This window comes from Mycoplasma sp. NEAQ87857, assembly GCF_009792315.1.
Classification (GTDB): Bacteria; Bacillota_I; Bacilli_A; order Mycoplasmatales; family Metamycoplasmataceae; genus Mycoplasmopsis.
Map to the genome: position 1 here is coordinate 115344 of NZ_CP045542.1, position 57671 is coordinate 173014.

Consider the following 57671-nt stretch of genomic DNA (forward strand, 5'->3'; position numbering starts at 1 on the left):
GCTTCATTTAGGTTTTTAATAATATATTTATCTAAAGAATTTAATTTATTTAAGCTATTAGCATTTAAATCATTGGTTAAATACTTATCTTGTAAGAATTTATTACTTTCTAAAATTAATGGGTCTAAATATTGAATAAAAGTACTAATTGCATACATTTTTGCTTCAGTAGTATCTTTTAATTTTTGTTTAAAGGTTAATTTATTGTTTGAATCTCTTAAACACTCTTTAGTTCAAATTGTTTTTTGATCTTGAATATTTTTAATCATTGCTCAAAAGTTTGAAGAATACTTTTCTAATTCATCATCTGTAATGTTTAGTTGTAAAATAACTGGTTTAAGATATTGATTTTGTTTTAAATAATCTTTAGGATAATTAAAACTATTTTTATTATTAATAAACTTTTGAAAATTAAATTTTTCCATTTAATTCATAATCAAAAATTTTAGCTTTTAAGTCATTAACTTCTTTAATGAATTTAGCTTGATCTGTTAATAATAACTCTCGAGCTTTTACATCAATTGGTTGATTATTAACTTCATTATTAACTAAAATTTCTAATTTAAATCTTAAATTCTTTAATTTATTAATTTCTTCTTTTAAAGAATCAATTTTTACATCTAATTCATTAATAATTTCTTGGTATTTTTCAATATCTAAATCAATAAGTTCAAGTATATACACCTTAAATTTCATTGTTAATTGTAGTTCTGTTTTTTGTTTTTGAATGTAATAGTTTATTAAGTGATATAAGTTAATCATAATAGCTCCTAGATATTTGAAAGAATTTTGTAATATTTTTTTGTTTTTTTAAGTCTTTGTAAAGGTTTTAAAGTGGTATTTTCACCAAATAATGAAACATAGTTAATATTGTCTAATGCTTCAGGTTCAATTTCTTTTAAAGTTTTATGAGTTAAAATTCAATAGTTATAATCTTTTTTAACTTTATTTAAATCAAATTCTTGTTCTAAAATCACCTTATCAGGTTCAATTGGAGGTTTTAGAAAGAATAATTTAGTAGGTTTAGTATCTACAAAATCATAATCATTGTCTTTTAAGACTAAGTAATATTTATTATTAATATCTTTCTTTTTGATATTTAAATTTTTATATGATAAAGCAAGTAATTTGCTTGCTAATACAGGGTTTATAATTTCATAATGTTTAATAATGTCTCCAACTAAATCATTAGTTGATTTTTTATTATTAATTGATTGAATTAATAAGTAAATATAAGATTGCTCTTTGGTCAAGGTTTGTACTCCTTTGTATTATTTTTTAAGTTTATTTTTTCTTTTAAGGTAAATAATTATTCCAATTACTGAAACACCAAATAATGAAGAGATAGTGATTGCTATGGTATAAAGAATTTTTCTTTTACGTTCAATTTCTTTATTTTTTGTAATAGTTTCTTTTTCTTTTTCTTCTATTTTTGAAGCTTGATTTGAAACATTGTCGATGCTATTTTTAATTTTTTGTTCTTTTTGTTTATCGATTTGTTTTGCTAAATCAGTTAAAGTTAATGAAACTTTAGAATTATTAATTAATTCAATAGGTTTTGAATTAGGATTAAATTTTTGTCCAAACAAAGTATATTTAGCTTGTTTATCGCCATTAAAAAGCTTATAAATACTTGTTTTTTCTTGTTCAAAATCTAATGATTGATTTTCTAAAATTAAATAAATTAAATTATTAATTTCATCTAAAATAGCTTGTTTAGTTTCTTGTGAGTAATAATCATAGTTGTTATATTTTTCAAAAGCTTTAATCACATCATTAATTTGCTCTTCTGTTGCTTGATTAATTAGATTTTTTCTAATTTGAGAGATAATAGTTGCTTTATCTAAAGAAGTAATGTATTTTGTTTTTGAAGGTCTAATAAAATCTAAATCAAAATAATATAGTAAATTTTGAATTTCAAAGATTGTAAAGTCATTATTTACTTGGTAATTTAAAACATTAATTGGATCTTTTAAAAAGGTAAATAATTGTTTAAATAATTGGTTTAAATCATTTGCATCTAAATCAATTTGCTCAAATGAAAAGACATCATTAATATCAACTTCTACATCATTTTGTAAATTATTAATAATTTTGATTTTTAAACTATTTGAATAGTTAGTTTTAGTTGATTTTAATTCAAATTCAAAAGTATTATTTTCAGGTCTTTTACCAAATAAAGCAATTTTTAAATATAAAATTAGGTTTTGAATATCAAAATCATAAATAGAAATATATTTAATGTTTTCTTGATTGGTTAATGCTTGAATAATAGTATTTTTTAAATTGTCTAATAATTCAGCTAATGGTAATTTTTCATTAATTTCAAATACAATTGGTTCTATTTGTGATAAATCAAATACTGTAGAACTATATTCACTATCATCTATAACTCTAAATGTTGCAGTCTCATTTTTTCAAGGTTCTAAAGCATTAAGAGTTAAATTAAAAGGTCTTGCTTTTTGAATTAAGTTTTTTAAATTATTTTTTAATTCTAAAAATTCAACAATCTTATAATCTTTAGCCAAAAGAATATCAGGGTTTGAAAAGCTATTAGCAATATCTTTTAAAACTTGCTCTTGCATTTGATCTAAATCTAATTGTCTATAGCTAGATATATTAATTAAATTATTAGTTAAATAACTAAATAATTTATTATTAGCTCATAGTTTTAATGGGTATTTAATTGTGTTAAATTCAATGGTACCTTTTAATCTAAAATCAATTTGTAATTCAATTGATTTAGCCTTACGATCATAATTAAATCTAAGATTAAAATCGTGTTGATCAAATTCTTGTTTAGACATTTCATTAAAAAATGTATTATCAAACTTTGATTTAATAATTGAATTAGTAAATGTTTCAAAGGTAGTAAATTTAGTTAATTCATCAATTTTTGATGAATTAAGTGATAAATAATTTTGAATTAAAGCATTATTATCATTTTTAATAGTATCTGCAAGGGTATTTGGTTGAGTTTGGTCAAAAAATGGATTAACAAATCATAATTCAAACTCTAAAACATTTTCTTTTAAGCTAAATGAAGGGTTAATAGGTTGAAAACTTACTGAATATCTATATCTAGTATAATCATCATTTTCACCTAATAATAATGGTTTAGCAATAATGGTTTCAATGTTTAAGCTAGTATTATTTTCAAAAACATTAACCATAAAGTTAGCATTATATGAGTTAGCTAAACTAGGATCTAGAAGTAATTGTTGATAAGTTAAATTATCAATTTGACTTTTTAATATTCTTAATTGATTTTTCAAAAATCGTTTTTCTGTTTTAGTAGCATCATTTAAAACTAATTGTTGAAATTCATTAATTTTATTAACATATTGGTCTATTAAGTTTTTTAAATTTAAATTAGTTGGAACGATTAATTTTTGTTCTAAGAATTGATAATGGGTTAATTTCTTGATTCTATTAGGAATTTTGGGTAATCTAACATACCCACCAACTTCATCAAAACCATTTGAATCTAAACTAGAACCAGGACTTAAAAAGACTGTTTTACCACCAAAAGGTTGCTCAACAAATTCTACAAATTCTTTGTAGTAATTTAATACATCAAAATACTTTAATTGAAGTATTTTTTCGTTTGATAGACCTTTTTGCTTAAGTAAATATTTTTTAAATCAAACTCCAACTTTACTTTCTCAAAGTTTTGAGAAATAAGGTTTTTTAAACTTTTCAGTAAAGTCATCATTATTAATTGATGACTCATTAATGCTTAATAAAGTTAAATTACTTTCTCCACTTAGTTTAGATGTTGCTATTAAATATTCCCCTTCTTTAGAAAAGTAATATTTATCAAAAGAACGATTAATGTTTAATTGTGTATTTCTAATTACTTCTACTTCCTTAGTAGCATCTCAAGGTACAAAACCTAATTCATTACTATTAGGATTTAATTTATATATAAATACTAAATCAATATCATCAGGAATTATGAATGAAATAGCTCCTGAAGATACTATAGAATCAGCAATTAAACCTTGGGGCAAATCTTGTTGATATTTAGTATTTTTAAATAAAGTTTTAGTTAAAAATTTACTTTGAATACCAAAAGGTACATTTTTAGTTTGATAATAATCGCTCAAAACATTGTTTGATAAATCAACTTTATTACTAATGTCCCTAAAACCTGATAAGTTATTTTGATAATGTTGATATCAATTAAATTCTCTAGGTAAATCAATTCATACTAAATTAGTTTTAAATCCTGTTTTAGGATTAATAAATGGATCATATTTTTCATTAGGAACAGGTTTTCCATCCACTAAAATATCTTCACGATTAATATTAGTTAAATTAGGATGAATAAGTTGAAATTGATCATATTGATTTTCAGGATCTCAATTGAAAAATTTATATGTACTGTTTGCAATTGTTGAATCAATAGTTCATTTTTCAATAAATGAAGCTATTTCAACTCCATATTTATTGTATTTTTTAACTTCTAATTCAATATCTGATGCTTCAAATGGATTTGAACCTAAAATAGTATTTAAATTAAAGCTAAAATGATAGTTTCTTGCTTGAATTTCGTTCCCATTAATAATTACGTGCTCTGTTTCTAAAGGTGAATAATAATCAAATACAAAAGGTCTATCAAATTTAAACTCTACGATATTATCTTCTTGACTTTTAACTTCAACAAACTCTGAATCTAGTTGCTTTAATAACCTAGATTTCATATCTAAAATTAAAATTTGTTTCTCTTCAGGGGTTAAAGTTTTAGGATCAAAATTTAAAACATTAGTTTTTTCATAAATTGCTAATGCTTGCGATTGAATATTTGAATTTAAAATTTGTGGCTGAAAAATATTATTACCTTCAATGATTGTTTCATTTTGACCTTTTTGTTTGTAATAAATCTTAAATTCAAAAGTTCTTTCATTAGTCAAATTCATATAGTAATATTCAATTTGTTTAACTTTAGAATTAAAATATTTTGATAGTGTGATATTAATTTGATCTAAATTCTTTCTAAATAAATGACTAAAATTAAGTTTGATTTTAGTTTTTGAATCATTAATCTTAGTTTTAGTTAGGTTAGTATTTTCAAAAATAGTTAAAACATTAAATTTATGTTCATTGATTGGTGTAATTTCAAGAGTATTTAAATTAGTTTTTAAGTAATTAATAACATCTTGAGAATTAATTATTGAATTATCTTCTTCATTGTTTGTAGTTGTAGCTGAAATTAATGAAACAGGAGCAATGATTGCTGGTGATAAAAGTAAAGTTTTAATTAGGTTTTTCTTTGTCATTTTGCTCCTTTTCTTTGAAAAATTGAATTAAATTAGTGTATGTTGTAGGTTCTACAACATTTTTTAAATACTTATATTCTTTGATATTTAAGCTTGATTGAATTTTGTTATTAATTAAAGTAATTAAATCTTTATTTGGTTCATATTGTTCTTTCTCTAAAAAGATATCATTGTTATCTTGAATGATTTTAGTCATTACATTACTTGCTAAAGCTAAAGCTTTTTGATGATTAAAGTTATTAATATCACCATCAAAAAAGACATTTAAATTCTTTTTAAATTCATCATCATAAACAAGTTTTAAGTTATTAATATTGATAAAATCTAAGTATTTATCATAAAGATTTAAATAATTAACAGCACTTTTATCTCTTTGATATTTAACATAAGCATTTAAAAATTCTAGTTGTTGCTTGATAATTACATAGCTTCTAAAATTAATTAATGCTGAATAATCTTCAAAGCTAACAGCTTTATAAAAGTAATAATTGATTTTGTTAAACTCAAAATTCATTGCATCATTCATCAATCTTGCTGGTGAATCAATTTCAGATTCAGGAGATTCTTTTTCAAACTCTTCTTCAATTTCTTCACCATTAGGTGTTTTATTTTGAGTTTTATTATAAAAGTCTTCTTTGGTGTATCCTTTTCTAGTTCAAAAAGGATGTTGTTTAAACACATTAAATCGATTAGTAAAATCTCTAAAGTTTTGATTGAAATTACTATCAATTTTGTTAGTAGTTAAAAAATAATTAAAATATCCATCAAATCCATTTACTTGCGATAAGTCTTCTTCTTTAACATCAATTGCTGGAGGTGAATTAGGTTCATTTGCGTTCTTTTGTATTACTACACAAGAACTAGAACTTAAAAATAAAACAGGAATTGATGTTAATAAATAGATTTTATTTATCAAAGTCATTGATGAATTTAGGGTTTAATTCATAAGTAATGAATTGTTTTTTAGATGAATATTTTTCATTTAAGTAATCTAAAATTTTAATTTTAGCTTCGTTGCTTAAAAAGTTAATATTTGATTTACTTTTAAAAATTAAGTGAGTTAATTTGCTTTCTTCTTGTTTTTTAAATGCTTTTTTGAAGCTTAATGAATAAATAATTCCAATAAGCATTCTATTTAATGTTCAAGTTGCATATAAAATACTAAAACCTAATAATGTAAATCTAAAAGTAGTTAATAAAGTTTTATTAACTTTTTCAAAAGTTAATGTAGATACATAAAGATTTGTAAATGTTAATATAGCAATTAAAATGAACGATAAAATATGATAATTTCATCTAGAAAGCTTAGGAATTTTGATACTTAATAAGTAGTAAATTAAGAATAAAGCACTTAAAACAACAGCTGGAATAAAATAAATTAGCATAATTTCTCCTTTGTTAAATTTCTTAAATATAAGACATAATCTTTATCATTGATGCATTCATTAATTAAATCTTTTAAGATGTCTTTTTTAATCTCTGTTCAAGTTAATTGATTAAATAAATTTCTACTTAATAAATTAAATGATTGATTTTTAGTTTTAATTTGAGTAATTGTTGTTAATAAACTTTTAAGTAAAGTAATATATTGCTTATTTTCTAAGTTAAATACATTAAAACTAGCAAAATATTCATCTTCACAGTTTGTTAAATCAATTTCTTGATTTACTAATTCATAGTATGCTAAAGCTAATTTATCATCATAATAAATATCATTTGATTTAAATGAACTAATGAGATTAAAAAGATTTTGTTTTGAATAATTTTTAGGTAATTTATCTAAAAATTTAGTTAAATTTTGGTTAAATCTTGCTATATTTGTAGTCATATTTATCCTTTTGAGTTATTTTGTTCTTCTTTAGCTTTTTTAAGCTTTTTTTCAATTGCTTCAATTTGTGGTAAAGTTTCTTGAATTTCAATGTTTAAATTTACAAAGTCTTCTGCTTCAATTTTGGTTTCTAAAGATTTAATGATGTCTTTAATAGTTTGAGATTTATCTTGAACTTTAGATAAATCAAGTTTTTTAGCACGTTCAATTAATTCTTTAGCTGTTTTAATAAGTTTATTTTGTGTTTGATCAAGTTCATTTTTGTAATTTAAAAGAATTTTGTTTTGAGAGTTTAACAATGTTTTTCATTCAATAGTACGTTTATGAACATCTACAAATTTATAAGAGCTAATAGTATTTAAATTAGTTTTAACTAATTCATTTTCATTGATTTTTTTAAGTTTTTGATTGATTTCTTCTAATTGAAGTTCATATTTTTCTTTAATTGTTTTTTGTTCTAAATAAAATTCTTTATATTTTAAGAATCTTTGTTTATCAATATTTAAGCTATTGATTTTTTCATAAGCAACTTTTGCTTCTTCAGGTTTTTTATCACTTAATTCTTTTGCTTTAGTTTTTTCTTTTTCAATTGCATCATCTGCTTTAGTGATTTTGTCAATTAAAGAATTTAATTCAATTTGAGAATTTAAGAATTTTGCAAGAATTTGTTCATGTTGTTCATTAGTTTTAGTGTATAAACTAGTTGTTTCTTTAAACATTTTGTTTAGTTTTTGTCTTGATTTTGCTAAATGAATGCTTTTAAATACATTAAATAATGAATAAAACACTAAAATCAAAGTAGTTGAAATTAATAAACTAAATAAAGGGATATTTTGCTTAATATCAGTAATCAAACTAAATAAAACAAGTGTTAAAATTGAAATAATAGTGATTAATAAACTAAAAATATCAATTTTAATTTTTGAGAGTTTTTTGAACATTATTTTTCCTTTCTAAATTAATTAATTAAATACCTAACTGTGGAATATTGATAGTTAGATATTTTTATATTGTTTCCAAAGACCTTATTTGCAAGTTTTTGCATTTCTAAAGTAGGGATGATTTTGTTATAAATACGCTTAATCATATATTTTTGCTTATAACTTAGTAGTTCAAATGATGCTAACTTTTTTAAATGAGAAAATGCTGTAGATTTTTTTAATCCTAAAAACTTATTTTGTAATAAAACTTCTTTTTTATTACTTGCAAATTTCTTTGCTAAAGAAGTCATCTTTTTAGTTCATAAAACTGTTAAACCATATAAAAAGAAAACCATTCAATCATTTTTAGTTTTGATTTTGATATAGCAAGATTTTTGATAATCGAAATTAAACTTAATTTGCTTTTTATCATTAATTAAAACTAGATTATGTTTTTTAAAAAAATCTAAAGCACGATAAAAAGTTGTTTTAGGAATATAACGTTTGATCAAAGATAAGTTAATAAATTTCTTATTTGCTTTAAAATAGTTAGCTATTACTAAAAATTCATAAAATGATTGTTTTGAACCAATGATTTCTTTTACATATTTTGGTAATATAAATTTTCTTTTTGATAACTTGTTGATAAATTCAATATCAATCTTGTTATAAGTTTTAGCATTGTATTTTTCTATAAAGAGCTTTTGTTGTTTGACAGCTTTAAGTTGTCTATCATTTAAATCACTAAGCTGATTATTAGTTTCAATAAATTGTTTAATATAACTCATATCACCCTTTCTTGAAATAAAAAAACTTCCATATAGGAAGTTTTTGTCCAGGTGACTCCAATTTTACACACTCAAGATTATTTAGAGTGAATCATGGTAAAGGTTCAAAGGGCGAATCTATAAAATGAGCAACAACAAATGAACCTTTCAATTCTAACTTAGATGTCTTTGAAATAAATTATAAAGATATATCTCCTGCAAGTGTTAATGATCAAGACAAACAAATTCAAATAATTATTGAAAAAGTTTCAAAAATGTTTAAAGATTTCGGTTTAAAAACTATTCCTGATAAAGAAGAGATTTTATACAAATTAAATCCACTTAAGGTTAAGTTATAAATATGAAAATGCAATTAACCAAAGTACAGTCAGACGCTGTTAATAAACTAATCTCTAAATATCACGAAGGATATAAACAAACACACTTTATAGCACCGACAGGTAGTGGTAAAACATTTATGATTGCCAATTTTATTGATCAAATGATAACTAATAGCATTTCAAGAAATGAGAAGTTAATTTTTGTTATTGCTACTATTTCTTCTGCTGACTTACCATTACAATTCAAAAATAGTTTAATAAACTATAGAAGATCATTATTTAATTCTAATATAAAAATCTCACACATCGAAGCCCCTTCGAAGAAAGCAATCAATAATAATAAAATTGACCAAGTTTACGATATTAACTTCGAGCAAAACGATGTTATTATTTTTGGTAAATCTTCATTTGGTACAGGAAGAATATATACAGAATATGGTGTATTGACAAAGTTTTTACAGCAAGTAAAGAATTCCAGATATAAACTAATATATATTAGAGATGAAGCACATATAGGTGATAAAGCAGAAGGATTAAAAGATAAAGAAAAAAACTTTGAAAAAATGGTGCAAGAATCTGCAGATTTTGTCATAAAAATGTCTGCAACTTTAGAGACTTTAGAAACTGAAAATCCTGTAATAATAAAAGAAGTTGATTTATATTCTGATGTAGAAAAATTATTAAAAACAAATAAAAAAGATTTGATTTATGATAATGATGAACTTAATGAAAAAGACAAGATAAGTGATGATGATTTATTAAATGCAGCCTGTCGTAAATTCAAAGAAATCAAACAACAATATATTGACACTATTGCTGAACCAGGACTTGTAGGAATAAACCCTGCAATGCTAATCCAAATTGATAATGATAGTAAAATAAATGATGAAAAATCGAAAGAATTTCAAAAGAAATTAAACGAAATCAAAAAAACCATTGAAAGGAACGGGTTAACATATCTCGTTTACTTCGGTGATAAAAACAAAAATAATGAAACGAATCTAAAAGGCGTTCAATTAGACTTGGTAAATGTTTCTCAAAAAAACTCTGATATAGATGTAATAATATTTAAAATCGGACCTTCAATCGGTTGAAACATCCCAAGAGCCTGTATGTTAGTTCAATTAAGAAGTGTTTCAAGTAAAAATCTTTCTATTCAAACACTAGGTAGAATAAAAAGAAACCCTAACATTGCAATTCAAAATCCTGATTCTATAGCTTTTGATTATTGAGTTTATTCAAATGTAAAAAATGAAGATAAAAAAGATAAATGATGTTTAAAAGACGAATATAAAGATGACTCATTCCAATATGGATATATTAAAGCTGAAAAAATAGATCTAGATAAAGCTCAAAAAGAATACTATGAAGAACTTGATAAATTACTAAGTCATCAAAAAGAAAATCAACAAGTTTCAGAAGCTGTTTTAAAAGCTAAGAAACCTATTAAAAAGTTTGAAAATAAATCTAATTTTGATAATTACTTTGTTTTCAAAAATGAAGAATTTAAATATTTAATAGGTAGTTTTAAAATAACCAATAATAGCTCAATAATCATCCAAGAATATATTTATGACATTATAGGCATAAAACTTTATTTAGATAAAGAATTCAAAAGAAAACAAAAGTTTATAAATGATTCTTTAATATCTAAAATTTATAACTTCTTAGGATTGGAAAGAAAATTGGATTTAATCACAAAATTCATTATTTATAAATACTTCTGCGACTGTTTAAAAGTTATTTACGAAAATAAAGTTAAAGCATTTCAAGGTGAAATTAATAATGAAATATTTTGTATATCGGAAATTAAAAAACAATTACCAGTTTATGTAATGAATAATAAAAGCAAATTTTATTCAAAACTTTCTAAAGACCTAGAACAAAAATACGCTTATAAAGCTTTAGATGGTAAAAATAACTATAAAATATACTTAGACTCTACACCGGAAGAAACTTTTCTTAATAAAATCGTGCAACTTAATCCAAAAAATAGAATCAAGAGAATAAAAATAATTTCAAAAAACCCAACAAGTGATGGAATTTGGTTTGAATACTTAGACAACGAAAATATATTAAGAAGATCATTCCCTGATTTTGTTTTAAGATATCACAATAAATCAACTCAAAAATTTGATACTTTATATGTGGAAATGAAAAGTAGTAATGACATTGACTGCACGAAAACAAATAACATAATTAACAGTTACAAAAAATATCAGTCAAGTAGTTTTAAAGATAATAACCCAATATCTCTATTACTTTGTTGACTTGATAACAGTAATAACATTAAGTGTAAAGGCACTTCCCAAAACAAACAATTAGCAAAAGAATTAGCAAACAATGACTTTGTTGACCTTAACGATATTTTTGAAGCTTTTGATCAAGAATAATTAAAAAATTCACTCCTTTGAGTGAATTTTTCTTTAGTCTAATTACAATGTAATTTTTGACAAAAGTTAATTATTTATCAATAAATATTGATTTTTATTGCTTTTTAATTTTACTTGGAAAGATTTTATTATTTTATTTATACTGATCAAATAGTTCATCCAAATCTTCATAATCATCAAATTCTTCTTCATCATCATATTCGTTATTATATGTATAAGAATTAGCTAAATCTTGGATTAAATAAGCTCCACCTTTATTAACCACTTGGAAACTAATGTTATTTTTTTCTAATAATTGTTCTAAACTAACTTTTAAAATTCCAGTACCTTTTCCTGTTATAAACAATATACTTTCATATTTATGATTTTTAAAATCATAAATATATTCCATAACTTCAATCATAGCTTGTTCTGAAGTTAAACCATGTAAATCAACTTCTATCATTTTAATATCTCAATTCCTGCATTTTTCATTAAATTTAAAGCATTATTATGATATTGGTCAGCATTATGATTTTCTGCATCAAAAGTAGCTACAGCATTTTCATAAACAATTAGCTTTGTTAATTGTTTATGTTTAGTTAAAAAAGTTTTTAATGTCAAAACAAATTGTAATACACAAATATCAGTACAGCAACCTACAATTTCTATAGAGTCATAATTTAATAATAAATTACTATCTATATCTCAAAAAGCATTGGTTGTATTTTTAGCAAAAAGATTATTTTTTGTTACAAAAGGTAATAATTCATCTATTATTCGAGATTCTTTGCTACCTTTGATGCAATGACTTGGATAAATGCTAAATTCAATATCATTTTGATCGTGAGCATCTTGAAACAAAATGATATTATTGCTAGCTTTTGCTACTTCTACTACTGTAGGTATTATGTTTTTGATATTTTGACTAAATAAATTACCTTCTTTAGCAAATCCATTAACCATATCAATAATAATTGTTAGCTTTTTATTCATCTTCTTCCTTTTGACAGTTTGGACAATAACTAGTACCTCTTCCATTTGATTTAAAGTCCAATTTAACTTTAATTATATTGTATCTATGACAAGATAAACATTTTAAACCCGCTCTACCGTATGCTTTTAGTTTTAATTGATATTTACCATCAATTCCATTAACAGACTTATAACTATTGACAGTGCTTCCACCAAGTTTAATACTTTCATCCATTATTCTTTGAGCTGTTTGTAATATTTGAGCTAATTTCTCTTTGGAGATTTTATTACACTTAGTCATTGGATAAACTTTTTCAAAATGTAGAGTTTCATCAACATAAATATTACCAATTCCTAAAACTAAACTTTGATCTAATAAAGCCGCTTTAATACTAATATTTTTTCTTTGTAATCTATCATATAGTTGATCTACATCAACATCTTTAGGTAATAAAGCTATATTTTTAATTTGATAAATAGTTCTAGTATCGTTAGCATTATAAATTTCAAAAGAACCAAATGTTCTAGAATCGTTATAAATTAAAACAGTGTCATCTTGAAAATAAAAATATAAATAATTATGTGGAAAATCATATTCTGGTAATTGTTTTTTATGACAAAAATAATATTTACCAGCCATTCTTAAATGAGAAAACATTCTAGAATTATCATCAAAATTAAAAATGATAAATTTGCCTATATTTTTAACACTAGTAATAGTTTTATTGATTAAGAAATTCTCAAATTCTTCTAAAGAACAATTATGTAAAAATTTGCTATCTTTTACATTTACTTTAATTATTTTCTTTGTTGCTACTAATTTATTTAACGCATTAGTTACAACAGTTACTTCAGGATATTCAGGCATGCAATAATTATAATAGTTTTTTAATTTTATATCTATTATTTAGCTTAAATATTTTTTAAGCTAAATAAGTTCATTTTAAATAAAAATTACTTTTTTTATGCTTTAAATAATAAAAATAGACACTTTTTTAAATGTGTCTATTTTCTTTTTCTATAAAATAAGAAACCAACAGCTGCAGCAGCTATAGTTGCTGCAATTCCAAATACCACACCAAAAATTAGACCAATTTTGCTTGTTTTTTTGTTAGTTTTTGGTTGAATGATTTCTGGTTTATTGTCTTCTATTTCTTTTGGTTTTGGTTTTTCTATAGGTTTTATAGTGATAGCTGGTGAAGCGGTTTTATCATCAGAATTCTTTGCTTTTTCTATAGGTTTTACAGTTATGGTTGGAGATGTTGTTTTATCATTGATGTTTTTTGGTTTTTCATTAGTTTCATTATTATCGATAGGAGCTTTAGGTGGTTCAATAGTTTTAGGTTCTTTAGGTTGGTCATTAGTACTTGTGTTTGGTTTATTTAAATGATTTTCAAAATCATTTAAATCATTTAACCTTAAATTACTTTTTTCTAATAATTTATTAAACTCAGACATATTTTTAACATCTAGTTTAGATTTGATATTTTGAATTTTGTTTTGAATTCTTTGTTGTCCATTTAAACTTTGATGCATTTGTTTTAATAAGTTTATATTGTGATCAATTTGATCCACAAAGAAATTGGTCTTAATTTCATTTAAGTGACTATTAAAAGAATTTTTAACTTCATCATCTGAATCTAAATAATTAATAGTATCTTTTAATGAAGTTGTATCTTGGTATAAAGTTTTTAAAGAATTAAACTTAGTAAATAGATCTAAATGTTGATGCTCTAACTCTTTATATCCGCTAATGCTATTAACATTTTCAATATGACTTATCATTTGTTGCTTATCACTTTGATAAAAATCATTGTGTTCTATTTGATTAACTAAATGATTTTTATAAATTGTGTTATAAAAATCATTTAACTCATTAAAACTAGTGATATCACTTAATCTAGCATCATATTCAGCATTTAGATTATTTTTGTTTATAAAGCTTTGGACTTCATTTTTTAAATGATTAAATTTATCGTTTTGATATTGATTTAATAAATTATTTAACTCTTGATATAAATCATTAATTTGGTTAATTGAACTTTCTTGATCATAACTTTCTTCTAAAAACGACTTTAATTGATTTAATTTATCAAAATAAATATCATTAATTTCATCAAAAGAACTTAAATTATTTTTGATATTTAAAATAGTTTGATTATCTTTTTGCAATTGTTCATAATATTCATTTAATCTAGTTATTAAATGAATATTATTGATACTTTCTGTAGCTGTATGTTTAATAAATTGATTAAATTGCATTAAAGCTAATTTATCTAATATTTTATGTTTAATTGTATCAATTCTGTTCAAACCATCTAGAGAATCATAACTAGCTTGTAAATTATTTTTGATATCAATTAATTGATTTAATTTAGATTCATCATTAAATTGTTCATTAGTAAATAGTGATTTAACTTGTTCAATTTGATTTGTTAAAGATTCTTTAACAAATGTTGATGAATTAATTCAATTGTAGTTATTTTCTAATTTAATATTATTTTCTACAGTTGTTAATAAGCTAACTAATTGATTAATATTTTGGATTAGTTGATTAATTTCTATTTCTTTATCATTAACACTATTAATAGTTGTTAATCCTTTAATTTGACTAATAATAGTTTGTTTAATAGCATCTGTAATTTGATTAAAATTATTTATTTTAGAAATTAAATTATTTTTAGCATCGATTAATTCGGTATTACCATTTAATGAATTTATTGCATCATTTAATTTATCAATTATATTTTTAGAGTTTTCTAGATTAATTATTTGATTATTTTGATAAAAATGTTCAGCAGTATCTAAAGTTTGATCAAATTGTTGTTTAATATCAACACTTGATTCAGTGTAAGAAATATCTGATTTAATACTTTTTGCAGCATTTAATGATGTGATTAAAGTATTTCATGAAGCGTTTAATTTATCAAAATTAGCTTTAAATTGATCAAATTCTAAATAATTTAAATCATTAAGTTTGTTTGTTAAATCGCTTTTGGTTGCATCATTTAATTGAGAACTATTAATAATTTGTTTTAAATTATCTTTTAAATTATTAAAATTAATTGTTCCATTTAATGATCTTAATGAGTTAGAAAATTGTTGATTTAACTCATTTAAATGTTGAATATTATTTTGATTTAATTGATTATTAACAAATAATGCACTAATCATTTCTAGTAAATTAGTAAATTCGATTTTAAAATCCTGATTAGCATAAACAAAATTAACATTATTTAAATCTTTATTATTTAAATAAAGATTTAATAAATCATTTGCTGATGATTTTAAATTATTTACATTAGTTAAAACACTATTAACTTGAGTTATTAAATTAGCTTGATCAATATCATTTTTAAATTGTTGTTTTAATTCATTATCAAAAACATTAATTGCATCAATTGTTTGTTTTGAGTTGTTTTTTGCTTGATCTAATAAAGTTCTACCATCTAAATTATTTAATACTTGATCTATTTTTGTTAAATAACTATTAATTTGATCTAAAGAAATATCTTTAATTAATCCATCACTAAAATAACTATTAATTTCATTATTTAAATTAATAACTGCTTGCTTAGAAGTATTAGATGAATTAAGATATAAATTATTTTCTTTAATTCTTGCTAAGCTAACGTTTTTTGAAATCAATCTATTTAAATTGGTGTTAATAGCTCTTAATTGTTGGATTTTAGCAGTAATTTCTGATACAAAATTTAAATTGTTGATTAGTTTAATTTCTTTTGAAATTAAACTAGAATTAAAATTATTTAATGTTCTTAATTGGATTTGAGCTTGAGCCTTAATTTTTCTTAAATTATCTAATCCATTAAGTTGTGTATAAGCAGTAGTTAATTCATTAAAATGAGTATTTAATTGATTAAAATCAGTTTGAATTAATTTATCATTTGCAAAATCTTGTTTTAGAACATTTAATTTTGCTTCAAAATTATCTTTAACATTTTTGCTTGAATTAAGATAATTTATTTTTTCATTATTTAATGAATTAGTATTAATTAACTGAGTGTATTGATTTAATTTAGCTATTATTGATGGTAAAGTACTTTGGAATTGATTAATCAATGATTGTTCATTAACTAAATTAGAATATAAATTCTGCTCTTGAACTTTTGATAAATAAAATTGTTTAAATCTATCACTAAACTTATCATTAGAATTAATTAAAAGTTTGACACTTGTTTTTAAGTCACTTAGTCTTTGATCACCATTAAGACTATTAAATTTTGATTTTAAATTCTCAATATTTGCGTTTGTTAATGTGTCATTATTGATTAGCAAATGATCTCAATATTGTTTTGCATTGTTAATCGCTTGAATTAAATTATTTTGAGATGCTGTATCGGAATTAAGATATTTAAAACTTTGACTTGAATTAATAAATTCTTCGTATTCTACTATTAAACTTTGTAAGTTGCTTGCAGTTAATAATAGCTGATTGATTGAATTTTCTTTATCTTTAACCAAAGTAATAGTAGTTAATGCTTGAATTTCAGTAGTTCATTTAGTAATAAGTGAATTTGAATATAAATTAGAAGTTCTAATTTTATTAATTAATTTATTTTTTGCAATTTCTAGCTGATTAGAGTAAGAAAATTGTTCTAAAATGGAATTTAAATTCTGGATTTTTGGATCAATTAAATTTGGTTCATTAACATTAAGTTTATTTGATTCGGTTAAACTTAATAAATCTCTTAATTTGTTATCTAATTCTACTTTAAGTTCATTAGATGCTTCATTATATGATTCATGATTTGCTTTTATTGTATCTACTTCAGTAATTTTTTGTTGTATAACTAAAAATTTTGCATCCAATTGATTGATTAAATTATGAATTTGATTTAAATCACTAATGTGATTTGCATTAGATAATGATTCTTCAAACAATTGTTTTATTCTAGTGCTTAAATGATTATTTTGTTTAAGGTCATTTATATAAGTGGTTCTTAATTGTTCGATTTTATTTGTTCCATTTAATGAACTAATAATCTTATTTAATTTAGCTATATCGTTTGTAACTAAATCACTATTATTTTGATTATATTTTTCGTTTTGATAATGACTTTGAACATTAGTTAAAACATTATTATAATTAGTTTTAATATCTAAATCAGATTCTAAATAATTATTATCAGTTTTAAGATTTTTAGCTCTAGCATATAAATTATTAAGTTCTTGTACTTTATTAATAAATGTGTTGAAACTTCTTTCAAAATCATTTAATTCAGTAACTAAATGATAAGTATTAACTTGCTGAGTTAATGTAGTTTTAACCTGGTTTGAAATTAAGTCATTATTAATCAAACTTAAAATATCTTGCTTTTTATTATTGAATAAAGTATCACCATCTAAATTATTATAACTTTGCTTTATAGTTTCTAAAATACGATTAATTTCATTTGTATCTCTAGATTGTAGTTTATTTCTGCTTGCTAAGTTTTCTAAAGAACGTTTATTTTGCTTAAAAATCTCTTGTAAATTAGATGAAGAATTTAAATATTTATAATCTTGAGTTGTTGTAGAACTATATTTTGTTATATCTCCAAATACATATAAAGCCAAATTATTTAATTGTTTAGCTTCATTAACAATATTTTCAAAATTATCTGTCACTGTGTTATCTAAAATTAAATCAACATAATGATTAATGATTGCAGTTGATAAATTAGTAAATTCATTTAATTTTAAAGCATGATTATTTCTATAAATGGTATTTCCATTAACAGCTAGTAGTAATCTCTTTAAGTCATAAGTTGCTTGAGTTATTTCATTAGCTTGATGTAAAATTGCAAGTTTATCATTATTAAATCAAGCATTATATTGATTAACTTTGTCTTTGATTTGTTGGATATTAGTACTATATTTATAATTAATATTTTCGTAATTATGACTAATTTGTTTAATTAAATGAATTAAATCACTACTTGATGTTGAAATTTCTTGTAATTTAGATAATTCTTGTTTAATATCAATTGCACTTGTCAAAGTATATAAATGATTTAATTGTTGTTCTTTTAATGAATCAGTGAAATTTAATGAATTAAAAGTATTATTTGAATAATTTTTAATTGTTTCTCGTTTGAATCAATTAATTTGGTCTGTAGTTTTAGCACTATATACTCTAGATAAAAAACTAGCACTATTATTAGATAACGCTTTAATAATCTCTACAACTTTGTTTCTAGTATTATTATTAACTAAATTAATATCTTTAGTAATGGTGTTATATTTTTTTGAAGGATAATAAATATTAGCTGCAGTTTTTTTGTATAAAATAACCTGTAATCTACCATTTACTGGTAAAGGATTGGTTAATCTTATAGTTTTATTTGAATTACTTAATGCATAGTCACTAACTACAGTAGTATTATTTACTTTAACTTCTGCATAAAAACCATCTAAATTAGTTGAATTAATATCAATAAAATTTGTATTAGATTCAACGTTATTAATATTAATTTCACTATTTGCAATAATTCTTCCTAAATAACCTCTTGATAATTGGCTATCAGATAAATAATAATTAGTCTTTACAATATTTAAAACTAATGAATCACCTGGGTAATCCATAGGAACAATTCCTAATTTAGTAAGATTATTTTGAGTCAGCATTCATTTTAAAACTTTACGATTAACTCCACCAGCAGTATATCAAGGTTTTTCACCATTAGCTCTACTGAAAAAATTAACTGAATAAGTTCTATCATCGCTATTATTAACACGTTTTACATGTTCAATAACTTTGTTGACTTTAGTGTCTTCATTAGTATCATATTCATCTTGTTGATCTAAGCTGGTTCTATAAAGTCTACCATGAGAATAATCTTGAGAAATGTGATGGTGCATATGATTTAGAATAAATATTTTTCCTCTAAGCTCTTTTAAGCTAGGGTTTACATCATATCTTCTAGATGTATTTTGATACATTACATCTGAATATTTAGAACTATTGATTACATTTTCAAATCATCTACCCCATTCTCGATCAGGGCCTTTGACACTATAATTTTCATCTTTTACCCGAACAATAACAGTTTCACTTGGATGAGCTTTTAAAAACTTTTTAAATGCATCTAAGGCAGTAGATAAATTTTCATAATATGAATAAGCTGCACCGTGAATTATTCATAATTCCCTTGATCTATTTACCCTAATATCAAAAAATCTTATCCCTTGTTTAAGCTGATCTACTCAACTTTTAGACTGTGTTTTAGCTCAAGCGGAACCAAAAGCTCATGCAATTCCATTTCCTGCTCACATCCCTGAGTCATGAGTACCTGGTATATTTAACTCGGTAAATTTTTTATTATCATTAACATCCTTCATTCAATCATTTAAGTTTAATCTTGTGGTTTTAGAGTCTGAAAATGCATCATCTACTGAATTAATATCAATGTTTTGTCGAGAAATGGAAATTGATAGAACGCTTAAACCTACAACAGATGTAGCTGCTGCAAATTTATATATTTTCTTCATTTTTTCCTTTATTTGTAATTTAAGTATTGTGTTAATTTTATTATATCAATTTATAATATTGTTTGCATTGTCATTTTGTAATTTGGCATATATTTTAATAATAAATTATAAAAATCTTTACCATGTCCATTCTTAGTTAGTGAATGGACAATTTCATGAGCTATAATCGCTTTTAATATTTGATCATTATAGCAGTATATATTTTTATTATAAGTAATTTTATGTTTGGTTTTATTATATTGTCCATAATAGCTAGAAACATCTTTAAAACTAAATGGAATACTAGTTATATTAAAGTCTTTTTCAACATTATCTTGGATTAAGCTAATGCGTTGTTTTAATAAGTTTAAAGCATAAGCTTTCACTTTTGAAATGACTTGAGTTTGATTATTGCATAAAATAGTGGCTATTAATTTATAATCTTTTTTTGAATAAATAAAAATACTTTTTAATGTTGAATTAAACTCATAAAACATCAAGTTATCAAATAGCTTAAACTCATTATTAAAATCATTAATAAAATTTTTTAAATTAAAAATATATCTTTCTATTCATTTAGAAGAGATATTTTTTAATATTAAATGAGCTTCATTAATTGAAGAACAATATACTAATAATTTATCCATTTTCATTTGTATTTTAGAAACATTTTTATTCTCAATAAAATAAAATGGTAGATTGTAATCTTGATATTTAAAATAATGAATTTGCATAGTATTATTGTATTAAAAAAGAGTGATAAAATCACTCTAATCTTAAAAAAAGATATAAAAAAATAGCAGCTCCCTATTTTCACCTTTCGGCTATCGTCGGCACTAAAGGGCTTAACTACTGAGTTCGGAATGGATTCAGGTGATCCCCTTTGCTATAACCACTGATAATAGTATAGCACTATTTTTTAAAACACCAAATCTTTTTTTGAAAAAAATGTTGTTTTTTTAAATTCTAGATTCCTTATTAATAATTGATTGATATATCCTAATTAAACATTGGGTTTTCTTCATCGTGATTTATCATTTGTGATTGCATAATTTGATACTGATTAAATTTTAATATTGTCAGTCTAGATACCACAAAAAACGCAATTATTACTCCAAAACTAGCAATTGCAGTAGCATTTGAAAGAATATAAATTTGAACATATGATATAGGAATAAATATTAAATACAATAACAGTAAAATAAATATAGTTAAGCTTTTTGTTCTTAGATAAATATTTATTTCACTATCTATTTCTTTAGTTAATTTATGTAGCTTAAAGGATAAGATAGCACTTAAAACACCAAATATATAAACTATTAGACCAAATATTATTGGTGTGATAGTAGTAATAACTAATGCTATAGCTATAATTAATAATTGACTTGATTTAGAATTAATAGCTATAAATATTATTTGTCATATAGAATATTCCTTTAATAAAAGGAATAATCCTGAAATATTAGAGATGTTCTCTTTTGATATTTTTGTTAGATTTGTATTGTTTTTTATTTGAGTAGTTTTTAGTAATTCGGTTAAATTCCACCATAAAATAAACATTGTAGATATAACTAAAATCATAGATGCTACAATACCCAATATAAAGAAAATAAGCATCTTTTTGCGATAATTTTTAAGTTTAATAACCATTTCATTTAAATTTGTCATATTATTCATTAAAAAAGCACGGTTCCCGGTTTAAGGGTCCGTGCTTTTAGTTTCCTAGTAAAATATATATAGAAAAAAATAAACGAAAGGAAACCAACTTAATTATAATGAATAAACGTAAAAGTCCAATAGTTAAACCTATTTGCATTAAACAATTCATCTCAAACCATTTAAATAATAAACAAAATATCAAAGTTTATAAGCATTACCTTTTTAAGAAAACTAAAGTTGATACAGACTTTTATATTCAAGTGCTATCATCAAAGAGAAAGTTTGACCCTAATCATTTTAACGTATCAAGTGTTATGATAATGGTTGATCGCCTAAAGAGTAATAATAGCTTAAAAGAGATATCTAAAGAGCTTGGATTTAGTCGTAAAAGCATTGTTTCAAACTTTAATAAACTAATGAAATTTAACGACGTTAAACACTTTCCAAAACGTCAAAGATGCAATAATTGCGGTCAGTACTTTCAACAAATTCAATGACTTAATATTAAAAATTGATTTGACTCTAGAAACCAAGCTGAACAACATAGAAACTTTTTACAAAAACAAATTATGAAAAATAGATATAAAGATTTCTTTGTTTATTTAAATGAAGTAACTAAAAATTACAATAAGAACAAATTTAAAAAAGTAAGTGTTAGAGCTATTAAAACTTCTATTTTTAACATTAGACTAAACTTTATAGAAAGCAACCCAAATTCATATATCACTAGCGAACAAAGTATTTACCACTTACTGAAATTACCATATTTAAACCTTCCTATAGACATTTTACCTATTGTTTCAAAACGTGGGTATAGTTCTGTTTTATCTAGAAAACAAGTACAAAAGAAAAAGAAAATTGGTTTAAACATAAAATATCGTAGTGAAGAAATTAATTTAAGACAAAACTTTTTTGACTATGAAATGGATACAGTAGTAGGATCAAAAAGATCTAAAACTGTTCTTTTAACATTACTTAATAGAAAAAGTAGAAAAGCTTACTCAATCAAAATTGGTAGAACTGCTTTAGCTGCTAAAGAAGGTTTAGAAACCTTAATTAAAGCATTTAATTTAAGAATAGATAGCTTAACAATTGATAATGGATCTGAGAATTATTTATTAGATAAAATTGATTGTATAGGACAAATTTATCACTGCGATCCTTATCGATCATCACAAAAAGGTTCAATCGAAAATATGCATAGAGAAATAAGACTATTTTTCCCAAAAGGAAAAACTTTTGACAACACTTCACAAGAAGAAATTCAAGAGATAATGAACAGAATTAATAACAAAACAAGAAAATCATTAAAATACAATGGGAAGTACTTATCACCTAATGAGTACGAAAGAATTCTCTTTGCTCAATCTTGTTAAATTTACATAAAAAACAATTTTTCTAACATAAATTTTGAAAATTTTAATTTTGCGACTTTTGTGTTTTGTACAAAACACATCTTTTTCTACATCCTTTTTTAGTAATTTATATGAAATATTATAGAATTTAACTATATAGAACTAGGTACTTGCTTAAGTACTTTTAAAATCTCTAAAACCAAGAACCGTAAAACTTTAATAAATACATTTAAATTTGTCATATAAAAATTATATATTTTTATCTTAAAATATTTTAATTATGAACCAACATTATTACAAAAAACCATTCTAGTTTTAAACTAGAATGGTTTTATAAATAGCTTAATTGTGATCGATTGATTCTATTAACTATTTTCTTCATAAATACCAAAGTTATAATTTCTAAAATTAATAATAATGGCACTATTATAATGACATATGGAATAATAATGCTTAATCCTTTAATAGAAGTAATAATCACTAATAAAATAAAAGTAGCTAGTGATAAACTTCTTAGTGAGCTTCCTTCATAGTCATTTAATTTATAAATTTTATAAGTGGTTATTGAAGCAAGAATATTAAATACTAAAACAGTAATACTCATTCCTAATAAAGCTAAAGCTCCAATTACTACAAAAATAATAACAATTATTAATGGACCAGTATAAATATTTTTAAAGATATCTCTTGCACTTGAAATATTGCTATTTAAATTCATTAAACTGATTTTATTCGAAAGTGATTCATTAACTCCATAACTTATTGCAGTTATCACAATTGCTAAAATCATTAAGAAAAATAATGACACTTGCACTATTTTTAGTATTAATATTGTTTTTCAATATTTATATAATTTGGTTTTTAAGATTTCTAATGCTTCCATAAATAAATTATAAATTAATCATCAACAAAATATTAACAATTAAATATTTTGAACAAATTATTAATAAATTTAATTTATAAAATCACTTTCTTATTAAATAAATCTTCTTGATTTGAAGTTAAATGGTGTGATACAAAAATAATAGTTTTATCAAGAGATAAAATTTTATTTAAAATATCATCCCGATTTTCTTTATCTAAATTACTTAAAACTTCATCTAATAAAAATACTGGTTTATCAATATAAAAAGCACTTGCAAGTTTGATTCTTTGCACTTGACCTTCTGAAAGATTACTAACATCAACATTTGTTTCATCTTCGATGAAATTAATGTTGAATAACTCTTTAAGTTGATTGATTTTTTCAACTGAATAGTTTGTTTCTTGAGCTGCAATAATTTGGTTTAAACTAGGATATTCAAGTAATTGAATATCTTTATTAACTAAAGTAAATAAATTAGCTAAATCAGTTTCTTGTTCATATAAAGTGTTATTAATTTTTATGGTTCCACTAGTAGGATCTAAGTAATTCATCATTAAATTAATTAAAGTTGATTTACCTTTACCACTAGTTCCTTTAATTAAGACTTTATCATTAGCATTAATAGTTAAATTAAAATCTTGGAATATGCTTTTTTCTTGATAATTAAAGTTTAAATTTTGAATGCTTAATTGATCAAAATGATCAAAAGCTAAAGCTTTTTTATCAAATAATTCACTAAAGAATTCTTTAGCTTTATTATCAAATTCTTTCACTGTATTAATAAACATATAGTTATTAATTAAAGCATCTAAATAACCTACATAAGTTGCAAAATTAATTACTAAAACAATTAATACACTTAAATCAACATATCCTTTAACATATAAAACTAGCGAAACAACAAAAGTAATTATGAAAGCAAATTTATTTAAAAATTTTGAACCTTCACCAAAGAGTTTTGTTTTCATTACTACTTTATTGTACATTTTAACAATTGGTGAAGTTTGTTCTTGATATAAATGGTCAAAATATACAGTTTTATTATTGTTTAAAAAGACGTTTTGTACTTGAGTAAACGCAATAACTTTTCCCATTCATTTTTCTGCAATTTTTGATTCTTTAACTTTTTGTTTAGGGATAGCTCTAACTACTAAATAAATCTTAATTGGTAAGATAATTAATGACACAATAAAAATAATTCCCATTACTTTTGGTGCTATAGTTCCATAAATAATTAAAGTACCAGCAATAGAAACTATTGAGCTAACAATTAATAAAAACTGAGCAGTATTAACTGCAACATTAAAAGCATCAGTATGGAAAAGGTTAAGAATTTTATCTTTACCTACTTTGTTTAAACTCTTTTGATGTTTTTGCAAAATAGTTTTATATCACTCAAGCGTTAAAATATTTTTGTATTTAGTAATTACACTATAAGCAACATATTCTTCTAAAGTATTTGAAAAAATAATAATTATAAAAGAACATAAATATAATACAATTCAAATTAAAAAATCATTATTTACACTTGCTGTATTTCAACTAATTAAAAATTGATTTAATAAAAATAATTGTAAAGCAGCTACTAAAGCATTAAAAGTTGCAACTAAAAGTAAAGGAATTGATAAATGATATAGTTTTAAAAACTTTTTAAGATAGTAATTCATTTATTTTTCCTCCTTCTAATTTATAAACTTTATTAAATTTATCTTTATCTAATTCTTTTATAGTGTGTGAAATTAGAATAATAGTTTTATTGCTTTTTACTAAAGCATCATAAATAATTGCAGCATTACTTGGGTCAATATTACTTAAAGATTCATCAAATAATAAAATATCTTTATCACTCATTAAAGCACGAATGATTGCTAATCTTTGTATTTGGCCAAGTGAATATTGTAAATTGGTTAAATCAACCATTTCATTTACATCTAATTGTTCTAAATTAAATTCTTTTAATAAACTAATTGCATCATTAATTTTATGCTTGTCTCCAAGAATTAAATTATTCATTAAAGTATCTTCATAGAAATTAATTTCTGAGCTAGAAACATAGTAATTTTTATAAATGTCTTTAATTTCTTGCTCGTTTATTGGCACATCATTAAACACATAACTACCATTATTTAAATTATTAACTCCTAATAAAATATCAAATAATGAACTTTTACCAACTCCACTTTCTCCATAAATCAAGACTTTGTCCCCTTGATTAATGTTTAAGTTAGCTTGGTTAAAAATAGTTTTATTATCATATCCAAAATCAATATCAATTAAATTTAAACTTTTTAGTTTATTAATATTTTTGTCAATCAAAGCAAATTTATGATCATAACTTAAATCTGGATGAAGAGTTTTAAGAAAATCATTAAGTGCTCCATTGAAAGCTCTTAGGCTAAAAATTCCACCAAATAAAGACTCTACTGAATCTACTAAAGTTTTACTTTGATTAATAATTAAAACTAAAATCGCAAAATCAATATATGGAGTTTTAAAGATTAAAATAATACTAATCATTAAAATTAAAATGAATGATAAACTCGCTAATGTTCCTTCAATTAATTTTAAATAAGCTTCACTTTTAATCATTTTATGTAAATATTTATTATTTAAATCCTTCACTAAATTAGTAGTTTTTGTAAAAACTTTATCGTTAATTCCTAGTACATTAGCACTGTAAATTAATTCTGCAGCTTCATTTTGGACTTGCATTTCATTATTGAAGTAGTCATTGACATTAGCTACCATGTTTTGCATTAATCCATTCAAGAATAAGCTTACTAATAAAAATACTAAAGAAATTGGAATTAAATAACTTAAAGTAATTGGAGCGACAAGTCCAATACCAATAGTTAAAGCAATAGTTTTACCTAAAGATGAAAATAAATTAATGAAATTATTTACTATACTAGAACCAACAACTTCTGTTACTTTGGTTAATACAGTTAATTTATCTCCTTCTTTTATTTCTCTAAACATTTTTAGCCCTTTATTAGTAAAAATGTTAAAAAGATTTCTTTGAATTAAAAGTCTAAATTTATTATTTAATTTTAATTTTAAAAACATGACAATTGATGCAAAAACCAATATTAATGTATTTAAAGCTAAGAATAAAGCAAAATAAATAACAAATTTACTATCGCTAAACAAAGTCAATGCTAAGTTATTTTTTAATAAATCAACAAATATTTTAAAAACATATGGATAAAACCCAAAAGCAAGCACTTCTAAGAAAACCACAAAAAGAATTATTGAAATTTCTTTTTTAAAATATTTTAATAATAGTTTCATTTTTTCCTTTCTTTTTAAAAAAATAACCATTTATGCAATGTGGTACATAAATGGCTATCCTTAATACTGAATTATACTTTTTAAAACACTTAAATCATTATCACTGATATTAAAAATATTTTTATAATCTATATTTTCATTAATTAGTATACTAATTAATTTTAATTGTTCTTTTATAAAAATAATGTATTTTTCAATATTAAATTTTGTTCCAATATTTAATAATAGTGACAATACACCAAATAATCCTTTTTCGGTAGTTAATTTGTTCGATTGAGCATTGATAAAGGAATCTAATATTTCAAATAAGATTTCTTTGCTCTTTTGATTTTTGAATTTAAGATGATGAACATAGAAAATAAATGCTAAACCAGCAATTCCATCATAAATATATGGTGAATAATTATCTTTAGTTTTGATTGCTAAAGACCCATTAATGTTAATCACTTTTTTATCATAAGTTTCTTTTAGTAAATTAAATAATTCTTCTTGATTATTGTCGGATAAAACTTTAGTAAAAAGCTCTATTCAATCTTTTGAAAAACCTTTTAATTCTTTACTATCAAATCCAACATATATTCTAGTTATCATTAGAAAATTACTTGAAATAGTAAAAGAATTGTTTTTAATTCTTAAATTAACCTTTTTGTCTTTAAAAATTAATTTAGTTTTGTCATTTGATCAATCAATATCCACTAAATCCATAACTCAATTATTAATATTTAAATAATAATTAAGTTTTTTATCTCATCAAATTTGTTTTGATGCTTGATAATTATTTAATGTAGAAATAAATGAATCATATGATTCTCAATTTAGATCACTATCATTTAAGTATTTTAAATTATTAATTTTTTCAACTTGCTCTTGATATGATAGTTTTTGCTCAAATAATAAATCTAAAATTACTTCTAAGAAATTTATAGGTAATTTAAAATTAACAAATAATTTTTCTCAATATTTTTCAACTATTTCTTGATTAATTTCTTTTTGTAAAAGCGATTTATCAAAACTTAATAATTCTAAAAATAATAAACCTAATTTAACTTTCTTTATATCTTTGCCAAAATAATTAATATTTAAGTCATTTAAAATAAAATCTTTTAAATTTTCTTTATTATTAACTTTTTCATCAAAAATCAATTGATCTAGATCAATACATTTAACTTTATTTTCTTTTAAATCGTAAATAAAGTTTCTTGGTATTGTATCATTCATATCTAAATCTAAATTATTTTGATGAAAATCAAGTAATGATATAAATATGGTTGAATAATTATTTACACTGCATAAGTTTTCATTAATGAAAACATCTTTATTATAAAATGGTGTACACTTAATTTGAAAACTAATTAAGTTTAAACCTTGAATATAATCTCAAACAGTAAAATAATCTTTTTCTAAGTAAAATTCATCAACAAAATTTGAAAAATAATCTTTATTTTTAATTTGCTTTCACGATTCTACTTCTTTTTGTTTATTTTTAATAGCACTAGTTAAGGAAGTATCAAAAGTTCCGTATTTAGCGTGTTTAATTATTTTTAAAGAGTTATCATTATCACTAACTAAATAAACATTAGTTGATGGTTTGTTTAGAATAATTTTTTCTATTTTATACCTATCATTCAACAGTAAGGTGTTATAATTATTATTAGACACTACTAAATCATTTTCGAATTCAGGGACATAAAACTTATTTCTATCGTCTTGCGGAAAAGCGTTAGGGATAAATTCTCCGTATCTATAATGAATTAGTTTAGATTCTTTATATGATTTATCACCATTTATAAATACACCATCAGATGATTTAAAAATGTTAAATAAATCTTCAGCAATTGTTATAGCATTATCACGATTTAAAGTGTAAATAGTTATAAATTTTCCAAATGCACTAAAACTAACTTTATCACTTAATAATTCTTGATATTGCTCGGTTGTTTTTACAACTTTGAATGTTATTTCATTCTTAACTGCATATTTTACAAAAGTTTCTAGTGTGCTTATTGCGTCATCCAAAATCGGTGACAAATGTATTTTTCAACCATGCTCTGGAATAGCATGGTTTTTATTTTCAACAACAAAATAATCATCATTTTCTTTTATTTCAAAAGCATAAGTGATATTTTGTTTTAGAATTAATTTTATTTGGTTTGCCATCTATAATTATCCTAATTTTCTTGACATTTTCAAGTAATACAAATAAGTGTAATTTTACCTTTTGCGTATAATCCTTCTAAATCTTTTTGTAATTCTCCATATTGATCTGCGTTTAAAACACTTTTTTGATTTAATAAATCAATTTCATAATATGATAAATTTGAATTTAATGTTGCTAAATTCATTATTGAACCTCCGTGTATTTTAATTTAATTTTTTGGTGCTTTGTATGAGAATCGAACTCATGACAATTGATTACGAGTCAACCGTTATACCATTTAACTAACAAAGCATGGTGGAGATGAGGGGAGTCGAACCCCTGTCCACATATGAATAATAAGCTTAAGTCTACAGTTTAGTTTATTTTTAATAACATTTAAAATTCTAAAATAAACAAAAAGAATTTTAAATGTGTGACTAAATTCGTTCAAAGTTCGTCAAGCTTTAAACTATTCTTAATTAACCTACTTTAAGTTCAAGAAACCACTTAAAGCAACTTTGTTGCATTATTAAGCAAAAGCAAAGGTTTGATTTCCAGCGAAAACTGGGTTTGCGAATGAATATTCGCTTGATTCTTCGTTTCCGTTTAAGAAAGCCTAGTAGCAATTATAGTCTGCTACACTACTGCATTAAACTCATACCCATACATGTCGAAACCATTACATCCCCTAGTAAAATTTTAGAGTTTGTTGAATACGCTTATTTGTCTCTTCTTTGGTAATTTTTGCACGTTTATCATATTTTTTTAAACCTTTTGCAATAGCTATTTCAATTTTTAAGCGTGATTGGTTATTAAAATAAATCTTAAGTGGAATTAAAGTTACTGATAAGGTATCTAAAGTTTGCTTTAATTTACGTATTTCTTTTTTGTGCATTAAAAGCTTTCTATCTCTAGTTTCATCACATTTAACTAACATATATTGCTTAAAAAATGCTTCTTTAAGATAAAGTTCATTTTTATAAATTGAGCAATAAGCATTAGTTAAATCAATTTGACTAGCTCTAGCACTTTTGACTTCTCATCCCAACAGTTGCATTCCTGCTTCATATTTTTCAACAATTTCGTAATCACGAAATGCTTTTTTATTATTCGATACTATTTTCATAAACCACACTTATTTTATTATATTTAAGGGTCAAAACGATAAAAAAAGCAAAATTATAGTAATAATTTTGCTTAAAATCTTGAATAAGTTCTATTTCCTACAAATACTCTATAATAGGCTACATTAAAAATTAATCCAATAAAAAAGAAATAAACTATTAATCCTACATATAAACCAACAATAACTAATAAGTTCAATACCCCACTATAATTATCTTTTTTTAGAAATATTTCAGATATAAAGTGATATGAAATATTTAATAAAAAGATCGGGATTAAGGATAATAATAAACCTCTTCATAAGTGTTTAATTTTTATTTTGAATGATACTAAATATTTAAATCATAAAAGTAGCATACAAAATAAAAACATCAATGAAAATAAACTATAAAATAAAAATGATTCCCAGTTAATGCTTTCTTGATTAAATATTTCAGCATTAATTTTTAATTTTTGGATCACTATTGTATATAAAAAAGTAAATGCAAATAATAATAAAGTAGTTCCTAATGAAACTCAAATTCCTTTTAATTTATTTCCTCAATATGTACCTAATCGTTTATGTTCGAATAAATAATTTGAAGAATAAATTAATTTTCCATATCCATTTGATGAAAAATATAAGAAGGACAATATAACAATTAAAAATTTAATTACATCAGCACTAGTTGCTAAACCAGTATTGCTTGCAGGAAATAATACATCACTTTTGATTGAAAAAATGTTGGATAAAACTAAAGAAAAAGTGTTAATAAAATTACTTTGATTTTGGTATGAAAAACCAAATCAAGTAAAAATATAAGCAGCTAGAGTATTAAAATAAATTACTAAATAAATTGATGGGATAAATGATAGAAAAATGTTTAAAGTTGGAGAGTTTCATATCAAACTAAAATCAATTGAAGTAATTTTTAAATGTACTATTTTAACAGTTTTATTAATTAAAACTTTTTTCTTTTCTTTTTCATTGCTACTTGTTTTTTTAAACACTTTAGGCATTCCACGTAAGAATATAAGTGTAATAAACAATGCAATTTTTAAAGTGATGGTTAAATATAACCATTCAAAGAAATAACCTAAAGCATTTCAATAAATCACATTTTTATTAAATCCAATTTGACTTTTTTTGATTCGCTTTTTGGTTAATTCTTTATACATATTTTTATTTAAATTTTTCATCAAGTAATTTAACTACTATGTCATTAGAAATTTGTGGATTTACTTGTCCATTAGTTTGTTTCATAATAGCTCCCAAAATAAATTTTACTACTCTTTCAGGTCTATTAGGATATTCATTTAATAACTCTTGGTTATTTTCCATTATATTTAAAGCAATTTCAGAAATTACTTGTGGATCTGAAATTTGTTTTAAATTATGTTTAGTTAATAATTGTTCAATATCTCCATCAAAATCAACTAATAATGGAATAAGTTTTTTAAGTGATTTACCTGAAATTATTTCTTGCTCAAGTAATAATAAAGCTAGATTAATATATTGTGGAGCAATATTTAAATGATATGCTTTAGTTTTTTTAGTATTTGCTAAAGAAACTATTTCAGCAAAGAATACTTTAGATAATTTGTCTTTATCAGCATATTCAATTGAATCAAAATATTTAGCTAAATCTAAATCATCAATTAAACTTTGAACATAAATGTTTTGAATTCCTGCATTTAAATATCTTTGTTCTTTTTCTAGTGGTAATTCTTTTAATTTAACACTATCAATAAAGCTATCGCTTAATTTAATAAATGGAATATTAGGTTCAGGGAAGTATTTATAATCCACAGTTCCTGTTTTAGTACGCATTACAATATTGGTATTAGTTTGATCATCAAAACGTTTAGTTTGTTGAAGAATTTCTTGATTTGTAAGAATTTTTTCTTTTTGAATTTCAATCTCATTCTCAATTGCTTTTTTAATATTTGATAATGAGTTCATATTCTTAATTTCAATTTTAGTACCAAAACCATCATATCCATAAGGTCTAAGTGAAATATTAATATCAGCTCTTAAAGAACCTTGTTCTAATTTAGCTTCTGAAATTTCTAAACATAAAGCAGTCTTTTTAATCATATCAACATAAGCTGCAGCTTCATCAGCAGATCTAATTACTGGATAAGTAACTATTTCAATTAAAGGAATTCCAGCACGATTGTAATCTAATTTAGTTCCATTATCATCATGATGTTGTCTTGCAGTATCTTCTTCTAAATGAATTCTTTCAATTTGAATTTTTTTAGCTTGATCATTAACTTTGATTTCTATTTCACCATCTTTTCCAATAGGTCTATAAAACTGAGTAATTTGATAACCTTTAGGTAAATCAGGATAAAAATAATTTTTACGATCAAAGTGCATTTCACTATCAATTTCCATATTTAATGCTTTAGCCAATGCAATTGCATATTTAACTGCTTGTTTATTAACCATTGGTAAAGTTCCTGGATAACCAAGATCAATTTGATTAGCACAAGTATTAGGTTGGGCATTAAAATCAATTCTTGAACCAGAAAACATTTTAGTTTTAGTTTTTAGCTCTAAATGAATTTCAATCCCAATAATTGTTTCAAAATTATTCATACATTTCTCCTATTAATTCTTCAATATATTCTGCATTAGCTAATAATTGTGCATCTTTATAATTTGCTGCATCGATAGCAAGGTTAAATGGAAAGTTTTGATATTTAGCTAAAGGGATAGTAATTGATGGATTTCCTGCTAAATTAGCTCCAGTTAAAATATAGTTCATAACATCATAATCTTTTTCACTACCAAAAGTAGGAGCAATTCCACCAAAAGCAGGATAAATAACAACATCAGCTTTATCATGTAATTCATTTAAATAGTTTTTAATTACTCTACGAGCTTTTTGAGCTTTAATAAATAACTCTTCTTGATTTTCTGAATATAAGAAATAGCTTCCAAGACTCAATCTTTCTTGCACCATTTTTCCAAAACCTTTAGATCTAGTTGAATGCATTAATTGTTCTCAAGAATCTCCTTCTTGTCTATTTCCAAAAGCTACTCCATTTAAATTAGCTAAATTAGAGCTAGCTTCTGAGAAGCTAATTACTTGATATACTGGTTTAATAGTTCTTAAAATATCTAAATTAGGCTTTATTATTTCTACTTTTATATCTTTTTCTTGCATTTTAGCTATTAATTGATCAATTGCATCATTAACATAAGCTTCACAAAATTCACTAAAGTCTAATAAAATAACTTTATTTGGTTTAGTTTTAATAACATTATTAATTTCTACTTCTACAGTAGTCATATCTTTATTATCTAAACCATATACATTTTGAGCTACTACTATAGCATCATTCACATTATGAGTAAAATAAGCTACTGTATCTAATGATGAAGCATAAGCAAACATTCCATATCTACTAATTGCACCATAGCTAGGTTTAAATCCCACAACTCCACAATAACTTGCAGGTAATCTTACTGAATCTCCTGTATCTGAACCTAAAGCAATACCAACATTTTTGCTAAAAGTAGCAACAGAACCACTAGAAGAACCTCCAGCATATTTAGTTTTGTCTAGAGGGTTAGTGATTAATCCATAAGCACTATAAGTTCCAGTTCCTCCAAGAGCTAATTCATCATTATTCACTTTAGCTAAAGCTACTGCTCCATTATTAATTAATTTATCAACTACTGTAGCATTGTATGAAGGATAAAAGTTATCTAAAATCAATGATGAAGCTCTAGTTAAATAATCTTTAGTCGCAAAAACATCTTTAATGGTTAAAGCAACATTGTTTAAAGCACCTTTTTTAGCTTCTTTGATTTCCATCATAGAAGCTACACAATTATTTTGATCATTTTTTAACTCATTATAAGCTAAATTACAATCACCTTTATTTAAAAATTCTCTATTCATTATTTAACCACCTTTGTAAGTATGATATAGTCATCGTCTGCATCTTTAGCATTTTTTAAGATATCTTGTTTTGAAATAGCATAACTTGTATCTTCTATATCTTCACGTAAAAAATCAATTTTTAATTCTTCATTTATATGAGTTAGTGGCTTAACATTAGCTAAATCTAATTTATCTAATGATTTAAGTTCATTTTGTAATTTGGTTCAATTATTTAAAATATTTTCAATAACTTCATCAGTAGGTTCTAGCATTAATGATGAAACTATTTCAATAAGTTTTTCTTTATTCATTGTTTGCATAAATTCTCCTATCATTTAGGAATGCTATAAAATTCCATTCCATTTAAGTATTCTAAATCACCTTCAAGATTATTTAATTTTAAATAATATGAATGCAACATCAATCTACTTGCTTTTTTACCACCATATTTTCTATCACCATAAATTGGTTGATTTAATCATTTTAAAGCTAATCTAATTTGGTGTTTTCTACCAGTTTTAATTGTTGCTAATTTCTTTTTACCTAAAGTTTCTAAAATAGTAATAGCTAATTTAGAATCAGGAACTTCTTTAGCATAAACTTTAATTTTACCTGTTAAATGATCTTTTTTGTGATATAACCTAACTTCTAATTTATCTTGATTAAAATCACTAATAAATTGATATTTTTTAATAAAACTATTAGATTTAGCATTAAATTGACTTACTGTTTGATAATTTTTTCCATAAACAATAATTCCACTAGTATCTTTATCTAATCTTCCTATGTGAGATGGTTTAAAACTATCTACTGGTTTAAATTTTAAATAATTTAAAACTTGTAGATCTAAATTGTTTTCTCCATCATGCACTGCAATTCCACTTTTTTTATCAATAATTAATAAATTATCATCCTCATATAAAATTTTAAAATCATAGTTGATTTTAGCTATAGTTTCTTTCTTTTTAAAATCAACTATTCCATAAACTACAATATGATCATTCTCTTGAACAATATAATCTTTTTTAATGTTTCTTTTTCCATTGACTTTAATATCTTTTTTTCTAAATAATGATTCAATTTTACTTAGTGGTAAATTATTTAAGTATTTAGTTAATACTTTAAATATAGTTCGATTATGATCATTAAGTGTTGCTTGTATTTCAAACATAAAACTCCTTTAATTAAAAAATAATCCCAAACCCGGATTATTCTTCTCTTTGACTACTAAATAAATCAAAATCATTATCATTTTCATCATCAATATCAACGAAATTAAACTCATCAATTCTTGGTAAATCTCTCATTGTAGTAATTCTAAAATGATCATAAAATTTATTAGTAACTCCATATAAAACTGGATTTCCTTGAGTTGGAGAAATTCCAACTTCTTCAATAACACCTTTATCTAATAAAGTGTTAACTATAGTATCTGATGCTGAACCACGAATTTTTGAAATTTGACCTTTGGTTATTGGTTGTTTGTAAGCAATAATTCCAGCAACTTCAATAGCAGCATTAGTAAGACGTTGTTTTTTGGTGATAGATACCATTTTTTGAATGTATTCTTTGACTGATTCTCTGGTTGCTAATTTATAAACATCGTTAAATACAACTACTTTTAATCCACGATCTTCTTCATTAAAACTTTTATGAAAATCATTTAATACTTTTTTAGCTTCAGCAATAGTTTTAAGATTAAAAATTTCTTTAATTTGTTCTAAAGTTAATCCTTCATCACCTTGGATATAAAGTAATGCTTCAATAATTTTATTTTTCATCAACCACCTCTTTTTTAGTTAGTCATATTTCACCAAATTCACTATCTTGATTAATTGTTAAAAATTGCTGTCTTGCTAAATCTAGAATCGCAATTAAAGTAACTACAAAATGTTGAATTGAAGGTACATTAAACACTTGTTCAAATGAAACTTTATCATTGGTTAATACCAAATTTTTAATGAAATCAAATTGATCTTCAGGAGTTAATTTAAAAGGTTTTAAGCTAGTGGTTCTTAATTTTTTAGCATAAACTCTTTCAAACATCATTCTTAAAGTAGTGATTAATTTCATTGGATTTGAATGACCATCTAACCTAGTTGATGAATCATCAACCATAAATTCTTCAACATTGGAAGGTTTTTTTATAAAGATATCTTGTCTTTTAGTTTCAAAAGTTTTTAATGTATCTCTAACATCAATAAATTGTTGATATTCAACTAATTGTTGAATTAATTCTTGTTTTTCTTCTTCAATTTCTTCTAATTCTTCTGGTTCTTGAAGCAACATTTTAGCTTTAAGTTGCAATAAAGTTGCAGCCATTACTAAATAATCACCAGCTATATCAATTTCATTTTCTTTTAATTGATTAATAATTTCAATATACTGAGTTGCTATTTCTAAAAGATTAATATCTAGAATATTAATCTTTTTATCTTTAACTAAAGCTAAAATTAAATCTAAAGGACCATCAAAATTATCTAGATTACTAATTGTGAATTTGTAATCTGAATCATATTCTAAATATTTATTAGATAGTTTCTTAAGATTCTTTTTGCTCATGTTGTCTTAATTCCCTTTGAATAAGATTTTTTACTCTTTCTCCAAGAGATTTGTTATCTTGCATAATAAAATCAGTTGGTTTAAGTGGTTTTAAAAATGAAACCACAATTTTTAATCTACCTTTTCTTTGTTTATCAAAAGCAGTTTCTGAATTATAAATTGCAACAGGAACAATTGGAATTTGTAAAGTTTGAGCAATTTTAAATGCCCCAGCTTTAAATTCACCTAATTCTTTACCTTTAATTCTTGTTCCTTCTGGGAAAATTACTCCATATGATTTATTTTCTTTTACAAAAACACCAAAATCTGATAATTTTTGAATGCTTTCACGGAAATTCTTACGATCTATTAAAGTAGTATCTAATATGGTTAATGCATTTTTAACCATAAATTTTTTACCAAGTTCTTCTTTAGCAACAAATACTGGAATTTTTTGTAAAATACCTAATTCTTCAGTTTGTTTTTCTAAAGCTGCAATAATAGCTAAAGGATCCATATTTGATTTATGGTTTGGTGCTAAAATAACTCCACCATTATTAGGGAGATTTTCAAAACCTTCAACCACTAAATCAACATTATAAATATTCATTATTTTTTTAGATAATTTTAAAATATATTTATAACGTTCATTAACATCCATCATTTCTGGTGTTTTTTTATATTTTCTAGCTTTCATACGTAAAGAAAAAGCACGTCATAGTCAAATTGGACTAAATAACACTTTCTTTAAAGTTGTATTAATTGCGATTTTTTTCATAATTCTCCTTAACATTTTCTAACACAAAAGCAATTAAAATATCTTGATCATGACTTATGGATATACTAAAATTTAAAAAATGTCATCGATTGTTATATTTTTTAAGATTTATTTGACTAAATCTATAATACTTGTTATTTGCTTTAAAAATAGCTTCTTTTATTGCTCAAGCTCGAGCTAAAAATAATGCTTTTTGCTCTGTTTTTAGTTTTATAAACTGATTAAATTCATCAATTGACAAAATTCTTTTTGCAAAATTAATATCAGCTTTTTCAAAGCGTGAAATATGTGTAATGTCTACACCTATAGGTCTATAAAATGCATCTTGCATTGATTTTAAAGACTCAAGTTCCATAATACTTAAATTATAATTTAATTATTTTAAATGATAAAACAAAAATAGTCTATATGACTATTCTTCAATGGTTAAAACAATGTGATAATCTCCTAATTTCATTTGTTCTAAACCGTTAGGAGCAAATAATTCATATTCAAAACTATATTTATTTTCACTAAATTCTTTTTTGTTTCATACAGAAGTAATTGGCATTTCAATTAATTGGTTTTCAGGACCTGTGACACTTAATGTAAAATGTGCTTCTTGTTGTCAAAGTAATTCAACATAAACTGTTCCAGCAAAAATATTAATTCTTTTTTGATCGTGTGATATTTCGATTCTATTTCTAATGTTTTCACTAGGTTCTCTAAAATCATATACTTGATATTCTTCATTACTGGTTTTTTCAACTTCTGCAGTAAATTGAATTACATTAGGTTCATCAGTATTTTGTGCTAAAATTGTTGATTTAAAATTAATTTTCATATTGAGCTAACCTTTCTAAAATTACATCTTGTCCAAATAAATAAATAGCTTTAGCTAATTCTGGACCATGTTCAACCATTGTAGTTGCTTTTCTAATAGGCATAAATAATTTTTTACCTTTAAAACCAGTAATTGATTGAACTTCTTTGACTAAATTATTAATTAATTCAACACTAAAATCTTTATTTTGATTTAATTGATCTTTTAATAAAGAAGCAAATTGTTTAATTACAATTAATTCTTCTTCATTGAATTCAAGTTTATTAATTGATTTATCATCATAAGCTTTTAATTCATTATTTAAATCAGTAATAGTTACTGCATTTTGTTTAAAAGTTTCAATGAATAACTCACTTCAATCATCTAAGGTTAGGTTCATTAAGTTTGCAATTTCTTGGTTTGATTTATTTTTTAAATATTGTTTTGAGAATCAATTCATTTTTGAAATATCAAATTTTGAAGGACTTTTGCTTAATCTAGCTGGATCAAATCTTGTGATTAATTCTTCTTTGGTTAATAATTCTTTAGCTTCTTTATCAGTTCAACCTAATAATGCTAAAAAGTTAAATATACCTTCAGGCATATAACCTTCATTTTTATAATCTTCAATAAATTGTTTTAAAGTAGTATCACGTTTTGAAAGTTTTTTACCTTCCATATTAGTAATAATAGTTAAATGACCAAAACTAGGTACTTCTCAATTTAAATAATCATATAAAGCTAATTGTTTAGGAGTGTTACCAATGTGTTCTTCACCTCTAAGAATATGTGAAATTTCCATATCATGATCATCAATAACTACAGCAAAATTATAAGTAGGATATCCATCAGATTTATAAATAACTCAATCAGCTAAATCACTAGAATTAAAGCTAATTTCACCTCTAACAATATCGTTTCATTGATAAATCTTATCTTTTGGCATTTTTAATCTAATTGAATATTCACCATTTGCATCACGTTTTTGTTTTTCTTGATCTGAAATTTGTAATCAATTAGGATCATATTTAAAACTTGGAATACCTTTGGCATCGCTTTCATCTTTTTGAGCTTGTAGTTCTTCAGCATTATCATAAGCTTTATAAGCTAAACCTTTAGCTAATAATTCATTAGCAACAGCTTTATAACGATCTAATTTTTCACTTTGACGATATTTACCATATTTTTCATTTGGTTGATATGGACTTTCATCTGGAATAATTCCTAATCAAGCTAAATTATCTAATTGTGAAGCTTCTCCGCCTTCAACATTTCTTTTAACATCAGTATCTTCAAGTCTAAAAACAAAATCACCATCAAAATGTTTAGCATATAAATAACAAAATAAAGCAGTTCTTGCTCCTCCAATGTGTAAATAACCTGTTGGTGAAGGTGCATAACGAGTTCTTATTTTTTTCATTCTTACTCCTTTATAACTTTAATTGGTTTGTAAAGTTGTTTAACTTCATTTAAATAATCGTGATTATTTAAATCATTATCATTGTGTAAATAAATATTTGGTAAAAAGCAAGTTCCTCAACCACTTTGATATCTTGCTTCAACTAACATAAATTTTGGTTTACTAAAGGTTCTTGGGTAGATTAATTGCACTCTTTTAGGTTCAAAGTTGTATTTTCGAAAAATTTCAAAGCAATCCACCATTCTTTCTACTGGTAAAACTAATGATAAAAATCCTTTTTGTTCAATAATTTTTGAACAACCTTGAATTAATTGATCTAAGTTTAAATGTATTTCATGAGTGGCAATTAATTTTTCCATTGAAATATCTTTTTTAACTTTAGTTTTATCAAAAGGATAAAATGGAGGGTTGCAGAAAATAATTTGATATTTTTTATTATTAGTTTTAATAAATTGTTTTCAATAGTCATTAAAATCACTATTTATAATAGTGATTTGATTGTCCATTTGGTTTAATTTAACATTTTCAATTGCTAATTTCGCAGCTTTGGCTTGAATTTCAATTGCATCAATTTTTAATTTTTCATATCTAGAAGCTACAAAAATTGATAAAGCACCATTATTTGCACCAACTTCTAAAGCTCTAGTTGTTTTTTTATTTAAACTAATAAAATTACCAAGCATAATGGTATCTACTGAATAATTAAACATTGATTTATCTTGATAAACATATAAATTCGAATCAAAACCTAAAGAGTTTTTAACTAATTTTCTATTTTCTTTTGTTAAATTTCTTGTTTCTGTCATGTGATTTTTTTTCTTTTTCTTTGTTTAATTTTAAATAATCTTGATATAAATCAGCTAATACACAATCTACTTTACCTTCAACTAAATCTACTCCAACAACAATAACCTCTACTTCATCACCTAAAGTAAAAGTACGTTTATTGCTTGAAAGTTTAGTTAAAGTTTCATTAACTTCATATTCTCCATCAATTAATGTGCTTTTATGTACTAATCCTGAAGCTTTAAAATCAAATTCAATAAAGAATCCAAAGTTTAATATAGTTAAAATTTGAGCTTTAAATTTTTGACCAACTTTATTTTTTAGAAATTCAGCAAATTTCAAATCATTAACATTACGTTCAATTTGTACCGCTTTTTGTTCGCTTTTTGTATTTAAATCCCCATAAATTGGTAAATTATCAATAATGTGCTGAAGTTTATCCATATCTTTATTAATAATAAAGTTTCGAATAATACGGTGAATTATTAAATCTGGATACCTTCTAATTGGACTAGTAAAATGACAATAATAATTACTTGCAAGACCAAAGTGTTTAATGTTTTCTGGAGAATAAATGGCTTTTTGCATAGTTCTTAAAAACATTAATTTAACAAAATCATCATTTCTTTTGTTTTTTACATTTTCAACTAATTGAGCAAAGTTTAATGGATTAATATTATTTGCATTTAAATCACCCATTGAAATTCCTATGGCTGATAAAGCATTTTTTAAATTAATTAATTTATCATCATCTGGAATTTCATGAACTCTATATAAAACTGGAAGTTTATTATCAAATAAAAATTTAGCAACAGTTTCATTCGCTCTAACCATAAAATCTTCAATTAAAACCTCAGAAAATCCACGTTTATTAATCACAATCTCTTTAACACTACCAGTTTCATCTAATTTAATTTTTGGTTCATCAATTTCAAAATCAATATATCCTTGATCACATTTATATTTATGCAAAATTAAACTTAATTCTTTAGCAGTATTTAACATTTGTTTAAGTTCATCTTTATTACTTGCATCTTCATTAATTAAATTAGTTTCATAATACTTATCAACTTGTTTGTAAGTTAATCTAAATTTAGAATTAATAATACCTTGGAAAACATTAGTTTTTACAGTGTTACCATTAGGATCAATTTCCATTTCACAAGCTAAAACAAACCGATCTTCATTAGGGTTTAATGAACAAATTCCATTAGATAATTCTACTGGAAGCATTGGAATAACTCGATCAACTAAATAAACACTAGTTCCTCTTTTTAAAGCTTCTTGATCAATTAAACTATCTTCTTTAACATAGTAAGATACATCAGCAATATAAACTCCTAAAAAGTAATTTCCATTATCTAACTTAGTTACATTAATCGCATCATCAAAGTCCTTAGTATCATCACCATCAATGGTTACAATCATTTTATCTCTAAGGTCAATTCTATTATCTTTATTCTCGTTATCTATGGTTAATGGGATATTTTGAATTTCTTGATTTAAATCACTAGGAAAACCTGCAGGAGCTTTAATTTGTTCTAAATAAGACTTAACAAAAACCATTGGATCAGCTTCATTAGTAATCACTTTAGTAATTTCAATTAAAACACTTTTAGCTTCGTATTTAACAATTTTAGCCACCACTAAATCATTTAATTTAATAGCCACTTTTGATCCAATAATTCTTCAATGAGTTGTTTTGAATTTATTATCTGCAGGAACAAAATAGGTTGTAGTATTTTTTTGCTTAATAAAACCAACAACTTCATCAGTTCCACGTTCTTGGATATGTGTGATTACACCATTTTTTAAATCTTGATCATTAAATGATGAATAAACATTAACTTTTACTGTATCACCGTTGATTGCTCCATTGAAATTAAAGTTTTTAACAAAAACACTATCTTTGGTTTTATTAACCTCGTCAATATTGTAATCTACAAATCCAAATGAACCTCTTTGAGCTACATTTAAAACACCAATAATAGTTTCTTCTAATTCTGGTGCATAATATTCATCATTATTATTTTTAAATACCTTGTATTCTTTTTGTAAAAAAGAAAGAATATTGGTTAATTCTCGATTATTTTTAGGTGAAATTCGAAAGTGTTTAGCTATATCTAAAAAACTTGATGATTTCTTCTGTTGTAAATATTTTAAAATTTTTTCTTTATTCATATTAATTAAAAGCTCTTAATAAGACCGAAACAATTAGGACTATAAAACCTAAAGTAAACATAGTATATTTTAAAAACTTTTTGATACCTCTCTCTTTTGATTGTTTAAATAATTCTAGATCACCAGATCCTACTAAAGCTCCAGAAAATCCATTAGAATCTGGAGACATTAATAAGGACACAATGATTACAATTACAGCTACAATAATTAAAATAATGGTTAAAATGTTCATCTTTTCCCCTTATACCATAAATTTGTTAATAAAAAAATAATAACATATTTTATATATTATTTTATTAATAAATAAATTATAAAGTAAAGAAAAATAATGGACTATTGTCCATTATTTTACAAGTGTTTTGTTTAATAATTCAATTACTTGAGCTTCTGTATCTAATTCAATTGCTTTAGCAGCTAATTCTTGCATTTCTTGGTATGAAAGCCCCATAACTTGCTCTCTAGCACCTAAAATTGAACTAGCACTCATTGAAAATTCGTCTAATCCTAATCCTAAAAGTAATGGTAAAGCTCTAGAATCTCCAGCCATTTCTCCACACATTCCAGCTCATTTACCATTTTTGTGTGCTCCATCAATAACCATTTTAACTAGTCTTAAAATTGATGGGTTTAATGGTTGATATAAGTATGAAATATTTTCACTCATTCTATCTGCTGCCATTGAGTATTGGATTAAGTCATTTGTTCCAATTGAAACAAAGTCTGCATACTTACAGAATTTATCTGATAATACAGCAGCTGCAGGAGTTTCCATCATTAATCCAACTTCAATATTTTCTCTTGGAGCAATATTTTTATTTGTTGCATATACTTCATCATAAGCTTGGTTAAATAATTCCTTTGCATCAAGAAATTCTTGAATATTAGTAATCATAGGGAACATAATTGCAACTTTTCCAAATTCACTAGCTCTAACTAAAGCACGAAGTTGAGTTTTAAAAATTTCGTGATTTTGTAAGCAGAATCTAATTGCTCTATATCCTAAAAATGGGTTCATTTCTTCTGGGAATTTAAAGTATTTTAAAGTTTTATCTCCACCAATGTCTAAGGTTCTAATAACAACTCTTTTACCTTTCATTCCACTAACTACTTCTTTATAAGCTACAAATTGTTCTTCTTCAGTTGGTCAGTGATCATTGTCCATGTATAAGAATTCAGATCTAAATAATCCAATTCCTTCAGCATCATTTTCTAATACTGATTCTAAATCTTTAGGTGTTCCAATGTTTGCTGCAAGTTCAACATGATGAGCATCTTTAGTTTTTGATTCTTTACCTTTTAATGATTTTAATCTAGCTAAATATGCTTGATATTCTAATTCAGCTTTTTCATATTTAACCACTTCTTCATCAGTTGGATTAACAACAACTTCACCTTTAGAACCATCAAGAGCAATTAATTCACCATTATTTACTAATGACATAACATTGTTGGTTCCAACAACTGAAGGAATACCTAAACTTCTAGCCATAATAGCTGTATGAGATGTAGGTCCTCCAATATTGGTTACAAAACCTTGTACGTATTTTTTATTTAATTGAACTGTTTGACTTGGACTTAAATCAACTGCAACAATAATAACTTCTTGATCAATAGCAGCTAAATCAACTTCTTCAATACCATTTAAAGCATAAAGTAGTTTTTTCATTACATCTTTAATGTCAGCTGCTCTTTCACGCATATATTCATCATCCATCATTTCAAACATTGCAGCAAATTGTGTATAAAATTCTTCAACAGCAAATTCAGATGATACGTTATTATCTTTAATATTATTTTCAACACTTTCAATTGCCATAGGGTCTAATACAAAACCAATGTGAGCATCAAAAATAGCTTGATGTTCTGGATCTTGTGCTAAACTTTTTGTTTTTTCAATTTTAGCAATTACTTTTTCTCTAGCTTCTTGATATTTTGCTACTTCTTTTTCTGCTCCTAAAGTTGATTCTTTGGTAACTTTAATTTCAAATTCTTCAACTTTAAAAACCTTAGCAATAGCAACTCCTTTAGAAGCTCCAATTCCTTTTATTGTCATGTTTTCTCCTTTACAATAAATGATAATTTAATTTTATAAAACTTTGTCTTTTTTATTACCTAACTAGGTAAATCACAAAAATAAAATATGTTAATGTTTCCGTTTTGTTTATGCAAAAAGAATGAAAAAGACACTCTTATTTTTCAAACAATAAGATCAATATTGTTTTTAAGAGTGTCTAATAATTAATCATTATTTAACTGTGTCCATTTCATATAGATTAATACTTTTTTTAGCCATTTTGCTTAATGTTTCAAATTCATCAGCAAATTCTTTATTAGTCATAAATTGGTTATATACATCACGTGTTGATCATCTTTCTAACACAACAATTTCACCAGTTTCTCTTAATCCATATTCAAAAGATAAATTTGTTTCAACCATTCTTATTTTTTTAGTTAAAACATATAAATAATCTACAAACGGCTTAATTTTTTCAGGATTTATAACATATAATGTTGCTTTTGCAAAAATCATTATATCTCCTTTCAATTATTGTTTTTTAATACGTGGAAATAATGAAAATTCATTAGCCTGTATAATATTATCAAATTTGCAGTAGTTTGTAATTAATTCCAATGAAAAACTTGCTACACCAAGAGCTTTAGCTACTTCTTCTATTTTTCTTGGTAAAGCTACTTGTAAATAAGTAGCAACAGCATAAATTCCATTTAATAATCTCACTAAAATTTGTTCCAATCTTGGTAAATCTTCTTTTAAGGTTCAAGGTTTAGTTAAATCAATATATTTATTTAAATCATTTGATAAATTAATCGCTACTTTAAAAGCTTTATCAAGCTCATAATTATCAAAATAATTTTGATATTCAGCTATTGAAGCAGCAATTTTTTGCTCAATATCTAAATCTAATTCATTGCTTGGTGCTTGATATTTAATTGATCCATCAAAAGAGTTTGATTTCATTTTTAAAGTTCTAGAAACTAAGTTTCCAAAATTATTAATTAATTCAGCATTAATAATATCAACAAAACGATCTTCATCATAAACCCCATCTTCACCTAAAGGAATTTGAGAAACTAAAAAGTATTTAATCATTTCTGGATGATATTTTTCTAACAATTCAAAAGGATCAACTACATTACCTTTTGATTTAGACATTTTACCAGTTGGTGTGATAATTCAACCATGACTTTGAATTCTTGATGGTTGTCTTAAATTCAATGCTTCTAGAAAAATTGGTCAATAAATCATATGAAATCTTGCAATTTCTTTTCCTAAAATATGCACAACTTCAGCATCTTCATTTTCTCAAAACTCTCTAAATAATTGTGGTTGAGTTTCTAGTTTTGGATCATATCCAAGCATAGTAATATAGTTACATAATGCATCTAATCAAACATATAAAGTGTATTTAGTATCCTCATTTACTTTAATCCCTCAATTAATATTAGTTCTAGATACTGAAAGATTTTCAATTCCTTTATCAATGAAGTTATTCATTAGTTCATGCACAATTTTTTTAGGGAATAAGAAGTTATCATGAGAATTAATATAATCTTTTAATCACCCTTGAAATTTTTGCATATCAAAGAAATAACTTTCTTCTTCAACTCACACAAGTTCATGATCACTTTGAGGGTGATAATATTTATCACCTTTTTTTACTGCTTGAGTTTCAGTTAAAAACTCTTCATCACTAATTGAATATAGACCTTTATATTTATCTTTATAAATAAAACCCTTATTTAAAAAGGTGCTAAAAATATTTCTAACACTTTCTTTATGTTGATTAGAAGTTGTACGAGAATAAAAATCATAATCAATATCAAACACTTTTCACATATTAATATATTTTTCAGCTAAACCATCAACAAATGTTTGAGGATCAACATTGTTTTCTAAAGCTTTTTGCTCAATTTTTTGACCATGTTCATCACTACCTGTAAGCATCTTAACATCATAACCTCTAAGTTTCTTGTAATTTTTAATAACTCAAGTAACTGTAGTTGTATATAAATGACCAATATGTAAATTACCACTTGCATAATAGATTGGAGTAGTTATATAAAATTTTTTATTCATAATACCTCTTTTTTATTGTGAAATTAACTTTTTTAATTATAATATTTTTGCATTTATTCTATAATGATAAATGCATTTAGCGCTAATAAATAAAAAAATATTATAAACTAAAAAAATTGTGTTATAATAATAACACAAATGCGAGTGTAGTTTAATGGTAGAACTTCAGCCTTCCAAGCTGACTGTGAGGGTTCGATTCCCTTCACTCGCTCCATTTCAAGAAATTGACCATATAACAAGCAATGCTTGTTATTTTTTTATGCTTTTTTGTTCCACATTTATTATCGCACCCAAATTTATATATTTTTGGACACACCTATAATTAAATTTATTTTTATCAAGTTTATTTAAAACTAATGGAGATGCAATATGTTTTTAAAATTTGTAATCACAAAAAATATATCAGTTTGGGTGCGTCAAAATTAGTCTTAACCACTTATTTAAAACCTGTTTTTTATTCCTTGTTGGTGGAGTGTATTTTATTAAATTGACTTTAACTTCGAATAAAATTCTTATATAAACTTAAACGTAAGAATAATAGGTGTTTAAGAATGATATAATAAAATTATATTGCACCCAAAGTGATATACTTTTGGATACATAATTATTATTTTTTTTCATTTATGGAACTTTGTGAAAATGTGGCAAGATTTTTTATTGTTTTTGCTTTTACTTTGTCCAAAACTTTATAATTTAATTACAAAAGGAGGTTAAAAATTGGAATCAATAACAAAACAAATAGAACATATTATGACTGAAAACGAAGGAAAAATATATACAGTCAACGATTTTTATCATCTTGGTTCAAAAAATGCAATCAAAGCCACTTTAACTAGGCTATCTAACCAAAATAAAATTGCTAGGTTAGTAGATGGTTTATATATGGTACCTGAATATAGCGAAATTATTAAAGAATACTGTTTCCCTGATATCGATGAAGTTGCTAGAAAAATTGCTGAGAAGTTTGCTTGAACTATTGTCCCAACTGATGTTTCGGCAATGAATTACACTGGTTTATGACCACAGATCTCAAATGCTTATGTATATGCTTCCGATGGACCTTCAAAGGAGTATATGTATAAAGGATGAAAGATTACTTTTAAACACACTTCAAAACGCAATATATCTAATTACTCAAAAGAGTTAGCACTAGTTATTCAAGCTATTACAATATTAGGTAAAGATAAAGTTCGTAGAATAGATATAGAAAGATTATCGTGATTTAATAATTTTATAAAGGGGGATTTAAAATTAGAAGCTAAAAAACTTCCTTATTGAATACAAGAAGTTTTACAAAAAGTACAAGATACAAACTATGAATAAAATTCTAAAATTATCCAATAAAGAATTAAAGCAACTTATTCAAAACGCAGCTCTTAGATTACATATTTCTACTGCTTATATTGAAAAAGATATTTGGATTTGTTTTATTTTAAAATACTTATTCAATGATTTTAAATATAAGGATCGTATTGTTTTCAAAGGTGGTACTTGTCTTTCTAAAGTTTATAAATTAATTAATAGATTCTCAGAAGATATTGATATAGCTTTAGATTGAACACTGATGGGTTATGGTAAAGATGAACCATATGATCACAGAAGTAAGAGACAACAAGAAATGTTTAATGATAGATTAAATAACGACACTCAAACCTTTATCCGTGAAGAAATGCTACCCATTATAAAAAATGATTTAAGCAAAATGTTAAAAGGTAAAAAATACAAACTTTACATTGATCCAAAAGATGGACATACTATACGTTTTGAATATCCTAAAAACTTTACACATAATTCAATAACTCAATATATCCGTTTAGAAATTGGGTGTATAGTTGAACCTATTCCATCATCTAAACATCAAATTGATACCTATATCGCACAAGTATTCCCTGAAGAATTTAGCGATGATATCAAGGTTGTTGCAATGGATAGCTTAAGAAACTTTTATGAAAAATTAACCATTTTACATAAAGAAGCTAATAGAATCAATGGTAACTGACCTTCTAGATACTCAAGACATTATTATGATGTTTATAAGATGATACAAACCGATCTAAGAGAAAAAAGTTTTGAGAATTTAGATCTTTTAGCATCTGTTATTAAATTTAACAATAAGTTTTACACCTGTAATTGAGATCACATTGATCAAATGTTAGAAGGAAAGATGAAACTAATACCTCCAACAGATGGTATTCAAGCATTTAGAGAAAATTACCTTCTCACAGAACATATGTTATTTGGTGAGATTATGACTTTTGATGAGATTCTTAATTCTTTAGCAGAATATCAAGAAGAATTTAATAATTCTATAAAGAATAAATAGTTAGCGTTAAATCAACCTTTATTTTATTTATATAATCACCTCCCCACTTTTAGTATTATATTTTCTAGGTTGTAAATACCTTTAAACACCAAAAGGTATTATAAAATTATCCCAAGATGGGGTAATTTTTCTTTTAATAGGTTGAACTTTTAACAACTTACTAAATTAATCTTTTTTAACGCTATACCTATATAAATATTATTTGTATACTTAAAACTTCGCACCCAAAGTAATATATTTTTAGACACAAAAAAGGAGATTTAAAATGATAGCAATGAAAAAACATATACAAAACGTTATGACAAGAAACGCTGGAAAAATTTATTCGATTAATGATTTCTATGACTTTAAATCAGATAAAAAAAATACGGTTAAGTCAGCTTTATATAGGTTAAATAACGAAGGTAAAATTGTAAGAATTCTTGATGGTTTATATGTAAAACTTAAATATAACAAAGAAGCAAAAGAATATATTTATCCAAGTGCTGAAGATGTTGCAATGAAAATTGCTGATAAATACAGTTGAAAAGTTGCTCCTATGGGCGATCTTGCTTTAAATTATTCTGGATTATCAAGTAAAGTTCCTGATATTTGGACTTATGCATCCGATGGACCTTCTAGAGAATACATCTATAGAGGCGAGAAAATTATTTTTAAGAAAACAGCAATGCGAATCATAACTAAATTCTCTAACGAATTAAATTTAGTTATTCAATCAATTATTGCACTAGGTAAAGATAATATAACACAAGCTGATATTGAGAAATTAGCTCAATTAAAACCATTAATTAAAGAAAATTTAAAATACGATACTAGCATATTACCTTACTGAATTAAAGAAACTATTGACAAAATAGCAGAAGTTGATTATCAAGAGTAGTAGTTTGGTATTTGATTTAATAGCAAGTTAAAACAAGGATTTTTAATCCTTGTTTTTTAAAAATTTAACAATTAGAATAATACTAATGTCTAATTTCCAGTCAAAAAATTTAATATTTAAACTTATTTATTCATTTCTAAGTTAGATATTTAAATTTTGTAAAATTTAATAAGTTATTTTCATAATATGGAGGAAAAAATGATAAACAAGAAAAATCAAGAGACTTTATCTCACCATTTACAAAAATTGGAAGATATAAGTCCAAAACAATTAAATAAAGATCAAAAAGATCTAATCAAGAAGATGTTAGAATTGCTATTTAACGATCCAAATACCACTACTTTAGAGTTCGAAAACGCTTATCGTGTTCTAATTCAAAGAGTAAAAGTTGGATTTACCTTTGATGCAGCTCCATCAGAAGCAAAAAATACAATTTCACTACTTGTGAAAGATGAAGAAAAATCATTTGTTAATGATCCATTAAAACCACATAACCAACTAATTATCGGTGAAAACTACGATGCACTAAAAAACTTATTAGTGATAGAAGGAGAGAGAGAGAGCAAGGTACTAACTCTCTTTACGATGTAATTTACATCGACCCTCCATATAATACTGAATCAGCTTACATTGATGGAAATTTAGTAGCTGATGACAAAGAAAATATTAATCCTAATAAATTCATTTATCGTGATAAATTCAGTCGTAATGGTTGATTGACTATGATGGATGAAAGATTAAGATTAGCTCATAAACTTCTAAAAGAAAATGGTGTAATTTTTGTTTCTATCGATGATAGTGAACAAGCTTATCTCAAAGTCTTAATGGATGAAATTTTTGGAGCTGATAATTTTATCGCCAATATTATTAGACAAACAAAAACAGGTGGTGGTAGATTTGGAAAAAACTACATCCAAAAAGACATTGATTACATTCTTGTATTCTGTAAAAATAAATTATTATTACCAGAATTCGGAAACGTTGAAAGTGATTGAGACGATTACAAATTTAAAGACAAAAGAGGTCTTTACGCAATTAAACACCCACTTGATGGTGGAGCAGGACAAAAAAGTTATATTTTCCCTGTTGAATTAAATGGACAAACATACTATCCAAGAGAAGACAAAAATTGATCATTTTCAAAAGATAGAGTTGATTTTATGATAGAAAACGACTTTATTGTCGCTAACTCAAAAGGGATGTTATACGTAAAAAACTATAAAGATTGAAAAGTTGATAAAAATACTAAAACAGGTGAATATGAAATAGTTGAAAGAAAAAGTGGTATTTCATGATCATCATCAAAAATGATTACTAAAGAATTCAATAACGCAGCTGGTAATAACGAGATTAAACAAATTTTTGACGATAAAATCTTTTCATACCCAAAACCAGTTAGTGCTATAAAAGCTCTAATAAAAATGGTGAATAATAAAAATGCTAGAGTATTAGATTTCTTTGCTGGTAGTGGTACAACTGGACACGCTGTTGAAGAACTAAATAGTGAAGATAACGGATTTAGAAGTTATACACTAATAACAAATAATCAAAGTAATATTGGTGAAATTATTACATATGAAAGATTATTTAGAATAAACAATGGAATAGGTGCAAATGGTGAAGAGGTTAAATGAGCAGTTAAAAATAACCCTTATAAATCAAATCTAGACTTATTCTATTCTAAAAGATTTAATACTAATTTAGAGAATGAAATTAGCACAGAATACTTAATCAATCTTTTAAAACAAGAATTAGCTGATTTCAACATTTCGAGAACAAGAAGTGATATAGAGTATTGCAATCTATTAAATCTCTTAAAGTCTCTTATTGAAAAAGAGGATGAGAATGAAATTAACTAATCTTCAACAATTAAAAGTAGATGAGATAATTAATCACTTCACTAATCCAAATCTTGAAACTTATAACAATGATAAAAACCAGTTAATTGTTTCGTTCTCTGCACCTACAGGTAGTGGTAAAACCTTTATGATGGCTAATGTTATCGATAAAATGATTTCATATGCAAATGGTATAAATAAAAAAATAATGTTTGTTATAGCTACACTATCTTCTGGTGATTTACCTAAACAACTTGAACACAGTTTAATTAAGTATAAGTCATGATTAGTAAATAATAATTTTGAAATTAGCTACGAAGAATCTCCATCAAGTAATAAGAACTTTAGTAAGAAAGATTGACACTCAACTCTTAGTTTAGATAATAACAAAGTATTTATTTTTGGTAAATCAACCTTTGGTTCAAAGAGAATTTTTACAGAAGAACAAATAATTGAACAATTAATTCATGACGCTAAAAACCAAGGGTATAAAATTGTTTATATTCGGGACGAGGCACACGTTGGGATAGATTCTGGTAAAACAACAAATAATTCAAAAGATGATTTAAGATTCGAAGAATTATTGAATAGTAATGCTGATTACTTGTTATACATGACTGCTACACCTAAAAATAAAGATTGAAAAAGAGTTGTACTTTCTGAACGTGAATTAAGAGATGATACACCTAAGTTGATTAAAGAAAATATGTTTATTAACGCTGATATTGAAGGTGATTCAGAAACTATTGATAATGAAAAATTACTTAAGAGTGCGTGTGTTAAATTCAAAGAAATAATAAAAGAATACGCCGACAATGAAAAAGAACCTGGATTAGTTAATATTAATCCTGCGATGTTAATTCAAATTAGAAACAAAACTAATGGTGATCAAGACTTTTATAAACAAGTTGAGATGATTAAAGATATTCTTAATGAACATAATTTAACATATACTCATCACATTAATGATGACAAAGAAATTGAAAGAATTTTAGGCGAAGATAAATTAAGAGAAGGTAATTCACTTAAAGACATAAGTCGTGATGACTCAGGTTACCAAGTAATAATTTTTAAAGTAGGTCCAGCAACAGGTTGAAACATTCCTAGAGCAACAATGCTAGTACAATTAAGAAACGTTTCATCCGAGACTCTTAATACTCAAACAGTTGGTAGAATTAAGAGAAACCCAAACCCTGCATACCCACATAGCGAAGATTCAGTCGCTTATAAATACTATATTTACTCAAATAATCCTAAAATGAAAAACTACACTAATGTTTGAAACTTAAAAGAGAAATTTAAATCTCTTCATCAAGTAGTTTTCAAAGGGGTTATTAACGAAGAAAAACTTACAAAAACTCTTAAAGACCATAACTCAATCGAAGAAGTTAGTCAATATTTAACTAAGACTTCAATTACTAATGCTGTTAAATTTCTAATCGAAAGTTATAAAGAAAATTACGATCTAATAGATGGAGTTAAATATCACTTTATTCCTTTAATTAGTAGATTAACATTAATCAAAGATGAAAACAACCAACAAAAAGAATCAACTTACATTGAAAGAAAAGCATTCAATAGTATTGATTTAAAAATCTTTGTTAATGAAATATTAAGTAAAAATAAAAAAGAGTTTGATGTAATTCAAAGTGTTCCTAACTTTGAGCAAAATTGTCAAGAAATCATTGATAAATTAAACCAAACACAAAATACTTTATTTATTACTAAAGATATTATTTTAGTTGCTATTAATACCTATTTACTTAGTGATATTAAAGGATTTATTAAGAAAAAGATTGAATTAACCAAAGGAGATAATAACATCGCAAATATCTTTAGTCTCCAACCACAAACTATTCCAACTTATTTTGAAGAATTTACTGATGATTATCAAGAAGCAGTTAAAAAAGCTCAAAGTAGCTTGAAAAACAAAAGCGGATTCTTTGATATTACAGAAATTAAAACCTATGCTTTTGAATCAGTATATGATCAAAATCTCATTAAATATCATTCTAAACCTCAAGAACATAGTTTAAAAACTCTGAAAAAAGTTATGAATAAAAAAGATGATAAAGAATTGATTTTTTGATACAGTAATCCAGTGTTTAGTGGTATCAATGTGCAAGTTTTAAACAAAGATAATGAACTTAAAAATTCTTATCCTGATATTGTTTGTTCATATAAAGGAATTCACACAATTTTTGTTGAAATCAAATCTGAAAAGAATGATTATGACAGTGTTAAAACAGATAATTTATTAGATAACTATAAAGATTATGTTAAATCATATAACCTAAGTAGTTCTAATAAACTTTTCAAAAACGAAAGAACTGTAACCTTTATTTTAATGAAAGACAATAATGAAAACGGCAGAGAACATTATATTATTAAAGGAGCAAGTACTCATAAAGGACTGGCTGCTAAATTAGAATCTGAAAGCATTGGTCAATTCTCAGAAATACTAGATGCACTTAATGAATAATTAACTCCTTGCAAATTATCCCTTATAGGGATAATTTTATTTTGTCTTTAAGGCTCTTAATCATCCTAATAGCCCTATTACCCTAAAAGCCCACAAAGTAGCATAATAAAACATCCTCTAAAGGATGTTTATTGTTATATTAAAGTTTATTTATCTTTGTTTTTAAGCAGCAAAATCAAATTATATTTATTGGATTATCACAGAAATAATAGCAATAGAGTTGATTATGATTTATTTTGCACCCAAAAATATATAAAATTAGTGGCAAACTATTTTTTATAGTTCATTTAATCTCTTTTACTTTTTGGATTGTGTATCCCACATATTAATCTAATGGTTCTAAATCAATAAATATATTAATTAAACATTAGTGTATAATGATGATATATTTCTAAATCATAATTATTAAGTTTATGATGAAGATATATTTTTTTATTCTTGAAATATCTAGAAGCATAATCAGATATTTCAAGAAATTATAAAAATCATAAATTGAAAAAGATTTTAATAAAAGTTATAAATCTTTTTTATTTCATATTAATACATATCTTATGAGAACTAATACAAATTTATATTTAAGTATCTAAAAATAGTTAAATCATAAGAATATAGAAAGGATTTATAATATGAACAAAATTAAAATTACAAAAAGGTTATTGTTAGCATCAGCAATATCAATGCCTTTAACTTTATTTTCTTGTACTTATGCACCAAAAAAAACTAAAACTATAGAACCAACAAAACCAAAACAAACTAATTCTTCAAGTAAAACCAAAAATCAAAATAACAAAGATAAAAAACAAACAAGCATTAATGATAAAACTAATGAACCAAACGAATCCAATAATGAAACAAATACCAAATTAAACAAAATTAATTTATTTAAGCAAGAAATACAAGAATCAAGTATAAATAATCAAATAAAAAATCAAATTTTAAATAATGATAATCTTATAAATCTTTTAATTGATCAAAAAAATAATTTTGCAAAATATGAACAAGGAAATAGCGAAATAGAATGATTATATGTAAATACACAAGACATTAATTGATTAAATCAAAAAAACAAAGCAAAATTCCCAAACCTAAAATATATCATTGCTCCTAATCTTATAAGAATAGATAATGTAAATAGTTGTAAAGAATTAAAATATGGATATTTTCCTAAAGTAACTTATTTAAGAGACAACATCTTTACAAATTCCAAATTAGTTAATATAGATTTTGTAGAACTAGAACATATTGGTAATAACGCTTTTGCTAGAACACCACTTGAATCAATCACTGCTCCTAAGCTCAAAAAGATTGGTTTATTTGCATTCTTATGAACAAAACATTTATCTAATGTTAATTTTCCTAAATTAGAAGAAATAGAAAGTGCTGCATTTTCTGATTCAAATATATGTGAAATTTCTGCTTTGTCATTAGTAAAAATTGGTGATTTCGCTTTTCAAAACACCAAATTAACCAATGTAAGTTTCCCTAAATTAAAAGAGATTGGAAATATGGCTTTTAAATATTCTCTTTTAAGCACAATTAATGCTCCTTTATTATCAAAAATTGGTGATAAAGCATTCTTTAAATGTCCAAATGAAGCACAAATCAAGCAACAATTTGATATAGCTTAAATATTAATCGCTTTATATTTAATTAAAAACATCCTTATAAATAAGGATGTTTTTGTATTATTATGTTGATTATTAAATATTATCTAAATATTGGTCTATAGTAATTTTTGCAGATTCTCTATAAGCACGGATTAATCCTCCAGCACCTAATTTCACTCCACCAAAATAACGCACAATAATGATTAAAACATTATAAACTTGTTTCATTCTTAATAAATCATAAATTGGTCTTCCTGCTGTGTTTTTAGGTTCTCCATCATCACTAAAACCTGCGGTTTCACAACCATTATTTAAAATTAAATAAGCATGTACTACATGAGCAGCTTTTTTATGCTCTTTTTTATATTGATTAATTATTTTTTTAACATCTGCTTTATCATTAAGAGGGATACAAAATCCATAGAATTTAGATTTTTTAATGATATATTCAGTTTTAATCATATGTTACATCTTTTAGATTTTTACATCAATTTACAAAGTGATTTTGTGCTTTAGTTAAATCTAATCTTGATTTTTCTTTATAAAAACCAAATTTTTCTGCATATTCATGGAACAATCCATAAATTTCAGTGTCACTAAATGAAGGTTTAAATCCTAATTGTTCAAGTTTTTGAGGATAATATTTTGAAATTAAAGCTCACATTTTAGTAGCAATAAATTCTAAAGGAAATGAATCAGACTTAATTGAACCTATTGTTAATAGTTTTATAGCAACTTCTTGATCAGTAAATTTTGGTAATAAAATACCTGGAGTATCCATAAATAGAAATTCTCCATTAACCACTCATTTTTTCTCTCTGGTAACCCCTGGGTAATTAGCTACTTTTAACTTAGCTTTTTCAGAAACTAAATTAATCAAAGTACTTTTACCACAGTTAGGTATTCCAACTACAAAGGATTTAATTCTACTTTGAATTAATCCTTTTTTTCTATCGCTAGCAATTTTATCAGCCATTATTTGTTTTAATTTATTTAAAATAATTTTTTTAGCTGATTGTTTTCTTAAATCTAATCAAAGTAAATGTTCTGTTGAAAAACGTTTTTCGATAATTTGTTTTTTACTTTTATCCATTAAATCGCTTTTAGTGATAATGAATAATCTTGGTTTTTGTGGAGCAATTTGATCAAAGTCCTCATTATAAGAACTAATTGGACATCTTGCATCTAAAACAATAATGAAAACATTTGCTAAATTAGCATTTTCTTTAATTTCCTTCATTGCTTTAGCCATATGACCAGGAAATCATTGAATTAAATTCTGGAACTTTGTATCAATATTATCTTGCATTAGTATTTCTTGCTTCTTTCAATTTTTCAACACTAGCTTCTAATCTAGCGTTTTCTAACTTAAGTTGATCTAATTCCTTTTTGTAATTAACTATATATTGTTCTAATTCGCTGATTAATTGATCTTTTTGATCATTTTTTTCAGCAACAATTAATAACATTGTTGAAATTTGTTCCATAAATGAATCTACTTCTTCTTTTGAATATCCTTCAAGATTAATGTGGAAGTTTTTATCAATGATATTTTTATTGATTTGTTTGATTAATTCTTTCATATTACCTCCTAATTATTTTTGATTTTATTTAGAATAATAGCTGCTGCACAAGCAACATTTAAACTCTCAAATTCTATTGGTATGTATAA

The 57671-nt window shown here is 24.3% G+C and carries 52 protein-coding genes, 2 tRNA genes, 1 rRNA gene and 1 other RNA gene (2 of these 56 cut by a window edge); 11 read left to right on the forward strand and 45 right to left on the reverse strand.

The window, feature by feature from the left end; genetic code table 4:
* The 9 genes in view from GE118_RS00455 to GE118_RS00495 are tightly spaced (at most 18 nt apart) and all read right to left on the reverse strand, a layout consistent with a single transcriptional unit that may run on beyond the window.
* On the reverse strand, positions 1–425 hold the beginning of the coding sequence (locus GE118_RS00455; protein ID WP_158763507.1) for a hypothetical protein. The gene continues 433 nt to the left of window position 1, outside the view; the window shows 425 of its 858 coding nt (coding positions 1–425); its start codon is at positions 423–425; the stop codon falls past the left edge of the window.
* Positions 412–762 (reverse strand): hypothetical protein, encoded by a 351-nt coding sequence (locus GE118_RS00460; protein WP_158763508.1) that lies wholly within the window; start codon positions 760–762, stop codon positions 412–414. The genes GE118_RS00455 and GE118_RS00460 overlap by 14 nt, the downstream gene beginning before the upstream one ends.
* Before the next feature lie 8 nt (positions 763–770).
* Positions 771–1253 (reverse strand): hypothetical protein, encoded by a 483-nt coding sequence (locus GE118_RS00465; RefSeq protein ID WP_158763509.1) that lies wholly within the window; start codon positions 1251–1253, stop codon positions 771–773.
* A gap of 18 nt (positions 1254–1271) precedes the next feature.
* The gene (locus tag GE118_RS00470) at positions 1272–5282 is read right to left on the reverse strand and encodes an Mbov_0399 family ICE element protein (RefSeq protein WP_158763510.1); all 4011 of its coding nucleotides are present in this window, start codon (positions 5280–5282) and stop codon (positions 1272–1274) included.
* Complete coding sequence (locus GE118_RS00475) at positions 5260–6204, reverse strand: hypothetical protein (RefSeq protein WP_158763511.1); 945 nt, start codon at positions 6202–6204, stop codon at positions 5260–5262. Before GE118_RS00475 ends, GE118_RS00470 begins: the two co-directional genes overlap by 23 nt.
* A complete protein-coding gene (locus GE118_RS00480) occupies positions 6188–6667 on the reverse strand; it encodes a hypothetical protein (protein WP_158763512.1) in 480 nt (159 codons plus the stop codon). The genes GE118_RS00475 and GE118_RS00480 overlap by 17 nt, the downstream gene beginning before the upstream one ends.
* On the reverse strand, positions 6661–7110 hold the full coding sequence (locus GE118_RS00485; RefSeq protein WP_158763513.1) for a hypothetical protein: 450 nt from the start codon (positions 7108–7110) through the stop codon (positions 6661–6663). The genes GE118_RS00480 and GE118_RS00485 overlap by 7 nt, the downstream gene beginning before the upstream one ends.
* Before the next feature lie 2 nt (positions 7111–7112).
* Positions 7113–8051 carry a hypothetical protein gene (locus tag GE118_RS00490; protein WP_158763514.1) on the reverse strand — a complete coding sequence of 313 codons (939 nt, stop codon included), beginning with the start codon at positions 8049–8051 and terminating at the stop codon, positions 7113–7115.
* A gap of 17 nt (positions 8052–8068) precedes the next feature.
* Positions 8069–8818: an MAGa4850 family ICE element protein gene (locus GE118_RS00495; protein ID WP_158763515.1), complete on the reverse strand. Its 750-nt coding sequence runs from the start codon at positions 8816–8818 to the stop codon at positions 8069–8071.
* 86 nt (positions 8819–8904) lie between these two features.
* On the opposite strand from GE118_RS00495, the gene GE118_RS00500 reads away from it, so the two are divergent.
* Together GE118_RS00500 and GE118_RS00505 are read left to right on the forward strand one after the other, a co-directional pair.
* Entirely contained in the window at positions 8905–9156 is a 252-nt protein-coding gene (locus GE118_RS00500) for a hypothetical protein (RefSeq protein WP_158763516.1), read from the forward strand.
* 2 nt (positions 9157–9158) lie between these two features.
* Positions 9159–11531, forward strand: coding sequence for a DEAD/DEAH box helicase family protein (locus GE118_RS00505; protein WP_158763517.1), 2373 nt, complete (start codon positions 9159–9161; stop codon positions 11529–11531).
* 133 nt (positions 11532–11664) lie between these two features.
* Here the strand turns inward: GE118_RS00505 and GE118_RS00510 are convergent, their stop codons facing one another.
* From GE118_RS00510 to GE118_RS00540, 7 genes are all read right to left on the reverse strand, one after another.
* A complete protein-coding gene (locus tag GE118_RS00510; protein ID WP_158763518.1) occupies positions 11665–11976 on the reverse strand; it encodes a Smr/MutS family protein in 312 nt (103 codons plus the stop codon).
* A complete protein-coding gene (locus GE118_RS00515) occupies positions 11970–12506 on the reverse strand; it encodes a cysteine hydrolase family protein (RefSeq protein WP_158763519.1) in 537 nt (178 codons plus the stop codon). The genes GE118_RS00510 and GE118_RS00515 overlap by 7 nt, the downstream gene beginning before the upstream one ends.
* A complete protein-coding gene (gene mutM, locus GE118_RS00520; protein ID WP_158763520.1) occupies positions 12499–13353 on the reverse strand; it encodes a DNA-formamidopyrimidine glycosylase in 855 nt (284 codons plus the stop codon). Before mutM ends, GE118_RS00515 begins: the two co-directional genes overlap by 8 nt.
* Before the next feature lie 137 nt (positions 13354–13490).
* A complete protein-coding gene (locus GE118_RS00525) occupies positions 13491–19976 on the reverse strand; it encodes a GA module-containing protein (protein ID WP_158763521.1) in 6486 nt (2161 codons plus the stop codon).
* Between the two features lie 50 nt (positions 19977–20026).
* Complete coding sequence (locus GE118_RS00530; RefSeq protein ID WP_158763522.1) at positions 20027–20689, reverse strand: YgjP-like metallopeptidase domain-containing protein; 663 nt, start codon at positions 20687–20689, stop codon at positions 20027–20029.
* A 60-nt stretch (positions 20690–20749) separates the two neighbouring features.
* Positions 20750–20855: ribosomal RNA gene (rrf, locus tag GE118_RS00535) — 5S ribosomal RNA — on the reverse strand.
* 99 nt (positions 20856–20954) lie between these two features.
* A complete protein-coding gene (locus tag GE118_RS00540) occupies positions 20955–21623 on the reverse strand; it encodes a hypothetical protein (RefSeq protein WP_158763523.1) in 669 nt (222 codons plus the stop codon).
* Between the two features lie 107 nt (positions 21624–21730).
* Between GE118_RS00540 and GE118_RS00545 the strand changes: the two genes are divergently transcribed.
* Positions 21731–22990, forward strand: a complete 1260-nt coding sequence (locus tag GE118_RS00545) for an IS30 family transposase (protein WP_158763524.1) — start codon at positions 21731–21733, stop codon at positions 22988–22990.
* 310 nt (positions 22991–23300) lie between these two features.
* Here GE118_RS00545 and GE118_RS00550 read toward each other — a convergent pair whose 3' ends face one another.
* The 25 genes from GE118_RS00550 to metG form a co-directional block, all read right to left on the reverse strand.
* Positions 23301–23852 carry a hypothetical protein gene (locus GE118_RS00550; RefSeq protein ID WP_158763525.1) on the reverse strand — a complete coding sequence of 184 codons (552 nt, stop codon included), beginning with the start codon at positions 23850–23852 and terminating at the stop codon, positions 23301–23303.
* A 74-nt stretch (positions 23853–23926) separates the two neighbouring features.
* Positions 23927–25501: an ABC transporter ATP-binding protein gene (locus GE118_RS00555; protein WP_158763526.1), complete on the reverse strand. Its 1575-nt coding sequence runs from the start codon at positions 25499–25501 to the stop codon at positions 23927–23929.
* Positions 25485–27125: an ABC transporter ATP-binding protein gene (locus GE118_RS00560; protein WP_158763527.1), complete on the reverse strand. Its 1641-nt coding sequence runs from the start codon at positions 27123–27125 to the stop codon at positions 25485–25487. The genes GE118_RS00555 and GE118_RS00560 overlap by 17 nt, the downstream gene beginning before the upstream one ends.
* A 60-nt stretch (positions 27126–27185) precedes the next feature.
* On the reverse strand, positions 27186–29282 hold the full coding sequence (locus GE118_RS00565) for a hypothetical protein (RefSeq protein WP_158763528.1): 2097 nt from the start codon (positions 29280–29282) through the stop codon (positions 27186–27188).
* Positions 29283–29293: 11 nt separating this feature from the next.
* Positions 29294–29467 (reverse strand): hypothetical protein, encoded by a 174-nt coding sequence (locus tag GE118_RS00570; RefSeq protein ID WP_158763529.1) that lies wholly within the window; start codon positions 29465–29467, stop codon positions 29294–29296.
* A 33-nt stretch (positions 29468–29500) separates the two neighbouring features.
* Positions 29501–29574: transfer RNA gene (locus GE118_RS00575), tRNA-Thr, on the reverse strand.
* Position 29575: 1 nt separating this feature from the next.
* Positions 29576–29951, reverse strand: a transfer-messenger RNA (tmRNA) gene (gene ssrA, locus GE118_RS00580).
* The gene (gene smpB / locus GE118_RS00585) at positions 29951–30388 is read right to left on the reverse strand and encodes an SsrA-binding protein (protein WP_158763530.1); all 438 of its coding nucleotides are present in this window, start codon (positions 30386–30388) and stop codon (positions 29951–29953) included. The genes ssrA and smpB overlap by 1 nt, the downstream gene beginning before the upstream one ends.
* A gap of 71 nt (positions 30389–30459) precedes the next feature.
* Positions 30460–31566 (reverse strand): YhjD/YihY/BrkB family envelope integrity protein, encoded by a 1107-nt coding sequence (locus GE118_RS00590; protein ID WP_158763531.1) that lies wholly within the window; start codon positions 31564–31566, stop codon positions 30460–30462.
* Positions 31550–32971: an Asp-tRNA(Asn)/Glu-tRNA(Gln) amidotransferase subunit GatB gene (gene gatB, locus GE118_RS00595; RefSeq protein ID WP_158763532.1), complete on the reverse strand. Its 1422-nt coding sequence runs from the start codon at positions 32969–32971 to the stop codon at positions 31550–31552. The genes GE118_RS00590 and gatB overlap by 17 nt, the downstream gene beginning before the upstream one ends.
* A complete protein-coding gene (locus tag GE118_RS00600; protein WP_158763533.1) occupies positions 32964–34283 on the reverse strand; it encodes an amidase family protein in 1320 nt (439 codons plus the stop codon). Before GE118_RS00600 ends, gatB begins: the two co-directional genes overlap by 8 nt.
* Positions 34283–34585, reverse strand: coding sequence for an Asp-tRNA(Asn)/Glu-tRNA(Gln) amidotransferase subunit GatC (locus tag GE118_RS00605; RefSeq protein ID WP_158763534.1), 303 nt, complete (start codon positions 34583–34585; stop codon positions 34283–34285). Before GE118_RS00605 ends, GE118_RS00600 begins: the two co-directional genes overlap by 1 nt.
* Positions 34586–34593: 8 nt before the next feature.
* Positions 34594–35436, reverse strand: a complete 843-nt coding sequence (locus GE118_RS00610) for an RluA family pseudouridine synthase (protein WP_158763535.1) — start codon at positions 35434–35436, stop codon at positions 34594–34596.
* A 37-nt stretch (positions 35437–35473) separates the two neighbouring features.
* Complete coding sequence (gene scpB / locus GE118_RS00615) at positions 35474–36046, reverse strand: SMC-Scp complex subunit ScpB (RefSeq protein WP_158763536.1); 573 nt, start codon at positions 36044–36046, stop codon at positions 35474–35476.
* The gene (locus GE118_RS00620) at positions 36036–36827 is read right to left on the reverse strand and encodes a segregation/condensation protein A (RefSeq protein ID WP_158763537.1); all 792 of its coding nucleotides are present in this window, start codon (positions 36825–36827) and stop codon (positions 36036–36038) included. The genes scpB and GE118_RS00620 overlap by 11 nt, the downstream gene beginning before the upstream one ends.
* Complete coding sequence (locus GE118_RS00625) at positions 36808–37584, reverse strand: 1-acyl-sn-glycerol-3-phosphate acyltransferase (protein ID WP_158763538.1); 777 nt, start codon at positions 37582–37584, stop codon at positions 36808–36810. The genes GE118_RS00620 and GE118_RS00625 overlap by 20 nt, the downstream gene beginning before the upstream one ends.
* Positions 37565–37939 carry a holo-ACP synthase gene (locus GE118_RS00630; protein WP_233262754.1) on the reverse strand — a complete coding sequence of 125 codons (375 nt, stop codon included), beginning with the start codon at positions 37937–37939 and terminating at the stop codon, positions 37565–37567. Before GE118_RS00630 ends, GE118_RS00625 begins: the two co-directional genes overlap by 20 nt.
* Before the next feature lie 57 nt (positions 37940–37996).
* Positions 37997–38407, reverse strand: coding sequence for a hypothetical protein (locus tag GE118_RS00635; protein ID WP_158763539.1), 411 nt, complete (start codon positions 38405–38407; stop codon positions 37997–37999).
* The gene (gene gltX, locus GE118_RS00640; RefSeq protein WP_158763540.1) at positions 38397–39806 is read right to left on the reverse strand and encodes a glutamate--tRNA ligase; all 1410 of its coding nucleotides are present in this window, start codon (positions 39804–39806) and stop codon (positions 38397–38399) included. Before gltX ends, GE118_RS00635 begins: the two co-directional genes overlap by 11 nt.
* Before the next feature lie 2 nt (positions 39807–39808).
* The gene (locus GE118_RS00645) at positions 39809–40612 is read right to left on the reverse strand and encodes a tRNA1(Val) (adenine(37)-N6)-methyltransferase (protein ID WP_158763541.1); all 804 of its coding nucleotides are present in this window, start codon (positions 40610–40612) and stop codon (positions 39809–39811) included.
* Positions 40578–42773 carry a ribonuclease R gene (gene rnr, locus GE118_RS00650; protein WP_158763542.1) on the reverse strand — a complete coding sequence of 732 codons (2196 nt, stop codon included), beginning with the start codon at positions 42771–42773 and terminating at the stop codon, positions 40578–40580. The genes GE118_RS00645 and rnr overlap by 35 nt, the downstream gene beginning before the upstream one ends.
* 1 nt (position 42774) lies before the next feature.
* Complete coding sequence (gene secG / locus GE118_RS00655; RefSeq protein WP_158763543.1) at positions 42775–43005, reverse strand: preprotein translocase subunit SecG; 231 nt, start codon at positions 43003–43005, stop codon at positions 42775–42777.
* 111 nt (positions 43006–43116) lie between these two features.
* Entirely contained in the window at positions 43117–44826 is a 1710-nt protein-coding gene (gene ptsP / locus GE118_RS00660; RefSeq protein WP_158763544.1) for a phosphoenolpyruvate--protein phosphotransferase, read from the reverse strand.
* A 192-nt stretch (positions 44827–45018) separates the two neighbouring features.
* A complete protein-coding gene (locus tag GE118_RS00665; protein WP_158763545.1) occupies positions 45019–45303 on the reverse strand; it encodes an antibiotic biosynthesis monooxygenase in 285 nt (94 codons plus the stop codon).
* A gap of 15 nt (positions 45304–45318) precedes the next feature.
* Positions 45319–46869 carry a methionine--tRNA ligase gene (gene metG, locus GE118_RS00670; protein ID WP_158763546.1) on the reverse strand — a complete coding sequence of 517 codons (1551 nt, stop codon included), beginning with the start codon at positions 46867–46869 and terminating at the stop codon, positions 45319–45321.
* Between the two features lie 140 nt (positions 46870–47009).
* Between metG and GE118_RS00675 the strand changes: the two genes are divergently transcribed.
* The 8 genes from GE118_RS00675 to GE118_RS00710 all read left to right on the forward strand — a co-directional run bounded on the left by GE118_RS00675 (position 47010) and on the right by GE118_RS00710 (position 56020).
* Positions 47010–47083: transfer RNA gene (locus GE118_RS00675), tRNA-Gly, on the forward strand.
* Between the two features lie 503 nt (positions 47084–47586).
* A complete protein-coding gene (locus tag GE118_RS00680) occupies positions 47587–48192 on the forward strand; it encodes a DUF6088 family protein (RefSeq protein ID WP_158763547.1) in 606 nt (201 codons plus the stop codon).
* Positions 48185–49192, forward strand: a complete 1008-nt coding sequence (locus GE118_RS00685) for a nucleotidyl transferase AbiEii/AbiGii toxin family protein (protein ID WP_158763548.1) — start codon at positions 48185–48187, stop codon at positions 49190–49192. Before GE118_RS00680 ends, GE118_RS00685 begins: the two co-directional genes overlap by 8 nt.
* A 265-nt stretch (positions 49193–49457) precedes the next feature.
* On the forward strand, positions 49458–50072 hold the full coding sequence (locus GE118_RS00690; protein ID WP_158763549.1) for a DUF6088 family protein: 615 nt from the start codon (positions 49458–49460) through the stop codon (positions 50070–50072).
* Between the two features lie 198 nt (positions 50073–50270).
* Positions 50271–50663, forward strand: coding sequence for a type III restriction endonuclease subunit M (locus tag GE118_RS00695; RefSeq protein ID WP_158763550.1), 393 nt, complete (start codon positions 50271–50273; stop codon positions 50661–50663).
* Positions 50664–50713: 50 nt separating this feature from the next.
* The gene (locus GE118_RS00700) at positions 50714–51931 is read left to right on the forward strand and encodes a site-specific DNA-methyltransferase (RefSeq protein WP_370452052.1); all 1218 of its coding nucleotides are present in this window, start codon (positions 50714–50716) and stop codon (positions 51929–51931) included.
* On the forward strand, positions 51918–54392 hold the full coding sequence (locus GE118_RS00705; RefSeq protein WP_158763551.1) for a DEAD/DEAH box helicase: 2475 nt from the start codon (positions 51918–51920) through the stop codon (positions 54390–54392). Before GE118_RS00700 ends, GE118_RS00705 begins: the two co-directional genes overlap by 14 nt.
* Positions 54393–55018: 626 nt before the next feature.
* Positions 55019–56020: a leucine-rich repeat domain-containing protein gene (locus GE118_RS00710; protein ID WP_158763552.1), complete on the forward strand. Its 1002-nt coding sequence runs from the start codon at positions 55019–55021 to the stop codon at positions 56018–56020.
* A 72-nt stretch (positions 56021–56092) separates the two neighbouring features.
* On the opposite strand, the gene GE118_RS00715 is transcribed toward GE118_RS00710, so the two are convergent.
* The 4 genes in view from GE118_RS00715 to GE118_RS00730 are tightly spaced (at most 8 nt apart) and all read right to left on the reverse strand, a layout consistent with a single transcriptional unit that may run on beyond the window.
* Positions 56093–56461, reverse strand: coding sequence for a YigZ family protein (locus GE118_RS00715; RefSeq protein WP_158763553.1), 369 nt, complete (start codon positions 56459–56461; stop codon positions 56093–56095).
* The gene (gene ylqF / locus GE118_RS00720; RefSeq protein ID WP_370452048.1) at positions 56454–57338 is read right to left on the reverse strand and encodes a ribosome biogenesis GTPase YlqF; all 885 of its coding nucleotides are present in this window, start codon (positions 57336–57338) and stop codon (positions 56454–56456) included. Before ylqF ends, GE118_RS00715 begins: the two co-directional genes overlap by 8 nt.
* Positions 57298–57582, reverse strand: coding sequence for a DivIVA domain-containing protein (locus GE118_RS00725; RefSeq protein ID WP_158763554.1), 285 nt, complete (start codon positions 57580–57582; stop codon positions 57298–57300). Before GE118_RS00725 ends, ylqF begins: the two co-directional genes overlap by 41 nt.
* Before the next feature lie 8 nt (positions 57583–57590).
* Positions 57591–57671: the end of an RNA methyltransferase gene (locus tag GE118_RS00730; protein ID WP_158763555.1), read on the reverse strand. It continues 639 nt past the right edge of the window; 81 of the gene's 720 nt are visible here — the last part of the coding sequence; the start codon falls outside the window, past its right edge; the stop codon is at positions 57591–57593.